Annotated in this window: 55 protein-coding genes, 1 other RNA gene and 4 other annotated features (1 of these 60 only partly in view); of the genes, 9 read left to right on the top strand and 47 right to left on the bottom strand. The window is 40.5% G+C overall.

The genetic code is table 11. The annotated features are described in order from the left end of the window. The 8 genes from alaS to cymR all read right to left on the bottom strand — a co-directional run. Nucleotides 1-1237: the 5' portion of an alanine--tRNA ligase gene (alaS, locus tag SPD53_RS00580; RefSeq protein WP_336251359.1), read on the bottom strand. Its footprint begins 1409 nt before the window's first position; only the first 1237 of its 2646 coding nucleotides appear in the window; its start codon is at nt 1235-1237; its stop codon lies beyond the left edge, outside the window. 69 nt (nt 1238-1306) lie between these two features. After that, nucleotides 1307-1509 (bottom strand) — a binding site (T-box leader). 45 nt (nt 1510-1554) lie between these two features. Beyond that, the gene (locus SPD53_RS00575; protein ID WP_232334378.1) at nt 1555-2634 is read right to left on the bottom strand and encodes an AI-2E family transporter; all 1080 of its coding nucleotides are present in this window, start codon (nt 2632-2634) and stop codon (nt 1555-1557) included. Between the two features lie 21 nt (nt 2635-2655). After that, the gene (locus SPD53_RS00570; protein WP_156856255.1) at nt 2656-2862 is read right to left on the bottom strand and encodes a hypothetical protein; all 207 of its coding nucleotides are present in this window, start codon (nt 2860-2862) and stop codon (nt 2656-2658) included. 67 nt (nt 2863-2929) lie between these two features. Continuing rightward, the gene (gene recD2 / locus SPD53_RS00565) at nt 2930-5242 is read right to left on the bottom strand and encodes an SF1B family DNA helicase RecD2 (protein WP_156856256.1); all 2313 of its coding nucleotides are present in this window, start codon (nt 5240-5242) and stop codon (nt 2930-2932) included. Between the two features lie 629 nt (nt 5243-5871). Then, on the bottom strand, nt 5872-6534 hold the full coding sequence (locus tag SPD53_RS00560; protein WP_156856257.1) for a tetratricopeptide repeat protein: 663 nt from the start codon (nt 6532-6534) through the stop codon (nt 5872-5874). Nucleotides 6535-6549: 15 nt separating this feature from the next. Then, nucleotides 6550-7662 (bottom strand): tRNA 2-thiouridine(34) synthase MnmA, encoded by a 1113-nt coding sequence (gene mnmA, locus SPD53_RS00555; protein WP_156856258.1) that lies wholly within the window; start codon nt 7660-7662, stop codon nt 6550-6552. Nucleotides 7663-7676: 14 nt separating this feature from the next. Continuing rightward, nucleotides 7677-8819: a cysteine desulfurase family protein gene (locus tag SPD53_RS00550; RefSeq protein WP_156856259.1), complete on the bottom strand. Its 1143-nt coding sequence runs from the start codon at nt 8817-8819 to the stop codon at nt 7677-7679. A 23-nt stretch (nt 8820-8842) separates the two neighbouring features. Then, nucleotides 8843-9262 carry a cysteine metabolism transcriptional regulator CymR gene (gene cymR / locus SPD53_RS00545; protein ID WP_156856260.1) on the bottom strand — a complete coding sequence of 140 codons (420 nt, stop codon included), beginning with the start codon at nt 9260-9262 and terminating at the stop codon, nt 8843-8845. Between the two features lie 828 nt (nt 9263-10090). Here cymR and SPD53_RS00540 point away from each other — a divergent pair. Both SPD53_RS00540 and SPD53_RS00535 read left to right on the top strand, forming a co-directional pair. Beyond that, nucleotides 10091-11383, top strand: coding sequence for a replication-associated recombination protein A (locus SPD53_RS00540; protein WP_156856261.1), 1293 nt, complete (start codon nt 10091-10093; stop codon nt 11381-11383). Nucleotides 11384-11458: 75 nt separating this feature from the next. Then, nucleotides 11459-12097: an RsfA family transcriptional regulator gene (locus SPD53_RS00535; RefSeq protein WP_156856262.1), complete on the top strand. Its 639-nt coding sequence runs from the start codon at nt 11459-11461 to the stop codon at nt 12095-12097. 45 nt (nt 12098-12142) lie between these two features. On the opposite strand, the gene ssrS is transcribed toward SPD53_RS00535, so the two are convergent. The 3 genes from ssrS to hisS form a co-directional block, all read right to left on the bottom strand. Next, nucleotides 12143-12322: non-coding RNA, 6S RNA (gene ssrS, locus SPD53_RS00530), on the bottom strand. A gap of 75 nt (nt 12323-12397) precedes the next feature. Beyond that, entirely contained in the window at nt 12398-14164 is a 1767-nt protein-coding gene (gene aspS / locus SPD53_RS00525) for an aspartate--tRNA ligase (RefSeq protein WP_156856263.1), read from the bottom strand. Nucleotide 14165: 1 nt separating this feature from the next. Continuing rightward, nucleotides 14166-15449, bottom strand: a complete 1284-nt coding sequence (gene hisS, locus SPD53_RS00520; protein WP_156856264.1) for a histidine--tRNA ligase — start codon at nt 15447-15449, stop codon at nt 14166-14168. Nucleotides 15450-15522: 73 nt separating this feature from the next. Then, nucleotides 15523-15743, bottom strand: a binding site (T-box leader). 257 nt (nt 15744-16000) lie between these two features. Here hisS and SPD53_RS00515 point away from each other — a divergent pair. From SPD53_RS00515 to SPD53_RS00505, 3 genes are all read left to right on the top strand, one after another. Beyond that, nucleotides 16001-16267: a hypothetical protein gene (locus tag SPD53_RS00515; RefSeq protein WP_156856265.1), complete on the top strand. Its 267-nt coding sequence runs from the start codon at nt 16001-16003 to the stop codon at nt 16265-16267. A 173-nt stretch (nt 16268-16440) separates the two neighbouring features. Further along, nucleotides 16441-16749: a hypothetical protein gene (locus SPD53_RS00510; RefSeq protein ID WP_156856266.1), complete on the top strand. Its 309-nt coding sequence runs from the start codon at nt 16441-16443 to the stop codon at nt 16747-16749. Between the two features lie 272 nt (nt 16750-17021). Next, entirely contained in the window at nt 17022-18083 is a 1062-nt protein-coding gene (locus SPD53_RS00505) for an N-acetylmuramoyl-L-alanine amidase (RefSeq protein ID WP_156856267.1), read from the top strand. A 49-nt stretch (nt 18084-18132) separates the two neighbouring features. On the opposite strand, the gene dtd is transcribed toward SPD53_RS00505, so the two are convergent. From dtd to SPD53_RS00470, 7 genes are all read right to left on the bottom strand, one after another. After that, a complete protein-coding gene (gene dtd / locus SPD53_RS00500) occupies nt 18133-18579 on the bottom strand; it encodes a D-aminoacyl-tRNA deacylase (RefSeq protein ID WP_156856268.1) in 447 nt (148 codons plus the stop codon). Between the two features lie 25 nt (nt 18580-18604). Continuing rightward, on the bottom strand, nt 18605-20809 hold the full coding sequence (locus tag SPD53_RS00495) for a RelA/SpoT family protein (protein ID WP_336251358.1): 2205 nt from the start codon (nt 20807-20809) through the stop codon (nt 18605-18607). Nucleotides 20810-21015: 206 nt separating this feature from the next. Continuing rightward, entirely contained in the window at nt 21016-21528 is a 513-nt protein-coding gene (locus tag SPD53_RS00490; RefSeq protein ID WP_336251357.1) for an adenine phosphoribosyltransferase, read from the bottom strand. Beyond that, nucleotides 21518-23836 carry a single-stranded-DNA-specific exonuclease RecJ gene (gene recJ, locus SPD53_RS00485; protein ID WP_336251356.1) on the bottom strand — a complete coding sequence of 773 codons (2319 nt, stop codon included), beginning with the start codon at nt 23834-23836 and terminating at the stop codon, nt 21518-21520. The genes SPD53_RS00490 and recJ overlap by 11 nt, the downstream gene beginning before the upstream one ends. Before the next feature lie 51 nt (nt 23837-23887). After that, a complete protein-coding gene (locus SPD53_RS00480; RefSeq protein ID WP_156856272.1) occupies nt 23888-24226 on the bottom strand; it encodes a LapA family protein in 339 nt (112 codons plus the stop codon). 20 nt (nt 24227-24246) lie between these two features. After that, the gene (secDF, locus tag SPD53_RS00475) at nt 24247-26499 is read right to left on the bottom strand and encodes a protein translocase subunit SecDF (protein ID WP_336251355.1); all 2253 of its coding nucleotides are present in this window, start codon (nt 26497-26499) and stop codon (nt 24247-24249) included. Nucleotides 26500-26539: 40 nt separating this feature from the next. Next, the gene (locus tag SPD53_RS00470) at nt 26540-26824 is read right to left on the bottom strand and encodes a post-transcriptional regulator (RefSeq protein ID WP_156856274.1); all 285 of its coding nucleotides are present in this window, start codon (nt 26822-26824) and stop codon (nt 26540-26542) included. A gap of 113 nt (nt 26825-26937) precedes the next feature. Here SPD53_RS00470 and spoVB point away from each other — a divergent pair, with 113 nt between their 5' ends. Together spoVB and SPD53_RS00460 are read left to right on the top strand one after the other, a co-directional pair. Continuing rightward, the gene (spoVB, locus tag SPD53_RS00465) at nt 26938-28491 is read left to right on the top strand and encodes a stage V sporulation protein B (protein ID WP_336251354.1); all 1554 of its coding nucleotides are present in this window, start codon (nt 26938-26940) and stop codon (nt 28489-28491) included. A gap of 93 nt (nt 28492-28584) precedes the next feature. Next, on the top strand, nt 28585-28962 hold the full coding sequence (locus tag SPD53_RS00460) for a TIGR04086 family membrane protein (RefSeq protein ID WP_156856276.1): 378 nt from the start codon (nt 28585-28587) through the stop codon (nt 28960-28962). Nucleotides 28963-29255: 293 nt separating this feature from the next. Here SPD53_RS00460 and yajC read toward each other — a convergent pair whose 3' ends face one another. From yajC to SPD53_RS00330, 26 genes are all read right to left on the bottom strand, one after another. Further along, complete coding sequence (gene yajC / locus SPD53_RS00455; RefSeq protein WP_156856339.1) at nt 29256-29504, bottom strand: preprotein translocase subunit YajC; 249 nt, start codon at nt 29502-29504, stop codon at nt 29256-29258. Between the two features lie 54 nt (nt 29505-29558). Continuing rightward, nucleotides 29559-30698, bottom strand: a complete 1140-nt coding sequence (tgt, locus tag SPD53_RS00450) for a tRNA guanosine(34) transglycosylase Tgt (RefSeq protein WP_156856277.1) — start codon at nt 30696-30698, stop codon at nt 29559-29561. Nucleotides 30699-30714: 16 nt separating this feature from the next. After that, a complete protein-coding gene (gene queA / locus SPD53_RS00445) occupies nt 30715-31743 on the bottom strand; it encodes a tRNA preQ1(34) S-adenosylmethionine ribosyltransferase-isomerase QueA (RefSeq protein ID WP_156856340.1) in 1029 nt (342 codons plus the stop codon). 45 nt (nt 31744-31788) lie between these two features. Next, nucleotides 31789-31986 carry a DUF2905 domain-containing protein gene (locus SPD53_RS00440; RefSeq protein WP_188856584.1) on the bottom strand — a complete coding sequence of 66 codons (198 nt, stop codon included), beginning with the start codon at nt 31984-31986 and terminating at the stop codon, nt 31789-31791. After that, nucleotides 31983-32987 (bottom strand): Holliday junction branch migration DNA helicase RuvB, encoded by a 1005-nt coding sequence (gene ruvB / locus SPD53_RS00435; protein ID WP_156856278.1) that lies wholly within the window; start codon nt 32985-32987, stop codon nt 31983-31985. Before ruvB ends, SPD53_RS00440 begins: the two co-directional genes overlap by 4 nt. 18 nt (nt 32988-33005) lie before the next feature. Next, nucleotides 33006-33608 carry a Holliday junction branch migration protein RuvA gene (gene ruvA / locus SPD53_RS00430; protein WP_336251353.1) on the bottom strand — a complete coding sequence of 201 codons (603 nt, stop codon included), beginning with the start codon at nt 33606-33608 and terminating at the stop codon, nt 33006-33008. A 351-nt stretch (nt 33609-33959) separates the two neighbouring features. Then, entirely contained in the window at nt 33960-34694 is a 735-nt protein-coding gene (locus SPD53_RS00425; protein WP_156856280.1) for a YebC/PmpR family DNA-binding transcriptional regulator, read from the bottom strand. Nucleotides 34695-34993: 299 nt separating this feature from the next. Beyond that, nucleotides 34994-35512 (bottom strand): YhcN/YlaJ family sporulation lipoprotein, encoded by a 519-nt coding sequence (locus SPD53_RS00420; RefSeq protein WP_336251352.1) that lies wholly within the window; start codon nt 35510-35512, stop codon nt 34994-34996. A 58-nt stretch (nt 35513-35570) separates the two neighbouring features. After that, nucleotides 35571-36311: an NAD(+) synthase gene (gene nadE / locus SPD53_RS00415; protein WP_336251351.1), complete on the bottom strand. Its 741-nt coding sequence runs from the start codon at nt 36309-36311 to the stop codon at nt 35571-35573. A gap of 296 nt (nt 36312-36607) precedes the next feature. Continuing rightward, the gene (safA, locus tag SPD53_RS00410; protein ID WP_336251349.1) at nt 36608-37525 is read right to left on the bottom strand and encodes a SafA/ExsA family spore coat assembly protein; all 918 of its coding nucleotides are present in this window, start codon (nt 37523-37525) and stop codon (nt 36608-36610) included. 136 nt (nt 37526-37661) lie between these two features. Beyond that, nucleotides 37662-38513: a prephenate dehydratase gene (gene pheA / locus SPD53_RS00405; protein WP_156856284.1), complete on the bottom strand. Its 852-nt coding sequence runs from the start codon at nt 38511-38513 to the stop codon at nt 37662-37664. Nucleotides 38514-38536: 23 nt separating this feature from the next. After that, nucleotides 38537-39817 carry a GTPase ObgE gene (obgE, locus tag SPD53_RS00400; protein ID WP_156856285.1) on the bottom strand — a complete coding sequence of 427 codons (1281 nt, stop codon included), beginning with the start codon at nt 39815-39817 and terminating at the stop codon, nt 38537-38539. An 11-nt stretch (nt 39818-39828) separates the two neighbouring features. After that, a complete protein-coding gene (locus SPD53_RS00395; RefSeq protein WP_336251347.1) occupies nt 39829-40341 on the bottom strand; it encodes a Spo0B domain-containing protein in 513 nt (170 codons plus the stop codon). Nucleotides 40342-40604: 263 nt separating this feature from the next. Then, nucleotides 40605-40895 (bottom strand): 50S ribosomal protein L27, encoded by a 291-nt coding sequence (gene rpmA / locus SPD53_RS00390; protein ID WP_156856287.1) that lies wholly within the window; start codon nt 40893-40895, stop codon nt 40605-40607. 13 nt (nt 40896-40908) lie between these two features. Further along, nucleotides 40909-41238, bottom strand: coding sequence for a ribosomal-processing cysteine protease Prp (locus SPD53_RS00385; RefSeq protein WP_336251346.1), 330 nt, complete (start codon nt 41236-41238; stop codon nt 40909-40911). A 12-nt stretch (nt 41239-41250) separates the two neighbouring features. Then, nucleotides 41251-41559 carry a 50S ribosomal protein L21 gene (rplU, locus tag SPD53_RS00380; protein ID WP_336251345.1) on the bottom strand — a complete coding sequence of 103 codons (309 nt, stop codon included), beginning with the start codon at nt 41557-41559 and terminating at the stop codon, nt 41251-41253. Between the two features lie 14 nt (nt 41560-41573). Then, nucleotides 41574-41650: a sequence feature (ribosomal protein L21 leader region), on the bottom strand. 60 nt (nt 41651-41710) lie between these two features. Beyond that, the gene (locus tag SPD53_RS00375) at nt 41711-42562 is read right to left on the bottom strand and encodes a site-2 protease family protein (protein ID WP_336251344.1); all 852 of its coding nucleotides are present in this window, start codon (nt 42560-42562) and stop codon (nt 41711-41713) included. Further along, the gene (locus SPD53_RS00370) at nt 42549-43310 is read right to left on the bottom strand and encodes a M23 family metallopeptidase (protein WP_336251343.1); all 762 of its coding nucleotides are present in this window, start codon (nt 43308-43310) and stop codon (nt 42549-42551) included. Before SPD53_RS00370 ends, SPD53_RS00375 begins: the two co-directional genes overlap by 14 nt. A gap of 323 nt (nt 43311-43633) precedes the next feature. Continuing rightward, the gene (gene minD / locus SPD53_RS00365; protein WP_336251342.1) at nt 43634-44434 is read right to left on the bottom strand and encodes a septum site-determining protein MinD; all 801 of its coding nucleotides are present in this window, start codon (nt 44432-44434) and stop codon (nt 43634-43636) included. After that, nucleotides 44427-45113, bottom strand: a complete 687-nt coding sequence (gene minC, locus SPD53_RS00360; RefSeq protein ID WP_336251341.1) for a septum site-determining protein MinC — start codon at nt 45111-45113, stop codon at nt 44427-44429. The genes minD and minC overlap by 8 nt, the downstream gene beginning before the upstream one ends. Before the next feature lie 44 nt (nt 45114-45157). Next, complete coding sequence (gene mreD, locus SPD53_RS00355; RefSeq protein ID WP_156856293.1) at nt 45158-45691, bottom strand: rod shape-determining protein MreD; 534 nt, start codon at nt 45689-45691, stop codon at nt 45158-45160. Next, complete coding sequence (mreC, locus tag SPD53_RS00350) at nt 45688-46590, bottom strand: rod shape-determining protein MreC (protein ID WP_156856294.1); 903 nt, start codon at nt 46588-46590, stop codon at nt 45688-45690. The genes mreD and mreC overlap by 4 nt, the downstream gene beginning before the upstream one ends. Before the next feature lie 12 nt (nt 46591-46602). Next, a complete protein-coding gene (locus SPD53_RS00345) occupies nt 46603-47640 on the bottom strand; it encodes a rod shape-determining protein (RefSeq protein WP_156856295.1) in 1038 nt (345 codons plus the stop codon). Between the two features lie 199 nt (nt 47641-47839). Next, nucleotides 47840-48520 (bottom strand): RadC family protein, encoded by a 681-nt coding sequence (gene radC / locus SPD53_RS00340; protein ID WP_156856296.1) that lies wholly within the window; start codon nt 48518-48520, stop codon nt 47840-47842. 166 nt (nt 48521-48686) lie between these two features. Beyond that, nucleotides 48687-49442: an SPOR domain-containing protein gene (locus tag SPD53_RS00335; RefSeq protein ID WP_156856297.1), complete on the bottom strand. Its 756-nt coding sequence runs from the start codon at nt 49440-49442 to the stop codon at nt 48687-48689. A 93-nt stretch (nt 49443-49535) separates the two neighbouring features. Then, nucleotides 49536-50756, bottom strand: a complete 1221-nt coding sequence (locus tag SPD53_RS00330; RefSeq protein WP_156856298.1) for a glutamate ligase domain-containing protein — start codon at nt 50754-50756, stop codon at nt 49536-49538. A gap of 59 nt (nt 50757-50815) precedes the next feature. On the opposite strand from SPD53_RS00330, the gene SPD53_RS00325 reads away from it, so the two are divergent. Then, a complete protein-coding gene (locus tag SPD53_RS00325) occupies nt 50816-51697 on the top strand; it encodes an ATP-grasp domain-containing protein (RefSeq protein WP_156856299.1) in 882 nt (293 codons plus the stop codon). A 59-nt stretch (nt 51698-51756) separates the two neighbouring features. Here the strand turns inward: SPD53_RS00325 and SPD53_RS00320 are convergent, their stop codons facing one another. Then, the gene (locus tag SPD53_RS00320; RefSeq protein WP_156856300.1) at nt 51757-54399 is read right to left on the bottom strand and encodes a valine--tRNA ligase; all 2643 of its coding nucleotides are present in this window, start codon (nt 54397-54399) and stop codon (nt 51757-51759) included. A 53-nt stretch (nt 54400-54452) separates the two neighbouring features. Beyond that, nucleotides 54453-54677, bottom strand: a binding site (T-box leader). Nucleotides 54678-54801: 124 nt separating this feature from the next. Between SPD53_RS00320 and SPD53_RS00315 the strand changes: the two genes are divergently transcribed. After that, nucleotides 54802-54990: a hypothetical protein gene (locus tag SPD53_RS00315; protein ID WP_156856301.1), complete on the top strand. Its 189-nt coding sequence runs from the start codon at nt 54802-54804 to the stop codon at nt 54988-54990. Here SPD53_RS00315 and SPD53_RS00310 read toward each other — a convergent pair. Together SPD53_RS00310 and SPD53_RS00305 are read right to left on the bottom strand one after the other, a co-directional pair. Then, nucleotides 54987-55976 (bottom strand): hypothetical protein, encoded by a 990-nt coding sequence (locus SPD53_RS00310; RefSeq protein ID WP_156856302.1) that lies wholly within the window; start codon nt 55974-55976, stop codon nt 54987-54989. The two genes, SPD53_RS00315 and SPD53_RS00310, sit on opposite strands and share 4 nt — an antisense overlap. A 64-nt stretch (nt 55977-56040) precedes the next feature. After that, the gene (locus SPD53_RS00305; RefSeq protein WP_336251340.1) at nt 56041-56991 is read right to left on the bottom strand and encodes a LysM peptidoglycan-binding domain-containing protein; all 951 of its coding nucleotides are present in this window, start codon (nt 56989-56991) and stop codon (nt 56041-56043) included. Nucleotides 56992-57671 lie beyond the last annotated feature (680 nt).

The raw sequence follows: 57671 nt of genomic DNA, 5'->3' as shown, positions 1-57671 counted from the left end.
GTTCTTCAACATACTCGGCTGTAAGTTCCTTTGGAAAACCATACGTATCATATAATTTAAATACTTCTTCTCCAGGAAATACTTTATTTCCAGCCTTTTCTTCCCTTTTAATGATTGAAGATAATATCTCTAATCCGTCGTTTAAGGTTTCATGGAATCGTTCTTCTTCAGAACGGATAATTTTTGCGATATGATCTTTCTGTTCGATTACTTGCGGATAAAAGTCCTGCATAATTTCACCGACAACATCGACCAATTCATATAAAAATGGTTTGTCCAAGCCAATATCTTTGGAAAAGCGAATCGCTCGACGAATCAGCCTTCTTAAGACGTAACCCCGCCCTTCATTAGATGGAAGCGCACCATCAGCTATCGCAAAGCTAACCGTACGAATATGGTCGGCGATGACTTTAAAAGCAATTGTTTGTTTATCATTTGCTCCATATTTGACTTGGGCGATTTGCTCTGTCTTTTCAATTATTGGCATAAATAGGTCCGTTTCAAAGTTTGTCGGCACGTCCTGAATAATTGATATGAGACGTTCTAGACCCATTCCAGTATCAATATTCTTCTTTGGTAGCGGAGTGTACGTATCGTCCGCATTATGGTTGAATTGGGAGAATACCAGGTTCCATATTTCAAGATAACGGCTGTTCTCTCCTCCTGGAAATAACTCTGGATCATTCGGATCATTGCCGTACTTCTCGCCACGGTCATAAAAGATTTCCGTATTCGGGCCACTTGGACCTTCCCCAATATCCCAGAAGTTCTCTTCCAGTCGAATGATTCGTTCTGGCGGCAATTTAATTTCGTTAAGCCAAATATCATAAGCCTCATCATCTTCCGGATGAACCGTAACCGATAAGACGTCTGGGTCGAATCCGAGCCATTTATCACTCGTTAAAAATTCCCATGCCCAGTGGATTGCTTCTTTTTTGAAATAATCACCGATGGAAAAATTACCGAGCATTTCAAAGAATGTGTGGTGTCTAGCAGTATAGCCGACATTCTCAATATCGTTCGTTCGGATTGATTTCTGTGCGTTTACGATTCGAGGATTATCCGGGATGACTCTTCCATCAAAGTATTTCTTTAATGTGGCAACCCCGCTGTTGATCCATAAAAGACTCGGATCGTCTTTCGGAACAAGCGATGCGCTTGGCTCTACTGTATGACCTTTTTCTTTAAAGAAATCAAGAAACAGTTGTCTAACTTCAGCTGAATTAAATTTTTTCATCTTTTATTATCCTCCTTGTATTTGAAGTTGGGGCCATTTTTCAACATAAAAAAATCTCCTCTCTGCTTATGCAGGGACGAGATTGTTCGCGGTACCACCCTATTTGTGAATTGTTGCCTATTCACCTCTTATGCATGTTAACGGTTTGATACCGACGGGGATTAGCCGCACTCAAGTGTAGCATTCCATGATTCGATGTGAGGATTTTCTCAGCTTAAAAATCCCTTTCTGTCACACGAGCTTCATGTACTCGGCACTTTCATCATTTTTAAATCTTCATTTAGCGTTAGTATAGATAAATATTAACCGCTTGTCAATCAGTTATCACCAGGTAAAAGATACGGTAAGTGTTTAACAACGACTTTTAAAATAGCAACTAATGGCACAGCGATAATCATTCCAATAATTCCAAATAACTGTCCGCCTAACAATAATGCAAATATAATCATCACCGGGTGAATTCGAATATTCTTTCCCATAATAAATGGCGAAAGGAAATTCCCATCTATCATCTGGACAACAAATATTGCAATAATTACATAAAGAGCAAGAAGCGGTGAAGTAGTATAAGCAATCATTACGGCTGGTACCGCACCGATTATCGGACCGAAATAAGGGATAATATTGGTGAGTCCGATTACGATTGCAAGTAAAAGCGCATAAGGTACTTGTAAAAATTTAAAAGCAAGGAATGTAAGCAATGTCACAAACAAGCTGACAAAAAACAAGCCTCGCAAATACCCACCAAGACCTTCATCGATTTTCTCGACCATCAGTTGCATCCTTGAATGGAGCCGAGGCGGGATAAACCTCTTTAGAAATTGTTTCAGCAGATGGTAATCCTTTATATAATAAAAGACGAGGACGGGAATAACGGTGACCATTAGAATCATATCAATTAGATGAGTAAACCCGTCGACTAAGCGGGATACGAGATGATCCGACAGATTTTCCAGCCGAATAATGACTTCATCAATCTTGTCATGGAAGGTCTCCGGCAGGAAGGATGTAGAGGTGTAAAGATGATTAATCGATGATTCATACATATTCACAAACTGCGGAATATTTTCAATTAAATCGTTCATTTGCTGAATAACGATCGGATAAACGCGATAAAATAAAAAAGCAATCCCACCGAAAAACAGTATATAAATTATCATCACGGCTAGCCCCTTATGAATCTGTTGCCGGTCTAGAAATTCTATAATCGGATACAGTAAATAAGCGATAAATCCCGCAATGATAAACGGTAAAAAAAGTTTCCACAAAAAGGAAAAAACCTCCCTGAAATAGGGTAAGGTAATCCATAACAAAAATGAAAATATTAAAATCAGGATTCCTATTAAAAAGAAATATAATAGTTTTTTTCTATTCCACCATTCAAGCAACTGCAACACCTCGTGCTATGTTTGCTCTCGTCACGACAGTAACTTATCTTCCGTAATTGTTCTCTCTTCTTCTGAAAACAAATCATTAAGCGGGCTTACACTACCGTCGACTTCGATTTGGTGAATATGAAATTTATCCTTTTTGACTACTAGTTCCAAATAACAAGACCAGCAATAATATAATTGGATCCCTATTTTTCCAAGATTTTTCCCTTTACAATTTGGACATTGCATCATTTCATCATCTCCTAGCTATAATTTCTATTTATAGCCTAACCGAAAGAGAAAATGAATATACTTCTATTTACATAAAATCATAAGGATTCAGTTCTTTTTCTTCATCTGAGATAGAATTTGGCAGTTCTTGTTCTTCCTCTAGCCTGCTCTCTAGCCGTTCAATTAAGGATGTGTAGCGCTGATTCGTGTCCATCGTCGTAACTCCCCGCAAGAATGCTGACATATCCCCACAAATAATAAGGGATTCTTTACTTCTTGTTATCGCTGTATATAATAAATTTTTCCGAAGCATCCGATGGTACGATGAAATGACTGGTAAAATGATAATCGGAAACTCACTACCTTGAGATTTATGGATGGAGATACAATAAGCATGCATGAAATTCCCGAAATCCTGCCGCTCATAGACAATTTCTTTTTCTTCAAAAGCTATGACAATTTGTTCTTTCTTCTCTTTATTTTCTTTTGCGAAAAAGATCGCGACAATCTCTCCAATATCTCCGTTGAATACACCGTCTTCCGGTTGGTTGACTAATTGGATTACCCTATCCCCTACTCGGTAACTTACATCCATTACTTTCATTTCCCGTGTTTTATCTGTCTTCGGGTTTAGAAGTTGTTGGATTTCCTCATTGATGCGATTAATTCCAGCCTCCGTTTTATAAATAGGGGCAAGTACTTGAATAGCATTTGTATCGATTCCTTTTTCCAGCGCATGCTTGAAGATAATCGTAATTGCTTCTACAATTTGTCGATTACTTGCCGGGATGAAACTGAAATCATTCGCTTTTTGAAGCGATGCATCTGTTATCTCGTTATTTTTTATTTCATGGGCAAGTTCAATAATCTTAGAACCTTCTTTTTGCCGGTATACTTCATGCAGTCTCACAATCGGTATTTTACCACTGGAAAGCAAATCAGAAAGTACTTGGCCAGGACCGACAGATGGTAACTGATCTTCGTCCCCAACTAACAGCACTTGCATATCATCTGGAATTGCTTTAAACAAATGATTGGCAAGCCAAGTATCGACCATCGAAAATTCATCAACAATTAGAAATTTCCCTGATAGGCGTTCTTGTTCATTTTTTTCAAAGCCATCTTTCCCGTCCCAACCAAGCAACCGGTGGATGGTCGAGGATGGTAGGCCAGTAGACTCTTTTAATCGTTTAGCAGCCCGGCCAGTCGGAGCTGTAAGCACAAATGGAAAATCTGATTTTTTCTCATAATCATCAATATTAAGGGAATGATCATGAATCGTTGCATAAGCCTTCACAATTCCTTTAATTACCGTTGTTTTCCCTGTGCCAGGCCCGCCAGTTAGAATCATTACCTTTGATTGTAATGCTTTTTCGATTGCATCAAATTGTTCCTTCCCGTAGCTTAGAATTTCTTCTTCTTCAATTTCCCCAGTTATCTTCATTAATTCAGCTAACGTTGTTTCACTTTCAATTTTTTTATTCATAATTCTACTAATATGGGCGGCAAAACCGTCTTCCGCATAGTATAAAGAAGGCAGATAAATATTTCCTTCACTAATAATAATTTTCTTCTCGGTATTCAATTGCTCCAACCGTTCCTGAATGATCTGTTCAGTCAGTTCGAAGCCTAGTACTTGAATCATTTCTCGCACACATTGGTCATATGGTAAGAAGACATGGCCATCTTGAATACTTTTTTGCAGTACAAAAATACAGCCCGCGCCAATCCGGTTCGGGTGGTCCATAGATAGTCCGTTCATTCGTGCAATCTGGTCAGCTGACTGGAAACCGAAGCCTTCAATGTCAAAAACAAATTGATATGGATCATCATATAACTTATGAATAGCTTCTTCCTTATATCGCTGATAAATTCGCTGGGCCATTTTAAGACTGATCTGGTAGCTCGAAAGCGTGATTGCAACCCGTTCAAAGCCTTGATGTTCTTCTAAACTTTTATGTAATTGTTCTCTTGTTTGTTTTTTAAGACCCGGAATTCCGTCCAAGCATTCCGGGTCTTCTAAAATATGGGAGATGGCATTCATTCCTAATTTATCAACAATCCGAGTAGCTGTTTTTTCACCAATTGCATAAAACAAGTCACTGGACAAATAAGAAATCAAGCCTTCCTTCGTATCAGGGATATAGGTTTGATAGGATTCGACGCGGTACTGGATACCGAACTTTTGATGATGTTCAAAGACACCGTGAAAATAATAAGAATGCTCTTCTGTCAAATGAGAGAAGTAACCTTTAGCAACAATCTCTTTCTCTTCATAATCTTCGTTCGTATCCTCTATTTTAACTTTTATGATTGCAAAATTCTCATCTTCATTGTGAAAAATTGTATAAAGAAGTCTGCCGCGAATATATCCTCTTTCATTTCGTTGCTTATCTTCCATACTTAAACACGCTCGTTTCGTTCTTTATTGACTCAACTTTCGCCGCCTGAAACAGTTAGCTAAACCTTAAAAATTCAAGAAAACCCGCAATCCACTCACCAAGAATCTGCATATTACTTTCATTCAGCGTAAGTACAGCTTTCTCCTGGAGGTCCGCAGTCCAGACACCTCTCGCTTTCCGCGGGCGGCTGGTAAGCCTCCTCGCAGGCAAGCCTGCTGCGGGGTCTCACCAAGCCTATCCTCCCGCAGGAGTCTCGAGGTGTCTGGACTGCTCCGAGGAAAGGCGTGATTTGGATTACCGTTTAATATTCCAGAAGTATAATCCTTATAACGGAATAATTTCTTTTTAAAATAATCCTTTAGACCAGTTCAGTTGCCCGGCGGACGGTGACTCCAACGGGAAAAGCACGAGTCCGAGGAGGCTGAGGCCGTGCCCGTGGAAAGCATCCGTCCGCCGGGCAACTGAACGGCGATTAGAGTTCTAAACTAAAGGAACGAACAAAGACACTTACGCTGAATGAATGCAGAAGTTCATCTATCTGTTAAAAATCATGTCTAGTCATATTCATCGCTGACTATCCGTGCTTGATAAGATTGAACTGCTTTGATTTTTTACGTGCTAATGTTGATTATTGATTTTCCAAAAACTGTTCCACTTGTTTCTTTCCGTTCGCAGCTAAATAATGGTCCGGTTGCTCTTCTAGCGCTTGATTGAAATGCTTGAGGGCTTGTTCGGCATCTTCGTTGAATACGGCGATGACACCTAAATTATAATGGGCATCGCTATGCGCCTCATCCATTTTAATCACTTCTTGGAAGACAGTCTTCGCCTCATCGACAAGTTCCGCTTGGGCGAGCGAAAGACCGTATTGGAAACGGTAATTAATTTCATCCTCAGCCAGCTCCGTCGCTCGTAATAAATAAGGTAATGCTAATTTAAATTGTTCCTGGTACTGTAAAGAAAGACCGATTAAATAATATAAATGAGCATCCTCGAGTCCTTTATCAAGTGCTTGCTGAAAATAGTTGTTCGCTTTCTCAAATTGTTCCTGTTCAAAATATAGATTGCCTAGTCCATAATAAGCAGTGGCAGCTGTGTCGTCCAAACGGATTGCTTTCAAAAAGAACCGCTCCGCCCGTTCCGCTTCCTGAAGTTCTACTAAGAGATTTCCAAAATTAATATAGCCCAATGGTTCATTTGGGTTCTCCTCAATCAATTCATTAAATAACTTTGCAGCTTCTTCATATTTCCCTTCCTGCATCATCTGGATTGCTTCTCTATTCTTATCCATGAATAATCCCCTAACTCAACCTACATAATCAAGATGTTGTTCATTTTTAATTACTTTATCAATCGTTCCTCCACCAAGACATACTTCACCGTCATAAAATACAACTGCCTGGCCTGGTGTAATTGCTCGCTGTGGTTCTGCAAATTCAACATGGACTTTTCCGTCCTCAAGTATGGTGACATTAACCTTGCTATCTTTTTGGCGATATCTAAACTTGGCAGTACAGGAAAACGAACTCTTAATTTCTTCCGGATTGATCCAATTCAGATCAGTTGCGATTAATGAATCCGAATATAAATATTCATTTCCATAGCTTTGTTCTACATATAAAACATTTTCTTCCAAGTTTTTGCCGACAACAAACCACGGCTCCCCTGGCCCACCGATTCCAAGTCCTTGCCGTTGTCCAATCGTATAGTACATCAATCCATCATGTATACCCATCACTTCACCAGTAAGAGTTTGCATTTCACCAGGTTGTGCCGGCAAATATTCACTTAAGAATTCTTTGAAGTTTCGCTCCCCAATAAAGCAAATTCCGGTAGAATCCTTCTTCGTAGCTGTTGCGAGATTATGCTGAAGAGCAATCTCGCGTACTTTTGACTTCTGTAAATGCCCTAATGGGAACATTACTTTCGCTAAAACGTCACTAGATAGCTGGTTCAGGAAATACGTCTGATCTTTATTCTCATCCACTCCACGTAGCAACTCAACTTTCCCATTATCGCGTCTTACTTGTGCGTAATGTCCAGTTGCAAGATAGTCTGCACCTAGGGACACTGCATGGTCGAGGAATGCTTTAAACTTAATTTCTTTGTTACACATGACATCAGGGTTCGGGGTACGTCCTGCTTTGTATTCATCAAGGAAATAGGTGAATACTTTATCCCAGTATTCCTTCTCAAAGTTGACAGAGTAGTAAGGAATATCTAACTGATTACATACGCGAACGACATCATCGAAATCTTCAGTTGCTGTGCAGACACCAAATTCATCGGTATCATCCCAATTTTTCATAAAAATCCCGACAACGTCATAGCCTTGCTCTTTCAGAAGCAGAGCAGCAACCGATGAATCAACACCACCGCTCATACCGATTACGACACGTGTGTTTTTATTTTCATTCATTTTAATCACTTTCCTTATTTTGTTAACCGTTTAATTATTTTCGCAACCCGCTTTGCTGCTTCGATTACATTTTCCTCTGTATTCGCACTTCCGAAACTGAAACGGATCGAGTTTGTTGTGCATGGATTATCGTCTCCAAACATTGCACTCAATACGTGGGATGGTTCCACGCTTCCAGCTGTACAAGCACTTCCGCTTGAGGCAGCAATTCCTTCCAAATCTAAATTTGTCAGTACTTGTTCCACGTTTGTACCAGGGAAACTAATATTGACAATCGTGCTGATTGCATGTTCCTGATCCCCATTCAAGGAGAAATCAATTCCTTCAGATTTAAGCTGTTCAATAAATTGTGCTTTATACTGCTCGTAGGCAAGGTTCCTTGCTTCACGCTCATCAATGTTCAGTTGAACAGCTTCTTTAAAGCCGACGATGGCAGCAACGTTTTCTGTACCTGCCCGCCGTTTTCTCTCCTGTTCCCCGCCGAACATCAAGTTTTGCATCATAACCGAATCACGTGCATAGAGAAAACCAATTCCTTTTGGACCATTAATCTTATGAGCGGAAGTGGTTAGTAAATCGATACCTAACTCATTCACATCAAGTTCTAATAAGCCATACGCCTGAACAGCATCCGTATGGAAATAAGTGTGATGTTCTTTTAACACTGCACCAATTTCCTTAATCGGCTGAATCACTCCAGTTTCATTGTTCACAAACATAATGGAAACAAGTATTGTATCTTCTCGTAATGCTGCCTCCACTGCTTCAGGAGAAATACGGCCAGACTCATCTGTCGGTAGATAGGTTATCTCAAATCCGAGGGTTTCCAAATATTCTGCGGTATGAAGAACGGCATGATGTTCTTGCGCTGTTGTTATAATATGGTTGCCTTTTTCCCGGTTGGCAAGGGCTGTTCCAATCAACGCTAGATTATCCGCTTCCGTGCCACCACTTGTAAAGTAAATTTCCTTTTCGTTGGCACCGATACTAGAAGCTATGAGTCGTCTTGCTTCATCTAATTGTTTCCTTGCTTTTCTTCCTTGTGAGTGAACACTTGAAGGGTTCCCATAAGTTTCTTGATAGATTGCTGTCATTGCTTCTGCAACCTTCTTATCCATCGGTGTAGTTGCGGCATGGTCTAAATATATTGCTTCCATGGTGTGAATACCTTTCCTTCCTGTTAGATGTAAAACATATAGGCTTCTTCTTTATTATTATCACCAGCATCCGCTAAATCTTTTAGAGTTGTATGATCTAGCACTCCGCGGATGGCATCGCGGATTCTCAGCCATAATGCTTGTTGGGCAGGCTTCTCTTCTTCTATTCCTTCAACGAGTGTGATTGGACCTTCAAGCACCCGAATTACGTCTCCCGCAGTAATTTCTGTCGGTTCTTTTGCAAGTTTGTAGCCTCCGTAGGCTCCTCTTACACTTCTAACTAGTCCTGCATTCCGAAGAGGTGCTGCCAACTGCTCCAAATAATGCTCAGATAAATTATTTTCCTGAGCGATCGATTTCAATGATTTGGGACCTTGCCCATATTCCTTTGCAAGTTCTATCATAATTGTAAGTCCATATCTTCCTTTTGTTGTTACTTTCATTTTAACTTTGCACCTCTTTACATTAAATCATTACTATACGTAATAAATTTTCTATTGTCTATCAATTAGCTTTAATTCAGGTCATACATATTATACTATTTGCTATTATAACATGAACCGTCTCTCTCTTGCATTTCTCTAATTTCAAGTCTAAGCTTTATATATAGCGCAACTTCGATACTTAAAAACAGGAAACAAAATCATCCTCATCCGGCGCTCAGTGACTATAAAGTATATACCTAGACATCATCATTTTAATAAATTTTTCAAAATGAATTGGTAATCACCTTCATACAGCGTAAGTGCAACTTTTACCTGGAGGTCCGCAGTCCAGACACCTCTCGCTTTCCGCGGGCGGCTGGTGAGCCTCCTCGCAGGCAAGCCTGCTGCGGGGTCTCACCAAGCCTATCCTCCCGCAGGAGTCTCGAGGTGTCTGGACTGCTCCGAGGGAAAGCCCAATTTAGATCACTCTTTATTATTCCACAGATATTATTTCTATCGTGACATGGGGCTAGAATAAATGCTTTCAATAATAATCATCTTACCAGTTCAGTTGCCCGGTGGACGGTGACTCCTGCGGGAAAAGCACGAGTCTGGAGACCCCGCAGGGCGGTAGCCCGAGGAGGCTCCAGCTGTGCCCGCGGAAAGCATCCGTCCACCGGGCAACTGAACGGCGATTAGAGCGCCTTAATTAGTGAAAGAGCAGACACTTACGCTGTATGAAAGCAATCAGTAGTTTCTTTCGGTTACTTTTAAGGGAGAATTATTAGGATAGCTAACAAATTGATATATCATAAAAAGAATAACGACTAATAAAGGACGGTAGTTATGAAACAACAACCATTAGCACTACGAATGCGACCAACTCATATCAATGAAGTTATTGGCCAGGAACATCTAGTTGGAGAAGGGAAGTTAATCCAACGTATGGTAACAGCGAATATGCTTGCATCCATGATTCTGTTCGGCCCACCAGGTACTGGGAAAACTTCTACTGCGTTTGCCATCGCCAAAACAGCAGGCCTTCAAGTGAGATTATTGAATGCAGTGACACATAAAAAGAAAGATATGGAAATCGTTGTTGAAGAGGCAAAGTTAAGTGGAAATCTTGTACTTATTTTGGATGAAGTCCACCGTTTAGATAAAGCGAAACAGGACTTTCTCCTCCCTCACCTTGAAACAAATCTCATTACGATGATTGGTTGTACAACAAGCAATCCCTATCATTCCATCAACCCGGCTATCCGAAGTAGATGTCATTTATTCGAACTCGAATCCCTGGAACCTGAACATGTAAAAACAGCATTACTTCGGGCAATCGAGGACAAAGAACGTGGATTAGGTGAGATGGACATTGAAATGACTCCGGAAGCGCTCGATCATTTTGCTCAAAGCTCCAACGGGGATATGCGCGCAGCCTTGAATGGTCTAGAACTTGCGGCAATGTCAACTCCACCAAATGCGGATGATGTAATTGTCATTGAACTGGAAGCTGCGGAAGAATGTATGCAGAAGAAAAGTTTTTCCCATGATAAGGGAGGGGATGCGCATTATGATGTGCTCTCAGCATTCCAGAAATCGATCCGCGGGAGCGATGTGAACGCTTCTCTTCATTATTTAGCTAGATTAATTGAAGCAGGCGACTTGGATAGTATCACAAGAAGAATGCTTGTTATCGCGTATGAAGACATTGGGTTAGCTAATCCACAAGCAGGACCACGTGCACTTGCCGCTGTACAGACCGCGGAAAGAATCGGGTTTCCGGAAGCAAGGATTCCATTAGCTGTTGCAATTGTAGAACTTGCCCTCTCTCCTAAATCCAATACAGCCTACAAAGCTCTCGACGGCGCTCTCGCTGACGTGCGTAGTGGGAAAAGCGGTGACATTCCCTCACACCTAAAAGATAGTCATTATAAAGGTGCAAAAGATTTAGGCAGAGGAATCGAATATAAGTATCCGCATAATTATGACGGGGCATGGGTCGCGCAACAATATTTACCGGACCGGATTAAAAACAAGAGATATTATGAGCCTAAAGATACTGGTAAATTTGAGAAAGCAATGAAACATGTCTATGAAAAAATCGAACGTGAAATGAGTTTTCCAAAGAATGACGTATAAATCTTTTTTCTTGAGGCAATAATAACTAGCAACATGATAATCTATTGTTTTGCCTAGAAAAAGGAGTTGGATAAAATGGCCAAAGTGAGACAAGACGCCTGGTCCCATGAGGATGATCTATTGCTGGCAGAAACCGTGTTGCGGCATATTAGGGAAGGAAGTACACAACTGAATGCGTTTGAAGAAGTTGGGGATAAATTAAACCGGACTTCTGCTGCCTGTGGATTCAGATGGAATGCTGAAGTTCGTAATAAATATATCAATGCGATTGATTTAGCAAAACGGCAACGGAAAGAACTAAAACGAAAGCAAGCAAAACAAAATTTCTCACCTGCTCCGAAACAACCAAATCAAAGCAGGGAAATAGTAGCTGACAGAAAAGTTACGGAAGACATTACATTTGATATGGTTCTCACATTCTTGAATGAAGTAAAACAGGACTACTATGTTTCTAACCAGTCAAAAGCGACAACAGAAGCAGCATTAGCAGAAAACGAACAATTAAAAGATGAAATTACGAAGCTTGAGAAGCAATTGAAACAGACGGAAAAACAACTGGAAACAATCCAGGATGATTACCAGACGTTTATTCAGATCATGGACCGGGCGAGAAGAATGACCGTTTTAAAAGATGAACGATCCTTCACCTCCCCGAGTTTCCGAATGGATAAGAATGGAAACCTTGAACAACTAGCTAACCCTTCATCAAACTAAAACCAAAAGCGTAACGGCTATGACCGTTACGCTTTTTATTATGTACGAGATCCCGATCGTGCCGTCCATTTAAAAGTTTTGATCCCGCTTTTAGCAGGTGGGTGCCCTGTTCCAAACTGCTGATATTGTCTGCAGTAGACGGTATGGCAGGATGGAAACTTCCAGGCTCCCTATCAATTGGTGTTCGGTCAAAATACTTCGTATGGACGCACACATCAGGATTTTTTGATATTCTTTTGATTGTAAATTTATATTAACATAGCTTTTTAGAATTATCAAATGATAACCAAATCGTTTTGATTAATCTTTTTGTTTTCTAAGTTGAATCGATAATTCTTTCAGCTGTTCTTCCGCTACTCCGCCTGGTGCTTCCGTTAATAGATCTGAAGCCGAGGCCGTTTTAGGAAACAGGATTGTATCACGTAAGTTTGAACGGCCGGCAAGCAGCATGATAATCCGGTCAAGCCCTAAAGCAATACCCCCATGTGGAGGTGCACCGTATTCAAGAGCTTCCATTAAGAATCCGAATTGTTCTTGTGCTTCTTCTTCTGAAAAACCAAGAACTTGGAACATTTTTTCCTGAGTTTCTTTTTGATAAATACGGATGGAGCCTCCTCCTAATTCATATCCGTTCAAGACAAGGTCGTACGCGTTCGCACGCACATTCTCAGGTTCTGTCAATAATTTATCGAGCTCACCTTCTACCGGAGAAGTGAATGGGTGGTGTGCTGCGAAGAAACGGTCAAGTTCTTCGTCATACTCAAGCAATGGCCAGTCTGTTACCCATAGGAAATTGTAAATCGACTGATCGATTAAATCCAACTCTTTTCCAAGTTTTAGACGCAATGCACCCAAACTGTCAAAAACAACCTGGTTCTTGTCCGCAACGAATAATAATAAGTCTCCATCTGTAACTTCAACCTCTGTTATCAACTGTGCCTTTTCCTCTTCAGTTAGGAATTTGGCAATTGGTCCTTTTAGCTCTGCTCCTTCCGCTTTCAACCATGCAAGTCCTTTAGCACCGTATACATCAACATATTCAGCCAGCTTATCAATATCTTTTCTGGAGAAATTAGCTGCTTCACCTTTCACGTTCAACAGTCTCACACTTCCTCCATTTTCAATCGCCCCTTTAAACACTTTGAATTCGGATGTTTTGAAAATAGGTGAAGCATCGATAATTTCCATACCGAATCTCGTATCAGGTTTATCCGAACCAAAGCGATTCATCGCATCATCGTACGACATGCGCGGAAACGGTAACGTAATATCAATTCCTTTAACTTCTTTCATAACATATTGCATCATTTTTTCGGTCATCGCCATAATATCATCGCTTGTCTGGAAAGAAGTCTCAATATCAATCTGAGTGAATTCAGGCTGACGATCTGCACGTAAGTCCTCGTCACGGAAACAGCGGGCAATTTGGTAATACTTCTCAAAACCACTCATCATAATTAATTGTTTAAACAGCTGCGGAGATTGTGGCAAGGCGTAAAACTCCCCTGGATGGACCCTGCTTGGCACGAGATAGTCTCGAGCACCTTCTGGAGTACTTTTCGTTAAAATCGGTGTCTCCATTTCAAGGAATCCGTCATTGTTTAAAAAGTTCCGGATTGCCTGTGTTGTTTGGTGACGTAATTTAATCGTTTCCTGCAAGCCCGGACGTCTAAGATCAAGATAGCGATATTTCAACCGTAAATCCTCCGCAACGTCCGTATCATCTTTGATCATAAATGGTGGATTCTTGGATTTATTTAAAATTTCTACAGAAGAAGCAACGACTTCTATTTTCCCGGTTTTCATCAATGAATTGACGGTACTTGCTTCACGTGCGACAACTTTCCCTGAAATCTCCACCACATATTCTGAACGAATTGTATCAGCGATCTGGAGTGCTTCTGCTGATTCATCTGGATTGAATACTACTTGCACAACACCTGATCGGTCACGTAAATCAATAAAAATTAATCCACCAAGGTCGCGGCGCTTTTGCACCCAACCTTTGAGCAGAATTGTTTGACCGATATGCTCTTCATTTATTGTTCCGGCATAAATTCTTGTCATCTTACTTACTACCTCCTGTTAATTTCCCTGTCAGCGTATCAACTATATTTTCCATCGGTAGAACTTGTTGTTCACCCGTAGCCATTTCCTTTACTGTTACCGTATTGTTGCTTACCTCTTCTTCACCAAGGATTAGGACATATTTAGCTTCGTAACGGTCCGCTGCTTTCAATTGGCCTTTCATCTTCCGCATTTGATAGTCTTTATCAACTTGCACACCATTTGCACGCAGGTCATGAACTAGGCGAACAGCTGCTTGTTCCGCTTCCTTACCAACAGCAACGACGTAACAATCTAATTTGTCCGTGTCCGGTATTTCAACCCCTTCAGCTTCAAGGGCCATCAGAAGACGCTCCAAGCCCATTCCAAAACCGATAGCAGGTGTAGTTGGCCCACCGAACTCCTCGATCATTCCGTTGTACCTTCCACCACCAGCAAGTGTTGTTATCGCTCCAAATCCTTTTGCATCACTCATGATTTCAAAAGCCGTATGGTTATAATAATCCAGCCCGCGAACTAAGGTAGGATCTATGACATAGTCAATTCTCATCGCATCTAAGTACCCTTTTACTTCCTCAAAATACGTTTTCGATTCTTCGTTCAAAAAGTCAAGAATCGATGGTGCTGTTCCCATTGCCGGGTGGTCCCGGTCCTTTTTACAATCGAGGACACGTAACGGATTTTGCTCGAGGCGGACTTGACAGTCGGCACATAGCTCTTCTTTATGCGGAGTGAAGTGGTCGATCAATGCTTGACGGTGCTTCTCTCTGCTTTCTTTATCACCTAGGGAATTAATGACAAGCTTCAAGGAAGTTAATCCTAATGATTGATAAACCGTCATTGCTAAATCAATCACTTCCGCATCAATAGCGGGATCCGCACTGCCTAGCGCTTCGATACCGAACTGATTCAATTGACGCATTCTACCCTTTTGCGGGCGCTCATAACGGAACATTTCTGCAAAATAATAAAGTTTAACTGGCTGATTCACATCTCCATACAGCTTATTTTGCACATAGGCCCGGGCGACGCCAGCTGTTCCTTCAGGTCTTAGCGTTAAACTTCTCCCGCCGCGGTCCTCAAACGTGTACATTTCTTTCTGGACAATATCCGTCGTATCACCAACTCCGCGCTGGAACACTTCTGTATGCTCAAAGACAGGAGTACGGATTTCTTTATAATGATATCTCTTACAGATTTCCTTAATTTGTTCTTCAACATATTGCCAAGCTTTGACATCTTTCGGTAAAATATCAACCGTTCCTCGTGGTGCATTCATACTCAACACCATCTCCTCCTTTTCTTTCTACAAATTTATTTCCTCGAAAAAATATATAAAAATCCCGTCCCTTATAAAAATAAGGGACGGGATTTTTGCCCGCGTTGCCACCCTAGTTGATGTAAATACATCCGCTCTACACACAGTTAACGCCTGTCTACGTATATCCCTACTCTAATTTTCGGTCTATATCCTCTGGAATGTCTTTCATTGGACTATCGTATAGAAATGCTCTCAGCCAGTGACATCTCTTCTCTGCTTTACCTAGTTTCCAATTACTTTTTCCGTCAACGGTATTGTCTATTTATTCGTAGCTTATTTGAATGATTATAATCATAAGCTGTTCCAAGAAAATTGTCAAGAACGATTGTATAAGAACAACATCTTAATTTTTATTTACTGATGTTTTGATCCAGTCCTTCTTCGCGGCCCTCTATAATCGTGTTCCCAATTACGTAAGTCGTCTATTTATATAAGACACTTTCCTATTGTTCATGAAGGTTATTTATAGTACTCTGTAAGTGATTACACATTAAATAACCGGGGGTGGAGATTTAATGAAAAACAACAATGATACTATTTATGAAATTATCGTGCATGCTGTTAATTTGCTCTTGCTCGGATGTATCGGTATTCTCGCCTTTTTCTCTGTGGTAAACATTAGCCCAAACCAAAACCCCACCTCTGACATGATTGCATTTATCACCATTGCTTTCCTGACTGCAATGTGGGCATTCAATTATTGGCTCCAGTTAAAGAGAAAAAAATGGATTCTACCAATAGCCGGAACTGTCCTTTACGTCGCCATCTCTTCCTGGATGTAGGCATACCATTCATATACGACGTTTTTATTAGATAAGCCCGCAACCATCCAGAAAAGCTTTACCACGGATTCCATTACGGAGTGTATTGACACCAGGCCCTTTCACCCCTTCGAACAGGTCATAAAATGTATATTGAAAAGGATTACACTACAAATTACTAGGGTGGAGATTTAATGAGAACTAATGTTACTATTTATGAAATTGTCGTGCATGCTGTCAATTGGCTCTTACTCGGACTGGTTGGTTTTGTTGCATTTGGTCTCTTAATAAATATTAGCGAACCAGGACCAGTCCCCAACTTTGGAATTATCGATTTCCTATACCTTATTTTTCTCCTAGCAATGTGGGGTCTGAACTATCGGCTCCAACTCAAAATTAGAAAATGGTATCTACCGCTAGTCGGAACCATCCTTTTTATCACCATAGGTTTGGTTGTTCTAGGTGTGGTTGTTCCATTCCTAAATCATATGATTTACCTTTAAATAACACCGCAGCCATTTCTTAACGCCTCAAGACGGATACCAGTACGAATCGTTGTAGCGCCAGGTCCTGTTAAGTTTTTCATGCAACTTAGCATATTTTTGTGCGCAGGGCATCTTGCTGTGCCTGTCTTCCCATTGATTTCTCTGTTATGATGTCTGCAGCAAATTTCAATCGCATTGATTGCTGCACCGTTAGCTTTGCCACTAGCACAAAAATTTATTATACTTTAGAATACTACTATAGACTGTACTTATAGATTGGAGGAACAAATTTGTCTTTCAGAAAGATTATCATCCTCTCTTTCACATTTCTTTTATTACTTACTTCAACGGCTTTTGCAAAAAATGCAATGATCGAAGAAGATAAATTGAATGTCCGAACTGGACCTGGTACAGATTTCGATCGTATCGGACAAGTTAACAGCGGGGATGAATATGAAATCCTTGAAGAAACGGACGAGTGGATAAAAATTCAATATGCCGATTCGGAAGGTTGGATTACAAAAGAGTTTGTGACGATAAATGAAGAGGACGATCCAGTTAAGGAAACAAAAGAAGAGGAGGAAAAATTAGAAGAACCTTCCTTGTCTACTGTGACGATTCAGCAAGATGGAACCCATCTAAGAGAAGAAGCTTCTCCCGGTTCTGATATTGTTGCATTTACCGATAAGGAGGAAGAATTTGAAGTTGTCTCGGAAACGGAAAATTGGCTGGAGATTACAAATGATAAGGTATCAGGTTTTGTTCTACGAGATTATATTGAACAAACCGGTAACCGGAACACTAGTCTGCGGGGTAAAACCATTATAATTGATGCGGGACACGGCGGTAGAGATGTCGGAGCAATTGGTATTAGCGGATCCTACGAGAAGGACATTACCTACTTGACGGCTAGAGAGTTGGAAAGGGAATTGACGGCACTTGGAGCAGAAGTCGTTATGACTCGACAGAATGATGAATTCATCCCTCTAGAAAGCCGTTCCAGCTTAGCTAACGTTATCAATACGGATGCTTTCTTAAGTATCCATTACAATAGCTTCCCTGAAGTTCCAAGTGTTTCAGGTATTGAGTCTTTCTATTATCATGATCAATATGAATCGCTTGCAACTTATGTCCATGGTGAAATTATTAAGGAAACAAATGAAAAAGATAGAGGAATTTCTAACCAAGATTTATATGTCACCCGCCTAACGTTTAATCCTGGTATATTGCTTGAACTCGGGTTTATATCCAATGAAGAGAGCGATGAGCTATTACATAGCACGGGATATCAAAAGAAAATGGTGACCGGTATTATCAACGGTCTGCAGCGTTATTTCGCAGACACCGAATAACCAAAAAAAAGAAGCAGGGATGCAATTATTACATATCCCTGCTTCTTTTTTATTTATCTTTGCTGTCGATTAGGATAGTGACTGGACCGTTGTTGGTTAGGTTAACGTCCATCATAGCACCAAACTCACCGGTTTCTACATGGATACCTTCCTGCCGCAGTGCTTCATTAAAACTTTCGTATAGACGATTAGCCACGTCAGGCTTTGCCGCATGAACGAAACTTGGTCTTCTTCCCTTTCTCGTGTCCGCATATAACGTAAACTGCGAAATTGACAAAATGCTTCCTTCCGCATCTTTTAAAGACAAATTCATTTTTTCATTTTCATCTTCAAATATACGCAAATTGATGATTTTATTCACTAAATAATTAACATCTTGCTCGGTATCCTCATGTGTCACCCCAAGCAATACGACGAGACCGTGATCGATTTCACCTACGACGGAACCATCTATGGTTACGGATGCATTGGTTGTGCGTTGAATTACTGCTTTCATTTCACTATTTCTCCTTACTTTACAACTAGTTGATCGTTCTTGTTACAGAGTATACATCTGGGATTTTCTTTAATCTGCCAACAATTTTTCTTAAATGACCCGTATTTTGAATAAGAATTGTCAAATGAATGACAGCCATTTTATTCTTATCCGTTTGCCCATTCACATGGGTAATATTTGTCTTCATTTCACTTACAGCGTGAAGCACTTCATTAAGCATTCCTTGACGATCATACCCTGAAATTTGCAAATCGACATAGTAATGCTTCGTGTCTGTATAATCGTCTTCCCAAGATACGTCTATAAATCGTTCCTTCGCTTCTTCCGTATCGATATTCGGACAGTCGGCTCGGTGCACGGACACACCCCGTCCTTTCGTAATATAACCTCTGATTTCGTCACCTGGTACAGGGTTACAACATTTCGCTAAACGTACTAATAAGTTTTCTACTCCTTCTACCCGAACACCTGAATCTTTACGATGCGCTCTCTTTTTCGTCTTTTCAGCCGATTCCTCGGAAAGTATCTTTTTAACACTTTCTTCTTTTTCTCTATCTTTCCGTATCGTATCTGTTAACCTTGTAGCTACAAGTGCTGCTGTAATTCCTTGATAGCCGACCGCTGCATAAAGATCTTCTTCATTCGTAAAGCTGAATTTCTCACAAACTCGTTTCAAATTCTCTTCGGTTAATACTTCTTTTGGAAGAATGTCGAGCGCACGGATTTCCCGTTCGACAGCTTCCTTCCCTTTGATAATATTTTCTTCCCGGCGTTGTTTCTTGAAAAACTGTTTGATTCGGCTTTTCGCTTGTGAAGTTTTTGCGATTTTCAACCAATCCTGCGATGGACCATAAGAATGTTTCGAGGTCATCACTTCAACAATATCGCCATTTTTCAATTTATATTCAAGGGGTTCCATTTTTCCGTTAATTTTGGCCCCAATCGTTTTATTACCAATTTCCGTATGGATTTTATAGGCAAAGTCGATTGGCACAGACCCTGAAGGGAGTTCAACCACATCGCCTTTAGGTGTGAAAACATAGACCATATCAGAGAATAAGTCGATTTTTAATGACTCAATAAACTCTTCCGCATCATGGGTTTCGCTTTGCCAATCTAGTATTTCCCGAAACAGAGATAATTTCTCTTCAAATGAACTGCCTGAACCACTCTTCGCCTGTTTACCTTCTTTATATGCCCAATGTGCAGCAATCCCGTACTCTGCAATTTCATGCATTTCCTTTGTCCGGATCTGCACCTCAAGCGGATCACCCTTCGGACCGATAACAGTCGTATGCAAGGATTGATAAAGGTTCTGTTTTGGCATCGCAATATAATCTTTAAATCTTCCAGGCATCGGCTTCCAGTTTGTATGGATAATACCGAGCACAGCATAACAATCTTTAATACTGTCTACAATAATCCGCACAGCGAGCAGATCATAGATTTCATTAAATTGCTTGTTTTGCTTCACCATTTTTTGATAAATACTATATAGATGCTTCGGACGACCGGACATTTCCGCTTCAATATGGACTTCATCCAGTTGAATCGATAATTGCTTGATGACTTCCTCAATATATGTTTCACGCTGTTCTCGCTTCTGTTTCATTAATTGTACGATGCGGTAATATTGCTGCGGGTTTAGATACCGTAGCGCGGTGTCTTCCAATTCCCATTTAATCGTTGAAATTCCGAGACGGTGAGCAAGCGGGGCAAATATTTCGATTGTTTCATTCGCTTTTTGCCGTTGTTTATGTGGTGGTAAATGCTTCAATGTCCGCATATTATGCAGACGGTCCGCAAGCTTAATGAGAATGACCCGAATGTCTTTTGCCATTGCAACAAACATTTTGCGGTGGTTCTCCGCTTGTAATTCTTCTTTGGACTCGTACTTGATTTTCCCAAGTTTCGTTACACCATCGACAAGCAAAGCAACTTCCTCATTAAACTCTCCTTCAATTTCTTCCAGCGTCGTCTCAGTATCCTCAACGACATCATGTAAAAATCCACCTGCAATGGTCTCCGCATCCATTTGCAGATCAACAAGTATCCAAGCAACCTGGACAGGGTGGACGATATACGGTTCTCCTGACTTTCTAAATTGGCCTTCATGGGATTTTTTTGCATATTCATAGGCGCGTTTAATAAAGGTTAGATCGTCCGTTGATAAATATTCACTTGCCCTGTCCATTAATTGTTCAATTGTTATAATTTCATCTTTTGCCATTTAATCACCTTTATCAACTATCTAAAATTGTTTGACTTATCTGTAGATAAGGAAGTTTCCTTAATAATTATCCTTTTAAATAACTTCCATTATATGCGTTTATTCGTCCACTGTCTATAATTACGGTGAAAAAACAAGAACAAGATCGAATTTGGGGATATATTAGAAGAGGTCTGACCAATATATAGCCAGACCTGATGTGTATATTAGTACGTTATCAAAGATAGAACTTCATATCCTTCTAATTTATCAATGCCATTCAAATAGCTCAACTCAATAAGGAATGCGCAGCCTGCTACTACTCCGCCGAGCTCTTCGACAAGTTTAATTGTTGCTTCGATTGTTCCACCTGTCGCAAGTAAGTCATCTGTAATAAGAACCCGCTGGCCTGATTTAATCGCATCTTTATGGATAGCTAGAACATTCTCACCGTATTCCAGACCGTAGTTTACTTGAATCACTTCACGAGGCAACTTGCCTTTTTTTCGAACAGGTACAAATCCGCGGCCTAGCGCGTAAGAAACAGGGCAGCCTATAATAAATCCTCTTGCTTCCGGACCGACGATAACGTCTACTTCTTTTTCTTTGGCAAACTCAACAATATCATCTACTGCTGCGCGGAATGCATCACCATCAGCCATGAGCGGGGTAATATCCTTAAAAGAAATCCCTTCTTTCGGCCAGTCATCTACAATTTCAATATATTTATTATAATCCATTTATCATTTCCTCCTTGGACTTTTCCGTTTCAAGGTAATTTATATATGGTGTAAACCAGTTTTTAAACTCCTCATAATTGGAGTAATACAATTGCTGTTCAATCTCTAACTGTCGTAACCTTTCCTGATACACATCAGCAGCTTCCAAATCCTTTTTCTCCGGGGTTGGATTGACATGAACTACTCCATTATCCATCCTAACAAATTCAAGCTCGGAAAAAACACGCAGCATGAAAACAATATGTTCTTTAGACCAAGACTTTACTTTCATGATGGACTGGATTTCCCGCTTCATGTCGATTGTTTTACGCTTATGAAACAGTGCATATAACCAGACAAAGTCTTCTCTTGTTGGAAATGTCTTTAAATAGGCACTGTCATTTAATTGGAAACAAGCATAAATATTAACTGGTTGTATCTTCTGGATGAGTTGAATTAAGTCATTCAATCGAGCTGGCAGTGTACACAAAATCAGGTGGGGAACTTTCTGTAATTCCTGGTCTTTCGCTTCATAGCTGATTGTGGGAATAAAGCTATATTCCAGCGGATTTTCCGAAACAGCGATAACTTCTTCATTTGCCAAAAAGCTGAAATCAACATTTTTTCTGCCACGATAATCGAATAGCTGCCATTCCTCTATTCGCATGTCTTGAATCATAATCTGGGGTTTACGGTTGCCATTCCATTCATTGATTCCTAACTCCCCGACTACTTGTAGAGGGGTGTTCGGCGAAATTGCATAATAAAGATTTCCAAATCCAAACCCGATTCCATCCAAAAGCTTTCCATCTTCGCGGAATTGCAATTTTAAATGGTTTTTCTTGCTTCCAATCTGCCTTCCTTCAGCAGGAATATGTTCGATCTTGAAAACAGGTTTCGGATTCCCCATACCATATGGTGCCAAACGATTGATTTCATCGATTAACCCTTCGTTTATCTCAGCGATTTCCACTTCTCCACTAATTATAATTTCTTCTTTGCAGTCCTCTTCCGTCAGTTGCTCTTTCATATATCCGTCAAGTGCTTCCTGAATTTTTTCAACATTCTCAAGAGGGATTGTCATCCCCGCTGCCTGAGCATGCCCACCGAACTTTGAAAATAGATGGCGAACTTTCATGCAATTCGTGAATAGATCAAAAGCTGGAATACTTCTTGCGGAACCTTTTAATTCATTCGTTTCTGGATTAAAGTTCAATACAATTGCTGGGCGATCAAATTGCTTCACAAGTCTAGAAGCAACAATTCCCAATACACCTTCATTCCAATTTTCCTTATATACAATCATAACACCGAACTTGCTTGGGTCTACCATTTTCTCTGCTTCTTTTCTTATCACTTCTACAATCCGCTGTCTTTCCTGATTCAACTGATCTATTTCTTCAGCGAGTTCTTGGGCTTCCTCTTGGAACTCCGTCAGTAGAAGTTCAACGGCAAGACCGGCATCCTGCAGCCTTCCAACTGCGTTCAAGCGTGGTCCCATTTTAAAACCAACATCTTCTTCTGTCACATTTCCTTCGATTTTGCAGATCTGTTTTAATGCTGAAATTCCCGGTGTATTGCTTATTGTTAATTCTTTCAGTCCGTAATAGGATAGTACTCGGTTTTCATCCGTTAACGAAACTAGATCGGCAATCGTTCCAATCGCTACAAACCCGAGCAGATGTTTCGGAAAAAACCCAAGTAAGTACTGAGCGAACTTGAATGCAACCCCTACTCCAGCCAATTCTTTAAATGGATAATCCTCAGAGAGAGCGGGATGAATAATTGCATAAGCATCAGGGAGTTCATTCTGTGCCTCGTGGTGATCGGTAATAATAAGGTCAACGCCAAGAGCTTTTGCCACATTCGCTTCGTGAACAGCTGTAATTCCATTATCCACCGTAATGATCACTGTAAACCCGTTAGCATAAGCTTGGCGGAAAGCTTCTTCATTCGGTCCATAGCCTTCTGTAAATCGATTTGGTATGTAATAGGAACAATTTGCTCCAAGCTCTTCCAAAGCCTTAATGAGAACAGCTGTAGAAGTGACACCATCTGCATCATAGTCACCGTAAACTAAAATCTTTTCATTTTGTTCAATTGCTTCTCTTACACGCGTGGCTGCCTTATCCATCCATTGGATCTTTTCAGGTGGATGAACATCGTCCAAAGATGGGAATAAAAACTTTTCCGCTTCCCTAGACGAGCGAATCCCCCGTTGCAGCAATAGTTTTTCAACAACAGGAGAAAGTTTAAAAGATATATCATTTATTAATTTTGCATCAGATTCAATTGTTAATGTTTTCCAGTTTGCCTTGCTATGTAACATAAATTCACCCCTGACCAATCTATTATACAAAAGACCGGCAGGGGTAGCAATTTAATTATTCTTTTTAGGAACGGTTTTAACGTTTTTCTCCTTTGTTTCTTCTTTAATTACAGGTGGTGTGATGCCCGCTTTCTCCAAACGTTCCCGGTAAAGCTTATGTTCCTTCTCAAGCTTCATCATTTGCTTCCGCATTTGAAAGATTTTAAACATGCCTGCACCAGCTGTAATGAGTCCTCCCATTAAAACGGAAAACAAAATAACGAGAATGAGAGGAGATGTCGCACTCCAAAAGAAATAGTTCACTTGGACAGGCTCAATATTGATAACGGCAAATATTGATATTAAAATCGTTAGTACAATTGCCAGAATAACGTAACCCTGACCTTTCATTTCCATCTCCTCCTAAGAGCTTATACTTGGGGTCCTTCCACTCGTTTTTTCTTTCTGAAATCGAGTGGTTTTTCTTTGAGATTTTTCCCTCGCCAGACGAGCCATACTTGAGCTGCAAGGAAGAGGGAAGAATACGTACCTGCAACTAACCCAATTACTAATGCAAGAGTAAACGTAAAGATGGACGACGTTCCGAGTACAAGAAATGCAAGAATCGCAATTAATGTTGATATTGTCGTATTCATTGTACGAGTAAACGACTGAATAATACTCTTATTAATAATCCTAGCAAGTACTTTATTAGACGTTACCCGTTTTTCAAATTGAATATTCTCCCGAACTCGGTCAAAGATTACAATCGTATTATTAATAGAGTAACCGATAATCGTCAGGATTGCCGAAACAATCGTTATATCAAACTCAATTTGCGTAATACTGAAAGCGAACAACATGATCAATACATCATGTAGAAGTGCAAGGACTGCTGTAACCCCGAATATCAATTCGAACCGGAATGCAACATAAATAATGATGAATACCGCTGCAATTGCAACCGCATAGACCGCATTCTTCACGAGTTCTTCTCCAACGATCGGGGAGACAATACTTATCCCTGGATCAAAGCCATATTTTTCATTAAAGGTTTGTTGGATTTCGGTAATTTCTGTATCGGAAAGTACCGTATCAAAGCGAGCAACAGCAAGTTCATTATTTTCTCCAGAAGGTACGAGACTGCTCGCTTCCACTCCAAGGTCTGAAAATGTCTGTTCTACCTCTTCGATATCAATCGGTTCATCTGCGATTACCTCTATTCGTGATCCACTTGTAAAATCAATGCCAGGATTAATCTTGAAGATTGCTAGCGCTGCAAACCCAGCCACTAAAAGAATCCCCGTAAATACAAAAAACTTTTTCCTGTGTTTTACAATATCAACTTCTCGGTTAAATAGTTTTGGTTCCCTCTCTGGTTCCGCAATATCTTTAATTTCTTTATTCTTAACGCCAAACCATGTCTTTCTATTTTTCAAGAATCCACTTTTCACCCAGAAGCTTAGGAATAGTCTCGTTCCAAATACTGCCGTGATGAAACTGACGAGAATACTGATAATTAACATCGTTGCAAATCCCTTGACGGAACTTGTACCAAAAATGAATAGGACAACCGCTGCAATCATAGTCGTAATGTTCGCATCTAATATCGTACGGAAGGAGTTCTTGCTTCCTGCTTGGAAGGCAGCTTTCACCGATTTACCGGACCGGAGTTCTTCCTTATAGCGTTCAAACGTAATGACGTTCGCATCCACTGCCATACCTACACCAAGAATCAGTGCGGCAATACCTGAAAGTGTTAATACACCGTTCATCGCCATAAAGACAACAAGGACAAGATACGTATAAATAATCAAATTGATGGAAGCAATGAATCCAGTAAAGCGATAAACGGCAATTAGAAATAGAACGACAAGGCCTATTCCAATGATACCTGCAAAGACTGTATCATTCAGTGCCTGTTCTCCAAACTGGGCTCCAACAGAAGTAGAGAATATTTCGTTCATATGGACCGGTAAGGAACCAGAGTTGATAATATCAGCCAATGCTTTCGCTGACTCCACCGTGAAATCACCGGTTATCATGACATCTGTCGTATGTAATGTCTGATCAACACTTGGTGCGGACACGAATTTCGGCTCTTCTTTCAGTATTTCCTCTTTAAAGGAATCCCCTTCCTGGAAGTCCATCCAAATAACCAATAAATTATCAGGTGATCCCATTTCTTTAATCTGTGTAGTGACTTCACCGAATTTATTCGCATCATTCAATTTGAGGGAAACAATCGGTTTGTTCGTGGTTTGGTCGAAGTCTTGTTTCGCACTTCCCGGCTTGACGTCGGAACCATCCAACAGCTCGACATCATTTACGTCACGGAAAGAGAGTTGCGCGGATGTTGCAAGCATATCCCTCGCTTCTTGCTGATTCTCTACACCGGCAAGCTGTACACGTATGCGGTTCTCTCCTTCAATGTTAATGACCGACTCACTAATTCCTAGACGGTTCACCCGGTCGTTCAGTGTTTGAACAGTACCCTCCATTAGGCCACGGGTAATCTCCTGTTCTTCGTCAATCGGTTCGACTTCGTACAAGACTTCGAAGCCACCTTGTAAATCCAATCCTAAACTTATGTTTTTTGTAACTCCAGTTGTCGTTGTTCCAATCAGTGTGCCAAAAATAAGCACGATTAGAAAAAAGGCAACGAGTCTGCCTCTCTTTTTCATGTTCCTTGTTCCTCCCTTAATCTCTCGGGTTAAAATTCCTTTATGTATCTAATAAAGCAGCAATGGAACCGGCAAGATCATCATCTTGAAACGAACTAACGGTAAGGTAGCTTAAGTAAATGGATGAGTTTAATTGCATAATATCAGCTACCGTCTCATAAATCCGCTTATCCGGATACCCTTTCCATACTTTATCTACAAGGCATTTCCAGACATCTTCGCTAGTCGCCTGTTCATAACCCATGAGATGCAGTTCTTCAGCTTTACTGTGTAAAAAAGGTGTAACGGTTATTTTCCATTTTTTAACGCTTTGAATTGTTTCCATAATCCACCCCTCCTAAATGGAGTATTTATAGAATCTTGTCATGCTTGGCCAACACATTTGCATATATATTATTGTATATGAATTTGTATTTTTTGAGAAGGCAGGACGATAAAATGACAAGGCAAACATTTTTACAAGGCGCTTTAATCCTTATGCTAGCTGGAATGATTACGCGTTTCCTCGGTTTCATCAACCGAATTGTAGTTGCGCGTTTAATTGGTGAAGAAGGTGTAGGCCTGTATATGCTCGCCCTTCCGACCTTGTTTTTAGTCATTACATTGACCCAAATTGGGCTGCCTGTTGCTATTGCTAAGCGTGTTGCCGAAGCCGATGCAGTAGGTAATCATGAGAAAATCAGAAGCATTCTTGTCGTCTCTCTGCTCATTACTTCAATCACAAGTATTATTTTAACAATCGCTATAATACTCGGTTCGCCCTATATCGCCTCGACGCTGCTAACAGATGAGCGCACGATTTATCCATTGCTCGCAATTAGTCCAATTGTTCCAATTGTCGCCATCTCATCCGTTCTTCGGGGATACTTCCAGGGCAAGCATAATATGAAGCCGCAAAGCTATGCACAAGTGTTCGAACAGATCGTCCGGATAGTGTTTGTTTATATTTTCATTAAGCTACTTCTTCCCTATGGTGTTGAGTTCGCTGCAGCAGGAGCAATGTTCAGTGTAATCCTGGGCGAGTTTGCCTCTCTTATGTACATGCTATATCAGTTTAAATTGCGAAAATCGGGTAAAAATCGAAGACCAATCCGTTCATATTTCAGGAATACACGGGAAACGATGCGTGAATTATTCTCAATAGCCTTGCCGAGCACTGGCAGCAGACTGATTGGATCTATCTCTAATTTCCTTGAGCCGATTCTCGTTTCTCAAGCTCTTGCTATTGCAGGAGTGACTGCAACACTAGTTACGAAGCAGTACGGTGAACTGACAGGCTACGTCATCCCATTACTATTCTTACCAACCTTTATTACACATTCTCTTGCAATCGCGCTGATTCCATCCATTTCCGAAGCAGGAGCAAAAAACAATCAAAAACTTATACATTATCGGATTCATCAAGCAATCCGGATTTCATTTGCCTCAGGAGCGATTGCGACTATTGTATTGTTACTCTTCTCTGAACAAATTTTATTATTCATGTACGGAAGTTCGAGTGCCAATCAGCTGCTCATCCTAATGGCCCCCTTTTATATTCTACTTTACATTCAAGCACCATTACAATCGGCACTTCAAGCACTTGATTATGCAAAGGAATCGATGTGGAATACATTGATTGGCACCTTCATGAAATTATTAATAATTTTTGTATTGGCACAGCAACCAGCATTCGGGATGAATGGTGTAGCCATTGCTCTTTCAACCTCCGTCATACTCGTTACTTTATTACACTTAACGGTGTTGAATAAAAAAATCAAATATCATATTCCCCTCAAAGATATGCTGAAAATGATCGCTCTTTTCCTCTTGCCTTTTTTCGTCGGTTGGATGTTAAGAGAAATTTATATCTTAAGTTCAGGGGGAATAATGATGCTTGGGTTGGTCTTCCTTCTATTGATTGCAATTTATCTCAGTGTATTGTTTCTACTCCAGTTTATTACAAAGGAAGAACTGCGAGCAATCCCTATTTTTGATAAATGGTTACGCTAAACGGGAAAATTGGAGATTCTGTGAAAATTCACTTCTATTAGGGCGCATGGTTGAATAAAGTAATAAAAAGGACGACCATAGGGGGAGATTACGTTGCAACGGCAATTGATCGCTTTATTATATGGCTGGATCTTCATTCTTTTGTTCATTGTAGTTTCTAGTTTTGTGTTGGCATTAGTTTTACAGTTTACGACAATTAGTCAATGGATGCTTTCTTGGGTAGCATTTTCAGTCGGGTTGGTCGGGTTGTTTATTGGTGGGATGATCACTGGAATTAAGGGGAAGTCAAAGGGATGGGTCGTTGGCGGGTTAACTGGACTCGGTTTTACGTTATTTATTTTCCTTGTTCAATATCTCGGCTATCAAAATGGCTTTTCCATACAGCAGATGCTTCACCACACAGGCTTCATACTAGCCGCAATCTTCGGTGGCATGATCGGCGTTAACCTCTTTCAAAAAGATGCAGAATGAGCTAAACAGGTCCTTTCTTCTCTACTTGAAGTCCGTAGTCCTGATACCTCGATACTGCTCCAGAAGATACTCTAACATGTAGGTCCTATTATATTATTTTGTATTATATCTTAACGAAAAAACACACGGAGACTCCTCATGGAAAGCGGAGTGCAGGAAGCTATATTCATGGTTTAAAAAGTTATCGAGATTACGTACATTAATAGACAATCACCTACTTGAAATTACAAAAATGGCCCTTTAATAGGACCATTTTTTGTTTGCAATTCTATGTAGTTGAATCACATTTGAGCTTACTCAGCAACCTTCTCGCGGATTGCGGATCGGTCGTACGTAAGTTTCGTACCGTCTCCTGCTTGAATAACTACTGTACCTTCATCAAGCGCATGGATAATTCCATGGAAACCGCCGATTGTAATAACCTTATCACCTTTTTGCAGATCATTTTGCATTTCTCTTACTTGTTTCTGCCTCTTTTGCTGTGGACGGATTAGCAAGAAGTAAAAAATTACAAACATTAAAATTATCGGTAACAATGCCATTAAATCCAACGTTCATCCTCCTTCCTTCTATCTCAATATGAGAACATTTTCAAGTTAAAAGTTTTTTGCGTCTGGTTTGTTAAACCCGTATTGTTCAAAAAACTCCTCTTTAAAATCACCAAGACGATCTTCGCGTATAGCAGCTCGTACTTGCTCCATTAATTTTAACAGAAAATGAAGATTATGATAAGTGGTAAGTCTAAATCCAAATGTTTCATTACTTTTAACAAGGTGACGAATATATGCACGAGAATAATTTCTACATGCATAGCAATCACAATTTTCATCAATTGGACGGAAATCGCGTGCGAATTTCGCATTTCTCACAACAAGTCTCCCTGTTGACGTCATACATGTCCCATTTCTCGCGATCCGGGTTGGCAAAACACAGTCAAACATATCAATTCCACGTATTGCACCATCGATAAGGGAGTCTGGTGAACCAACCCCCATTAAATATCTCGGTTTGTCTGTCGGTAATAATGGTGTTGTGAAATCAAGTACCCGGTTCATCACATCCTTCGGTTCCCCGACAGAAAGACCACCAATTGCGTATCCTGGGAAATCAAGCGAGATTAAATCATTGGCACTCTGCTTCCGTAGATCTTCATACTCCCCACCTTGGACAATTCCGAATAATCCTTGCTCATCCGGCCTGCCATGTGCCTCGAGGCATCTCTCTGCCCAACGCGCCGTCCGTTCTACGGAAGACTTCATGTACTCACGAGTAGCGGGATATGGCGGGCACTCATCAAAGGCCATCATAATATCGGCCCCTAGATCATTTTGAATCTGCATCGCTTTTTCAGGAGAAAGGAAAAGCTTGTCCCCGTTTAAATGGTTACGAAAATGGACACCCTCCTCCACAATTTCCCGCATATCGCTCAAACTGAACACTTGGAAACCTCCGGAATCGGTGAGGATTGCTCCGTCCCAATTCATGAACTTATGGAGCCCGCCTGCTTCACGGATAATATCTTCTCCTGGTCGTAGCCAAAGATGATACGTATTGGAGAGAATGATATTTGCGTTCATCTCTTGTAACTCTTCCGGACTCATTGTCTTCACAGTTGCAAGTGTTCCGACCGGCATGAATGTCGGTGTATCGAAGGAACCGTGAGGAGTATGAACTCTGCCCAACCTTGCACCTGTTTGCTTATCTGTTTTAATTAATTCATATGTTATAGGTACCATATTATTCTTCCTTTGTCTATATAATTAGCATTGCATCACCAAAACTGAAGAAACGATATTCTTTCTCAACCGCTTCTCTGTAAGCATCCAACACTTTATCTCTTCCGGCAAAAGCACTGATCAGCATGATAAGAGTTGATTTCGGTAAATGAAAGTTTGTAATCAGTCCATCGATCGCTCGGAAAGTGTAAGGCGGATAAATGAAAATATCCGTCCAACCGCTTGTTGCAATAAACTCCCCATTATTATCTCTTGCAATCGTTTCTAATGTACGTGTCGAGGTTGTACCAACGGAAATGATCCGTCCGTTTGATTGTTTAACTTCATTTAATGTAGCTGCCGTCTCCTCGGACATATGATAAAATTCCGCATGCATTTCATGTTCCTTAATATTATCAACACTGACTGGTCGGAAGGTGCCCAGTCCAACATGTAACGTAATGAAGGCAAGCTTTATTCCCAACTGCTTAAGTTCTTCCAACAATTCAGTTGTGAAATGTAACCCCGCCGTAGGGGCAGCAGCAGATCCTTCTTCTTTCGCATAAACAGTCTGGTAACGATCTTTTTCCGGTAACTGTTCCTTAATATATGGAGGTAAAGGCATTTCCCCTAACTTATCAAGCACTTCATAGAATATGCCCTTATAATGAAATTCAAAAGTTCTTCCACCATGATCTTTAATCCCTGTACAAACTGCACGTAACTCATTATTTCCAAATATCAATTCTGTACCGATTTTCACTTTTTTCGCAGGCTTCGTTAATACTTCCCACGTATCCTCACTGTCTTGATGAAGCAGCAATACTTCAATCTTTGCACCTGTATCTTTTTTTATACCGAACAATCTTGCTGGCAGAACTTTTGTATCATTTAATACAAGGCAGTCACCTGGCTTTAAATAATCCTTGATATCTTTAAAATTTCGATGTTCTGGATTATCCTTACCTCGATCTAAGACAAGCAACTTCGATTGGGTTCTATCTTTTAGCGGCGTTTGCGCAATAAGGCGCTCTGGTAAATGAAAATCAAAGTCTTCTATATTCATAGGTATCTCCTTCATTCTGTTTCGGTTTCAAATTATTCGAATTCGTTATCTGAACTTGCCGATAACATAAAAAATCAGCGTCAGAATAATACTGATTAAAATAGAAGTGACGATCGGAAAATAAACTGTCACATTTCCAGTCTTGAACTGAATATCACCAGGGAGTCTACCAATAAAACGCCAGATGAGTCCAAGTATGATTAAAACGATCCCCGCTATAATCAATAATTTACTTATATTCATCTCTTTTCCGGCCCTTCCATTCCAAAATGTACATAAGCTTGAGCAGTAGCCATTCTTCCACGAGGTGTCCGCTGGATAAAACCTTGCTGCATCAAATACGGTTCATATACATCCTCAATCGTTTGCGCCTCTTCTCCGATCGTAGCAGCTAGCGTATCCAGCCCCACTGGACCTCCATTAAACCGCTCGATGATCGTTGTTAGTAATTTATGATCAATATGATCAAGACCCGCGTCATCAACTTGCAGCATGGCAAGCGCCTGCTTCGTGATGTCTAAACTAATTGTTTTTTCCCCTTTTACTTGGGAAATATCGCGAATCCTTCTGAATAAACGATTGGCGATCCTTGGTGTTCCCCTGGCTCGCAAGGCGATTTCTGCTGCTGCTTCTTTCTTAATCGATGTTTCGAATATCTCAGCAGTCCGTTCAATAATCGATGTTAAATCTTTCTGTTCATAATATTCAAGCCGGCTCAAAACACCGAATCTGTCACGGAGCGGAGCAGTCAGCAATCCAGATCGTGTGGTGGCGCCAACTAAAGTAAATGGTGGTAGATCAATCCGAACGGAACGGGCACTTGGACCAGTGCCAATAACGATATCGAGGAAATAATCCTCCATTGCCGGATAGAGGACTTCTTCCACTACCCTTGGTAATCGGTGCACCTCATCTATAAATAAGACGTCACCTGTCTCAAGAGAGGAAAGAATTGCAGCCAAATCACCAGCACGTTCAATCGCTGGTCCTGAAGTAGTCCGGAAATCGACTCCCATTTCATTGGCGATAATAGCAGCAAGCGTTGTTTTCCCAAGACCAGGTGGTCCTGATAGTAAAACATGATCTAGCGGCTCATTCCGCATTTTAGCTGCTTGAATAAAGATTTGTAAGTTCTCCTTCACTTTATCTTGTCCAATATATTGCTTAAGGGTTTCTGGCCGTAAACTTTGTTCGAGTCCAAGATCTTCTTCCTGCACGTCCCCAGCTACCATTCTTTCTTCCATCAAACTCTTCCTCCTCTCTTAGCTTTGTAATAATAATGCTAACCCTTTGCGGACAATTTCATCCGAATTCGTTAAGTTTTCTTTTCTCAATGCAGGCATGATGCTTGTCAGTTCTTTTTCTGTATAGCCTAAAGCTCTCAGTGCTTCTTTCGCCTCTATTAAGGCAGCTTCATCTGTTCTATGTATATTTTCGGCTTCCGTTGGTGTAATACTGAACGAGGCAGTGAGCTTCCCTTTCAAGTCTAAAATAATTTGTCTGGCAGTTTTTTTACCTACCCCGGGGAACTGCGTCAGGAACTTCTCATCCTCATTTTCTACCGCAGCAACAAAGGAAGGGATATCAACCGCACTCATAATTCCAAGTGCACCTTTAGGTCCAATGCCTGAAACAGAAATCAGCTTAGTGAATAAATTTTTCTCATCTTCATTCTTAAACCCATATAAAAGCTGCGCATCTTCCCGGACATGATGATATGTCTGGATCATTACTTCTTCTTCGAGTTGATGCTGGTAATAAAATGGATTCGGACAAAGCAGTTCATAACCAATTCCACCTGTTGTTTCAACAATGATAGCTTCATCTTGTATCGCCATCAACTTGCCTTTTATATAAGCAATCATCTAATGACCTTCTCCTTTTGTTTCCTCATAGATTTATACTAACATAAAACAAGACTTCATTCAGTTAGGGATTCCCGCTGAAGGTTAGTCCGGTTAATCAAAGTGTCCACGTACGTCAGCCCGCTTAAATTAACTCGTCCACCAATTGACAACGGCAGGTTTACGGACAGTTACACCATGATAAAGTGAAACTTCATTCAGTGGGGATTTACGGACTGTATATTCCCCACCTTCACATCTTGGGCTTCACTCCTGTTTAGGTGTGGGGGTATTACAGACCGTTAATGCCTGATAAAAGGATAGAAATGATGAAACTTCTATCCCAGTTTGGAATAGAAGTTTTAGAGATAATCATTCATTTGTTTCATCAATGTTATGGTAAACCTCTTGAACATCTTCATTATCTTCCAATGCATCGATCAGTTGCTGCAATTTCTCTGCATCTTCTCCCGATACTGTGGAATAATTTTGTGGAATTAACGTTAACTCGCTATCTGTTATGTCAAAGTCTTTTTCCATAAAATAAGCAACTACCTCAGAGAAATTTTCCGGGCTCGTAACAATTTCATATACGCCTTCGTGTGTAAGGATATCGTCAGCTCCAGCTTCTAGTGCTTCAAGTGTGATTTCATCTTCATCAATCTCACCTTGTTCATTATTGATGATAATAATACCTTTCCTGTCAAACATGAATGCGACACTTCCGCTTTCTCCAAGGTTTCCGCCGTTTTTACTAAAAGCGTGTCTTATTTCTCCCGCTGTTCTGTTTTTATTGTCGGTAAGCGCATGGACGATTATTGCTGTTCCAGCAGGACCGTAACCTTCATAAGTAATTTCCTCAAAGTTTCTCCCATCTAAAGTTCCTGTTGCTTTTTTAATGTTTCTTTCTATGTTATCATTCGGCATATTATCCGCTTTAGCTTTTTCGATTGCTAAACGGAGTGCCGGGTTCATTGCTTCGTCTCCGCCACCTTGTTTCGCTGCGGTATAAATATCTTTTGCATGGCGCATGAAGATTTTGCCCCGTTTTGCGTCTTGTGCACCTTTTCTTCTTTGTATATTCTTCCACTTGGAATGGCCAGCCATTGGACATTCTCCTCTCTAGCAATATCTTTAATAACTATACCAAAAAATGGCCCTAGTGAAAAGTATAGCCTCCACCGAGCAATTTCACAGGCGCCTTTAGTGTATGGGGACTGTTCCGCGAGAAACTGATTGCTAGGATTACTGAATATTATAATATTATCTAATAAAAATAACATGAATATGCATTAGAGGTACCCAGGGAACAGTCCCGATACCTAGGGATTTCTGAGGAAAGCGGGAGGTAGGGGACTGTGAACCTTCACTGGAAACGTTTTACACCACTTTAAAATTATTTCAACTTATTCTCTTTCAAAAAAATTGTTGAAGTTGTCCATGAAATCGAGCTCTGCTCCTTCGTTTTTGAATTGATTCCATTCGATATGGTCTGTCCATATAATAATCTGCTTTTCATCCGTTCCCATAACATCCCTCACCTGTTTTTCAATTTCAAGAATGACATTTTCTTCATGGGAAGTATCTGCAATATTTTCCCTAAGCCGAACCGCAACATAAATCTGATCATCCCTTTCGTGGACTTCAGCCATGACAATATCGCGGTTTTCCATTAATTTTTGTGAAATCTGTTCACTTCTATCCGTAATCGTTGGATCAGTGTAGGAATTGAAATCATTCGTTGAGAGCTCTTCCTTTTGTAACATTCTACCGTAATCATTGACATTACCCTCATCATGCCCGCTGCTCCTATAACTCGGTGCCCTTGGACTTCCATATCTCTCTTGTTCCGAATTATTTCCAGGTGACATTACACAGCCTGCGATAAACAAAAGCGAGAGAAAAAATATTGATTTTTTCAACATAATAAAACAACCTCCTTATCTATAGTTTGTATAAGAAAGGTTGTTTTACACATCTATTTTATTTTCTGTGAAACATTGGCAGACTTTCCCTTTTATGCTGTGTGCGTTCATGCATACTTTCAATCAACACTTGATCAGCCTCGGAGATTTGTTTCCCCTTCAAGTACGCATCGATTACAGCATATGAGATACCCATTTCCATTTCGTCTGTCTGCTCTTCCCATAAATCAGCGCTCGGAACTTTTTCAATCACAGCTTGCGGTACGTTTAAGGCTTGAGCCATTTCACGCACTTCGCCCTTTGTAAAATCAACGAGTGGGAGAATATCGACTCCTCCATCACCATACTTTGTAAAGTAGCCGGTATACCATTCTGACGCATTATCCGTCCCGACAACCAAATGATTACGATGCGCTGCGATTGTGTATAATATGCTCATTCGTAAACGAGCACGTAAATTAGCATCGGCTAATTGATCCTGCGCTTGGGCAAAACTTTTACTTTCAATCATTTTTTCCGAAATGGCTTGATACATCATTTTATGTGTTTCTGTTAAGTCGATTGTCATTTCCTCTATCCCGCAAGCTGTCGTGACGTCACGTGCATCTTGAATATTCTTTTCACTTGTCTGGATAGGCAGGATAACCCCTAAAGAATTATCAGGATAGGCAAGTTTAATCAAATTAGCTACAACGGCAGAATCCAGTCCGCCACTTACACCAACAAGCAAACCGTCTGCTTTTGCGGCTTCTGTTCGTTCTCTTAACCATTTTACAATCGATTCAATATGTTGTTCCAAATTGGTACACTCCTTTATCACGTATTAACGTTCTGTAATATCCCCTCATCTAAACATAAGGGAAACCCAAAATGTCAATGCTGGAATATAGTCCGTAAATTCCTAATTCTGTTCAACTAACATGCAGTGGGAGCGGAAGGATAACCCCATTGAATGAATTTCACTTTATGAACGCTGTCTTGTACGATTTTAGCATGAAAACCATTATTTTAAAATTAAACAAGTATCCATTTCTTCTATTTCTCTTTTACCCCAAAAAAAAGAGACGTAACGTCTCGTCTCTGAATGATTTATGATTATTCTTCTTTCTCATCATTTGAGGCATCTGCTTCATTCCCATCCGGTGTCGGGTATAACTCTAATTCTTCATTCCTTAACCCTGAAGCTGGTTCTGGAAACATCTGCATGTTATTTGTGTTTACTCCTTGATACATATCTTCTGATGGGAATTGCTGTTGATGCATCATACCAGGAAATACTTGAGGTTGGTGCTGCATCTGCATTTGCATAGGCATAAACATCGGGTCATGCCCGCCATGATGGAACGATTGATGTCCATATCCCCCACCATGATGGAACGACTGATGTCCAAGTCCCCCGCCACAGCCACAACCACAACTACTTGGTACATGCGGCATTGGCATATATCCTGAACAAGGATAAGTAAACATTGGCATCATTTGTGGTTGCACGAAACATGGTTGTTCCATCGGCGGCATTATTGGCTGGTGCATAGGCGGCTGCATTGGTGGGTGCGCGGGCTGTGTTTTTGGCATTACTTTTTTTTCTTGTTTTTCTTGTTTCGGTTTTACATGTTCTTTAGCTTTTGGTTTTTCTTTCTTTTTACTAGTTTTCGGAAGTTCTGGATGAATTTGTGCTGGATGCTCTTTGTGCTTTTTCTCAAGAGTTGGTAACATTTTCTCCGGTTCAAATGGAAATGTCGGCATTTTTGGTAGCTCTGTCATTGGTTTTTCTTTCTTAACTTCTTTTTTCGGAGCAGGAACATGTTTCTTTTCAGCTTTTGGTAACGTTTTTGTTTTATCTCCATGAGTCACCTTTTTGGAATGGGTCGGTATCCTTATTTTCATCCCGGGCATGATCATATCAGGGGTTGCTAAATGTGAATTCAGTTCTTTTAACTCTTCAAAATCCACATGATACTTCTTCGCAATCTCCCATAACGTGTCTCCTTTTTGGACAATGTGTATTTTCAAAAAGATCCTTCCTTTCTAGTTAACAATCTAGGCTAATTACTCTATATCAACATATGCAACGTAATCTCAAAAGTTAACCCGGAAGGAACACAAAAAAGAAGCTAAGAGAAAATTTATCTTCCTAGCCTCTGCGTTATTATAGATTCATGTGATATACCGGATAGGTACCTAATACATTCACCTCACAGCCAAGCGCTTCGAGTTCTCCTTTCACCCCAGGGAACAGTGCATCATCATAAGCTTGGTTGACGTCAATGATAAAGAAGTAATTTCCTAATCCTGTTTTTGTCGGACGGGATTCAATTTTTGACAAATTCATCTTCCTCCAAGCAAAAGCGGAGAGAATCTGATGTAGGGCACCTGGTTGATCACTAGGTAACGTAATCTTCAACGTCGTTTTCTCCAATTGAACCGGATGCTTCACATTTACTATTGCTTTATTTTTTGCCAATACGATAAATCGCGTATGATTATTGGCATAATCGTGAATATTTTCCGCGAAAATCTGTAAACCATATTCTTCAGCTGCCAAACTGTTTCCAATCGCAGCAATTGGTTCTGTACTTTCAGCGACAATTTCTGCCGCTCGACCGGTAGAGGTCGTATACGAAAACTTTGCTGTAGTTAAGTTTTTATGAAGATAACGATGGCACTGAGCGATCGCATGACTATGGGAATGAATTTCCGTAATTTGCGATACGTTTCCACCAAAATCCGGTCTTACGAGTAAATGTTGTTGAATTGGTACAACAACTTCTGCCACAACCGGTAAAGTGACTTCATGAATTAAATAATCTACAGTCAACTGCACAGTTCCCTCAATCGCATTCTCTATCGGTACTACCGCTATGTCAATCTCATCATTTGCTACTGCATCAATACATTCAGGGATCGTTGAATAACTGACTTTGTCCTCATTATTGAATGTTGTATCCACCGCTAATTTCGTAAATGTTCCCTTTGGTCCTAAATATCCAATCGTCGTCAAAATGGTCCCCCCCCAAAACAAATCTATTCTATAAATTCAAATTCCAAATCAAGCAAATGGATCGTGTCTCCGTCCTTTGCTCCCCGTTCTCTAAGCGCATTATCTACACCCATTCCTCTTAACTGACGGGCGAAGCGCTGCTGCGATTCCTCGCGAGTAAAATCAGTCATTTTAAATAATCGTTCCAATTTTTCCCCGTGAAGAACGAAAGAACCATCCGGGTTACGTGTAATATGAAAATCATCCGCTTTTTTATGATGACGATAGACAACCGTTTCATCTCTCTCAGTCTTATCAGGTTCTCTCTTCGGAATTTTATCAAGTCCGTCAGCAATTTCATAAATTAGCTCTTTCAAACCTTGTTTTGTGATTGCTGAAACCTCGAAAATACGTATATCTTCCCCTAGCTTCTCCTTGAAGTCGACAAGATTTTCCTGTGCTTCCGGCATCTCCATTTTATTCGCTACAATTATCTGAGGCAAATTCTTAAGCCGTTCGTTATAAGACGCAAGCTCTTCATTAATCGTAACATAATCCTCATAGGGATCACGCCCGTCTAATGCAGCCATATCAATGACATGAACGATGAGCCTTGTCCGCTCGACATGACGGAGGAATTGAAAACCGAGACCTACTCCTTCACTCGCTCCTTCAATTAAACCTGGCAAATCTGCCATAACAAAACTGCGACCATCTCCTGTATCGACTACTCCTAAATTCGGGGCCAAAGTTGTAAAATGGTAATCGGCAATTTTAGGTTTTGCTGCACTTACGACAGATAGCAATGTTGATTTACCAACACTCGGGAAACCAACTAGTCCAACATCCGCGATTACTTTAAGTTCAATACGGATATTTTTCTCCTCACCAGGTTCCCCGTTTTCCGCAATTTCCGGTGCGGGGTTTTTGGGACTCGCAAAGCGAACATTCCCTCGTCCGCCTCTTCCACCCTTGACAATGACGGCCCGTTGTTTATGTTCAGTTAAATCTGCAATTACTTCTTCTGTTTCTTCATCAATAACAACCGTTCCAGGCGGCACACTTAAGACAAGGGCTTCAGCATTTTTTCCATGCATTGATTTACTCATTCCGTTTTCGCCGCGTTTTGCTTTAAAGTGACGATTATAACGGAAATCCATCAGTGTGTTCAAACCTTCATCAACTTCAAAAATTACATCTGCTCCATTACCGCCATCACCGCCGGCTGGTCCTCCCATTGGAACAAACTTTTCCCTGCGGAAGGCAACGAGACCATTTCCACCGTCTCCTGCTTTCACATATACTTTAGCCTGATCGACGAACATACTATCACCTCTTAACTTGCAAACACGTCAAAACTATAGATCCGTTTTTCCGGTGTTTGTTTTATGTAAATATCTTCTGAAGGGGGAATATTATCTTCCGCACTTCTCTCTTTCAAATCGATGGAAACATTTATAGTACAGCCTTTTTCATTTTCTGTAAAATCCACGTGAATGGTATAAACGTTTTCGTCATCGGCTTTTTGTTCTATATCTTGAATAATTTGATCCAGTTTCTCTTTAATATACAGATCTGTATCTGTTAATTTTATATCATCAACTCGGATCGAATAATCTAGCTTGAATTGATTGTACTTCATCCTGAATTCCAAAAACCAGATAACAACATGCGGGATATTCAGATTCAGTAATTTCCTTTCCTTATGGAAAAATGCGAAGAGTTTATTCAGATTGTCGTCCACTTTTTCCATCTTACCTAATTTAACATATCCCTGAATAATCTGCAGATCGTTCAGCAAATCATGACGATACGATTGAATGATACTAACTACCTCTTTTGCTTCCATAAGTGTACCTCCCATTGATATAGAAAGTATAGCAGAAACGAATGAATACTTCATCAAATATAATAAAGACGGGAAAGGTTAAAAGCACGAGGTCTTTCTTGTCGCTAAATCCTTGATTCTGTTCAACTAACATTCATTGGGGAGGGAAGGAATTCCCCAATGAATGAAGTTTCACTTTATCTACAGCATTTTAAATTTATAGGTTCCTATGTAGGTAGTAAAAAACTCCAGCCGAAATTTGGCTGGAGTTCGCTATTTATCTTTTATGCTTCTTGAGCTTCCGGATAAACACTTACTTTCTTACGGTCGCGACCATAGCGTTCGAACTTAACAACACCATCCACTTTTGCAAATAGTGTATCATCTGAACCAAGGCCAACGTTATCACCCGGGTAAACTTTTGTACCGCGTTGACGGTATAGAATGGAACCACCTGTTACAAACTGGCCATCCGCACGTTTTGCGCCTAGACGTTTTGAATGTGAATCACGTCCGTTACGAGTACTACCTGCACCTTTTTTCTGAGCAAAGAACTGTAAATCTAAACGTAGCATGTCGTGCACCTCCTTATGTTTCCTGAATTCGTATAAATTCACCGTATTCCATTTCAATGGATTTTAAGGAAACAAGCATTCCTTCAAGAAGAAGTTGTGCCTTTTCCAATTCGTCTTCAATATAGAGGGAAGGGAAAGTGATTTTTAAATAACCACCTTCTCCTCCCTGCTTAATGTCAATATCCGTATCAGTTAATTCGAAGACTGCGTTTACTGCCCCAATCGACACTCCGGAAACAGCCGCGCAGACGAGGTCATAGCCATATGGTCCACTTTTAGCATGTCCAGAAAGTTCAATGGAGTGCAATAAATCTTTCTTACGTTCAACAGTTATTTGAATCACTTGAACCGACCTTTAAGCATTGATTTTTTCAATTACTAATTTTGTGTAAGGCTGTCTATGCCCTTGTGTACGATGGTAGTTCTTTCTACGTTTGTATTTGAATACTCTAATTTTCTTTTGACGGCCTTGCTTTTCAACTTTAGCTGTTACGTTCGCACCGTCAACATATGGAGCTCCGACCTTTACGTCATCTCCACCAACGAAGAGTACTTTGTCAAATGTTACCGTTTCGTTTGGTTCTGCAGAAATTTTTTCAACATAAATTTCTTGACCTTCTTGAACTTTAACTTGCTTACCACCTGTTTCGATAATTGCGTACATGAATCCGCACCTCCTTAATCACTAAGACTCGCCATACAGGTACTCTCACTCATAAAAGTTTAAAACCTGTTCTGAGCGGTTGTAGCACTGGTGCTACGTTGAGTAACGTATTGATATTACCATATTTAAAGCAGTTATGTCAAGTTTCCATTTAGAATAAATCTTTTATTCGTTTTGTATATTGTTTTTCATGGAAATAGGCATGTAAACAGTCTGTTTCATCGATTCGCTTAACGGATCTTTCATTTGCTGGAATAATGATCAAATGTCTTCTTTCTCTTTTGAAATGATTAAATACGTCCATCAATGTTAAATTACCCGGCAAATATAACGGTTCAATTTTTTTAACAGTCTCGTTCCCTCTGTATCTTACCATAAGAAAACGCATGAATACATAGAATCGGCGTTTCCATTCTAATCTGTTTTCAAGAAATAGAAAAATCATGATTGCGGTAAAAGTCAACGTAAATGGGTAAAAAATTATATAACCTATCGAAAGAAAAGCACACAAACACAAAGATAATAAAAAAATGGCATCCAATGCTTTCCGAAAAGGAAGGATGACCGATAATAAATAGAAAAGAATTTTTCCGCCGTCAAGTGGCCAGATTGGCAATAAATTAAATAAAAGTATAACCGTATTATACCATATCGCTGTTTGGAATAGCGGTTCAGAAATCAATTCGAAATAAAACAGCGCATGAAGGACAAAGTAGATTGGAATATGCTGAATTGGTCCTGCCAATGTAACGATTAATTCTTCTTTCACCCGCCGATTCCCATGCTCCTCCGTCTCCATTACTCCACCAAACACCCAGAGCATCACTCTTTTTACCCGCCATTTGAAAAATTTCGCCGCTAAATAATGCCCCATTTCATGAATAAACACAATTGCAAAGATAATCATCATTTCCACGAAAGTACCGGTCAGTAAAGAAATGCCGATAAATAATATTAGAACTGGATGAATGTGAAGCGGAGGAAGTAGGTTACGAGCCATCATCAACCACTATCACCTTGACCGGATCTAGAAATGTATTATCTTTTTCCAGAGAAAAATAAACTGCATCAGCACTTTCCGTAGGTGCGAATGCACCGATTCGCTCGTTTGCCGATACGTATTGATAAAGATGCACATCAATATCCGTTAAATTACCATAACTAGAATACGTCCCATCAGCATGTTGGACGACAATTGTTCGGCCTGTGTCCGGATATTTTCCTGCAAATACAACAACTCCTTCGTGATGTGCAACGATATCCGTTTCTTTACCTGGGGATATCTTTACACCTGTTCCATTCGTTTGGAAGGTTTCAATTATATCTCCTGTTACCGGCATAACCGCTTCCTGGTGTTCCTCTGGCAGATCCACAGATTGCGGGGAGAATGCTAATGGACTGCCGAATACATCCCGGTACCAACTGTTTACTTTAGCGAATGGGAAGTCATTACGTAATAATTGATTGGCCATTTCCTGAGGTTTTGTAAGTAAGGTGTGGTTAGTAGTCATTAAAAGAGCGACAGAAAAGAATAGAATTCCCGACAGAATACCTTTCATCATCAGGCCGGTTACAAGGTCTTTACCTGCTTTCTTTTTAAAAACATAGTTGTTAATTTCTGGTGGGTATCCGTGTTTTTCTTCAGGTTGGTGAAAGATTCCACTGTCTTGTTCCATTCCTTTTTTTGGTACGCTCCGTTCTTTTTTACGTTGTTCTATTGCTTTTCGAACTTTTCTTATATCCCTACTCATTCCATTCACCGTCTTTCCTGCTATTTCCTTATCAATATATGAAAGCTCGTCCGGAGTTATGAATGATTTATAGTTGATGCCTATCGACGGACAGGAGGCTCTAATGCCGGCATTGGTCACACAGGACGTGACCGTACTTAGCCGGCCTCCCGCAGGAGTTTCTGTTCATTTTAATTTGTTTTGGATGAATAGCCCGCGGAAAGTATACTGTATTTCTGGTGCGACGGGATTAACCTCCGATATATAGTAGTTGCAGATTCAAATAAGAAACCAAAAAACCGACACTTTTAAAAGTATCGGTTTTGATTAATATTATTATAGTTTTATGAGCGCATGCCGATGAATTTTTTGAAGCGTTGGAAGATGCCTTTATCTTCTTCTAAAGATTGTAGCGGAACATTTTCTCCAAGGATTCTTCTTGCAATATTTCGATAAGCAATGGAAGCTTTAGAGTTGGGGTTTAAAGCAACAGGCTCGCCATTGTTAGAAGCTTTAATGACTTCCTCATCATCGATCACAATACCAATTAAATCAATCGCCAATAACTGGACGATCTCATCCACTTCCATAATGTCTCCACTTTGCATCATATGATTCCGGATCCGGTTGATAATAAGACGAGGAGCTTCCGTCATTTCTTCCTGTTCCAAGAGGCCTATGATGCGATCAGCATCACGTACACTTGATTTCTCGGGGTTCGTTACGACAATAGCCCGATCTGCTCCCGCAATAGCATTTTGAAATCCCTGCTCAATTCCTGCAGGGCAATCAATAATGATATAATCATATTCTTGCTTCAATTCAGCAACGATTTTTTTCATACCTTCAACGGTAACCGCAGATTTATCACTGGTTTGTGCAGCTGGGAGAAGAACCAAAGAGTCGAAGCGTTTATCGCGAATCAATGCTTGATTTAACCGGCAGCGTTCCTCAACGACATCCACAATGTCATAGATAATCCGATTTTCAAGTCCCATAATCACATCAAGATTTCTTAAGCCTATATCTGTATCCACCAGACAGACTTTTTTCTCCATTAAAGCTAATGCTGTACCTATATTAGCGGTCGTTGTTGTTTTTCCTACGCCACCTTTACCAGAAGTAATTACAATAGCTTCACCCATTTTGCATTCTCCTTTCGAATCCGCTTATTTCATTTCGTTTCCGTGAAAGAAGCTTTAACGAATCAATGATGATTTTATCTTCATTTTCATCAATTATGCCACACTCCATATAGACACCATCCGCTTCATAGTCTGGCGCGCGGCTAATATAGTCAGCAATCCGCAACTGAGTTGGCTTCATATAAGATGCTGCAATAAACGTACTGCGATCACCTTTATAACCAGCATGGGCAATCCCGAATAAATTACCTAAAACATAAATATTACCAGTGGCCATAACCTTACCACCCGGATTTACATCACCAATAAGCAGGAGATCGCCAGTTACTTTTAAGACTTGTCCAGAACGAATAATCCGGTGGATCGTCTTAATTTCACTCTCCTCTTTCCAGCGCAGCGCTTCATCACGGTGAACAACATTTGTTTCAATTGCTGTTACTTTAAAATGATTATCCCCTTCAATCATATCCCGTAACTTATACTGCTTTTCTTCGTCTACAAAACGATTGCCAGATTGTACTTTCACAGAAACAACCGGTTCATTTTTATTTTGTTGAGTCGATTGTAATTTATCTTTTAATTCGACAAGGGCTTCATCAAAAGGCACTTCATCATCAATCATTAATGTAAGGCCTTCCCTGTTCCCTTTTATCGTGATTATTGGTTTCTTTTCATGCAAATTTCGTCACCTCTTCCAAAAAAGCCCTAAATATCCTCTACTTTTTAATTTCCGTGATCCAATTGTTCCTCACTCCAGCGAACAATTCGTTTCTTAAGTAAAGGAAATAGAAGTAGTAAAAATAACAGATTAGCAAGTATTGTCGGCAGTAATCTTCTAAGTAAATAATCCGACCAAATCATATCTGTCACACCAATAACGGTATACATCAAGTAAATTAAGCCATCAGCAAGTGCAATTGCCGTAACACATAGTAGAAGCAAGACGTAAAAATTACGATGCAATATTTTCTGGAGACCGTGTACAGCGTAGATTGCGATCCCATAGGAAAACATATAAACACCAAGAACACCTGCATAGACAACATCAATTAATAGCCCAAACATAAAGGCATATACAATGGAATAATATGTATCTTCCACATCGTAGTAAACAGCAATGTAAACAAGAAAAGCTAGAACCCAGTGAGCGATAATTAAATAATCACTTAATGCTATTTCTTTTGGTAGAAGGTTGATTGCCAAACCCTCAATAATTACAAGAACAAGTAGAATGAGTGGTAAGTAGGCCTTTTTCATTCTTCATTGTCCTCCTCTTCTCCATCATCTGCCTCACTAGATTCATCAACTTGGTCAACTGCACGGTCAAGTACGATGACATGATTAATATCATACATATCGGAAGACGGCTCAACAAGAGCAATCTGGGTTAAACCGTATTGATCTGATGTCACTTCCTTTACTGTACCAATCGGAACTCCCGCTGGAAATACGCCCCCCATACCAGAAGATACGACAAGGTCATCTTCCTCTATGTCTTGCTCCGATTCTTCAATGATGCGGAAGAGTAATGAATTCGTCTCCTCATCAAACCCTTCGATCATACCGAATATATTGCGTCCCTTATCACGGGAAACCATTGCAGATATCCGATTAAATTGATCAAATCCGGTTAACAATTTTACTCTAGCAGTATGCTCATTGGCTGACTGAACCTTTCCAATCATCCCATCTGCCGTCATAACTAACATATTTGCTTTGACACCGTGATTTTTACCTTTATTGATTGTTACCTGTTCAAGCCATCTTTCGGGAGAGCGGGCAATAACGATTGCCTGAATTGCCTCATGACTGCGAATTGAATCAGATTCCATCAAATCGAGCACATCACGTAATTCTTCATTTTCTTTATTAACTTCCTGAACTTCGTAAATGAGTGAGCGGTACTGGCTAAGTTGTTCTTTCAGTACCTGATTTTCTTCATATGTGTTGCGGAAATCTTTAATATTTGTAAAGACATCTGTTGTAAAATTGACTGGTGTGTGGATCACATATTGCACCCAGCCAATCGCATCGTTTATAAATTCTTCTGCAAAGGTAACATTTATCCGGTCTTTGAAGGTGTAACCAACAAGCACGACGAGTAAGATAAAACCAATCAGAAAGATAAAAAGTCGTTTATTCCTAAAAAAACGCATGAAAACACCTACTTAATTATTTGAAGATAGAGTTGAAACATTTGTATTTCGGAAATGCTGGATATAGTCAATTGACTTCCCTGTTCCTACTGCCACGCTTTCTAGTGGCTCATCCGCAATGAAAACCGGTATTTTCGTTTCATCACTTATTACTTGGTCTATATTTTTGAGCATCGCGCCACCGCCTGTCAGTACAATACCGCGATCCATAATATCTGCAGCAAGTTCTGGCGGTGTTTTTTCAAGTGTGTTCTTCACTGCTTCAACAATTGCATCCACTGTTTCATTTAAAGCAGAAGATACTTCTTTCGCAGTTACTGAAATTGTTTTCGGCAGGCCAGTCAGCAAATCTCTTCCTCTAATATCCAATTCGCTGTCTTCGGTTACTTCTCCTGCCGTTCCAATATCTAATTTCATTGACTCCGCTGAACGTTCTCCAATTAACAAGCTATATTCTTTGCGGATATAATTAATAATCGCATCATCCATATTATCACCGGCTACACGGATTGAACGGCTTGTAACAACGCCGCCAAGGGAGATTACCGCAACTTCTGTTGTTCCCCCGCCAATATCGACTATCATACTGCCTGTAGGCTCCCAAACAGGAAGACCAGCACCGATAGCAGCAGCAAATGGTTCTGAGATCGCAAACGCCTCGCGGGCGCCAGCTTGTTTAGTCGCATCAATTACCGCACGTTCTTCCACCATCGTAATTCCAGAAGGAACACAAATCATCACATTCGGTTTCTTTGCAAAAATGGAACGACCACGCATTGCCTTCTTAATATAATAATTCATCATCGCTGCCGTCGTGTCATAATCCGCAATAACCCCATCTTTCATCGGCCGAATAACTGTTATGTTTCCTGGCGTACGACCAATCATATTTCTTGCATGACTTCCAACCGCTTCGATATTACCTGTTTCCAAATTTTTGGCAACAACGGACGGCTCCCGCACAACTACTCCTTTACCTTTAACGAACACCAATGTATTTGCAGTACCTAAATCGATACCAAAATCCTGCGAAAAACTAAACTTTGCCAATCCAATCTCCCTCTCCGTTCACGAATTTCTTATATGTAGTTAACTATATCTATTTCTTAAACCTGTTGCAAACATTCATTTTAGCCTTTTTCAAGATTAAGAAGCGCCACTTTCAATTGTTAGCAGAAAAATGGCGCTTGATAAAACAATTCCTATAATATTATACGAAATAAATGATAAAATAGATAGTCTTATATTGTTACAGATACCCTTTTTCCTTCAATGACACAAATTTACGATTTCCAATGATTAAATGATCGAGTACTTCTATTCCCATTATTTTCCCAGCCTCGACTAAGCGTCTCGTCACATGGATATCTTCTTGAGATGGTGAGGGATCCCCTGAAGGATGATTGTGTGTCAGAATTATCGAAGCAGCTGAACGCTTTGCGGCTTCACGGAAGACCTCGCGCGGGTGGACAATCGAAGCATTGAGGCTTCCGACAAAAATGGTTTGCCTGTGAATAACGTGGTTCTTGGTGTCCAGGAACAGAACGACGAAATGTTCCTGCTTCAATAAGCGCATCTCTTCCATGACATAATTTGCTCCGTCGTCGGGTGAACGGATCACGTATTTATCATCCGGATTATACTGACTCATTCTTTTTCCAAGTTCAATTGCAGCAAGGATCTGCACTCCTTTTGCATGACCGATTCCTTTAATCGCTGTCAATTCTTCAAATGTGGCATCGTGTAATAATTTTAACCCTTCAAAATGCATAAGGACCCGATTGGCGAGCATCGTGACAGACTCTAGTTTCGTGCCGCTACCGAGCAGGATTGCTAAGATTTCCTGATTGGTCAGATGACTTGCCCCAAGTCGAATAGCACGCTCCCTCGGTCTATCCTCTTTCGGTACATCTTTAATCATGATTTGCATTCCTACAACCTCCTTTCTTGCTCTCACTTTACGAACTTCGCAAGGAAAACTCAACTTCCCGTATCCCTTTTTTATAGACTGTTTTCCAAGTGAAAATGCAAAAACCACCCGAGGATATTCTCCTTATCAGGTGGTGTTATCTGTTGATAATTCTAAAACAGACAAGTTATAAATTATCATAAGCTTGCATGACTTGGAGAAGATAAACTTCAATATTTTCTGTCTGTTCACCCAAAATTTCAACGAGATTCCCTAATTCATCTTCTTTTGGTGCTTGTTCCAAATGGTTCACGAGGGGAGTGTTTTCTTTGGCAGTTAATGCTTCCTCCCATACTTGCCCTAGCTGATTGACCCATTCAGACGCACCTTCTGTTAGATTCAGCTCTTTTTCATTCGTTTGCCACTCTTTGACGAACACATCGAATCCTTCACCTTGTAACTCCACGGCTCTTTGTTTAGCTTGTTCCTCCGTATGGAAAATCCCAATCAATAAAAAGTATTGACCGTCTCGCTCCCAAATGAATGCTGGTTCCCCTGCTGACATATAGGATTGCTGCCATTCCTCTGCATTTGCTTTTTCCTCAAATAGACCAGCTTGGAGAACGTAAGCAGCAAGTGTCGGCAATTGTTGCTCCGCTTTTACTTGATTGTCCGTTTCTTGGGCGGTGACTGCTGTAGAGGGACTCGGATCCTCACCCGTCTGCTCATTTTCGATACCGGTAAATAAATTGATAATAAATATTCCTAACACTGTACCAATCACACCGGCTGATAGAATGGTCAGGAAAACAGGTGCAAGCCAACTCTTATCCTTTACTTTTTTTGGATGATAATGGACAGGTGTAAACTCATTTTCTACTTTCTTCTTTACTGCGCTGCCATCCTCAATAAACCGATCATCCGTATATTTATTATCTGACATCTCGTCACTCCCTGCTAGAATTCCTTTGCATCACTCTACCATATTCAGAATGAAAAACTAGAAGAAATTTGTCAGGTGAATTGTAAAAGTTTTCTACAACTTTTTACGTTGATTCAATAAATAGTGACGTATCTCTGTTATAAAATGAAGCGAGCCGGTAATAAAATATACGCTATCACTTTGTAAAGTACGTTTGAGAACTGCTTGATAGTCAGATTCTATTTGGTCGACCGAGGTACTTCCTTGTAATTCATCAAGGTTCCATGCCCGCGGATGATCGAAGGAAGTGAGGGTGACATGATCAAATTGTTCTGTTAGTAAGTGCAGCATCTCTTCCGTTGCCTTATCACGAAACATGGCAACAATCACATGCTTGTCCGCATCTGGGAATAATGCATTGGCAGTCTGAACAAAAGCCTTTATCCCGTCCGGGTTATGGGCGGCATCAAGGATAATCACTGGATTACTTTGAATCTGTTCAAACCGGCCGGGAAGCGTCGTCTTTTCCATCTGGTGAATCCCTTTTTCTACATCCATTTCAAAGCCATTTCCCTTTAAAATAAGGACCGCTTGAATCGCAAGACTGACATTATCAAGCTGGTGTTCACCTTTCATTTGCAGGTTAAGCTGGCTGCGATTAAAATCGATCCCAAGCCTATAATAGGGAGCGTGTTTTTGCCGGGCCTCTTCTTTAATTACAGCAAAAGCTTCCTCACTCACATTACCAATGATAACTGGTATCGCTTTTTTAATAATTCCAGCCTTGTGCCAAGCAATTTCCTCCTCACTTCCGCCTAAATAATCCGTGTGGTCAAGAGCAATCGATGTAATAATCGACAGAATCGGCTGCAAGACGTTCGTTGTGTCGAATCGCCCACCCATTCCCGTCTCAATCAGAACAATTTCTCCATTTTCCGCAAAAAAAGAAAACGCCAGAGCAGTAAGTATTTCAAACTCTGTCGGTGCAAGATCCGCCTTATCCATTTCCCTAATATGTGGGAAAAGGCGATTCATCCATTCAAGCAATGCTTGTTCAGATAGTTGTTGATCGTTTAGAAAAATGTGGCCTCCTAAGCCCGTGAAGCTCGGTGATGTAAAAACCCCAACCTCATAACCATTTGCCATCAGGGCGGCTTTAATAAAATGCAATGTTGATCCTTTACCGTTCGTACCAGCAATGTGAATCGCTTTGAAATGTTTTTCTGGATTATCTAAACGCTTGAGCAATCCAGTAATCCGTTCAAGACCTGGTTTCATCCCCAATTTTTTTCGTTCATTGAAAAACACTTCCACCTCTTGTATAGTAGAAAACATGATAACACCGCTTTCCTCGATTAATCGTAAGTTAATTATAGCAGAAAGGAAAATGAAAGTTGAAACGAACCGGATGGATCATCTATAACGGCAACTTGCCAGGAAATAAATTTCTTGATTTCGCGGAAATGATTCAAACAGCTGCAAGGGCATTAAATAGTAAGGCTGAAATCATTAAAAATAATGATTTACTAAGTCTGCTTACAACCTCTAGTCTTGGTTTATTACCAGAAATCCCCCTTCCTGATTATGTAGTGTTTACAGATAAGGATATTTATTTAGCGAAGCAATTGGAATACCTTGGTGTTCCTGTATTTAATCAGGCAAAAGCGATTGCTGTAAGTGATGATAAAATTGCAACGTATCAAAAACTCGCCAAATTACAGCTGCCAATTCCGAAAACAATTATCGCTCCAAAAATCTTCCACACAGGGAGTTTGGACGAAGGGATTATAAACAAGGCGATTAAAGAACTCGGATTTCCTCTCGTAATGAAAGAAGCATTCGGTTCCTTCGGTGAGCAAGTATATCTTGTTAAAAATAAACAGGAACTCGATAAAAAACTCCAGTTAATCGGCAATAAGCCATTTGTCTTCCAGGAATTTGTCCACACCAGTTATGGAGTGGATATTCGTTTGCAAGTTGTGGGTGACAAAGTCGTCGCTGGAATGAAAAGGAAGTCTGCAGGTGATTTCCGGGCTAATGTTACGGCAGGAGGTCGAATGGAAGCTTACACACCATCACAAGAAGAAGAGGAACTGGCAGTGAAGGCGGCGAAAGCAATCGACGCTGATTTTGCCGGAGTCGATTTACTGTATGGTGATGGGAATCAGCCAATCGTATGTGAAATAAACTCCAATGCACATATCCGGAATTTATATGAATGTACTGGCATCAATGCTGCAGATTATATGGTGGAATATATTTTAAATAAATTATAATGGGGAGCAAAAAACAGCTGGGGTTCAATGAGTTGAACTTCCAGCTGCTTCTTTTTTTCCTAGCCTTTTAATTCTTCCAGTCTTGCTTTTACTTTTGCTTGTTTTTCCAAGTAATCTCTTTCCTTCTGTCTTTCCGATTCAACTAGAGCTTCTGGAGCTTTGTTCACAAAGCCTTCATTAGATAATTTCTTCTTAACTCTATCTACTTCTTGAGTCCATTTATCCAATTCCTTTTCCAGACGTTCCAATTCTTTATCAATATCGATTAGACCTTCCAGCGGCAGGAAAATCTCTGCTCCTGTCACAACGGCTGTCATTGCTTTATCTGGAACTTGTAGCTTAGCGGCAATTTCTAATTTTTCCGTATTACAGAAACGCTCTACATATGGACGATTTCGCTCAAGTTCAGAGACAATTTGTTCGTTCTCCGCCTCAATTAGCATATTGATCTTCTTCGACATTGGTGTATCAACTTCAGCTCGGATATTACGAACTGACTTGATGATAGCCATGAGACGGGACATTTCTTTAACAGCCAGTTCATCATGGAATTCCTGTTTCACTTGTGGCCAGCTGGCAATTGTAATGGATTCTCCGGCATGTGGCAATTGCTGCCAAATTTCTTCTGTTATGAATGGCATAAACGGGTGCAACAAACGCATCGTCTGGTCAAGCACATAAGCTAATACAGATTGCGTCGTTTTCTTTTTGGCGGCATCATCACTATAAAGCGGCAGTTTCGCCATTTCAATATACCAGTCACAGAACTCATCCCAAATAAAGTTATATAACTGTCGACCCGCTTCCCCAAATTCATATTTATCCGTATTCTTCGTTACTTGATCAATCGTCTCGTTCAATCTTGTCAGGATCCATTTATCAGCAACTGAAAGATCTCCAGACAAATCAATATCTTCATAGTTGAAATCCTCTAAATTCATTAAGACAAATCGGGAAGCGTTCCAGATTTTATTCGCGAAATTCCAAGTCGATTCAACCTTTTCCCAGTGGAATCGTAAATCCTGTCCAGGCGTTGAGCCAGTTAACAAGAAGTAACGAAGGGAGTCTGCCCCGTATTTATCGATAACATCCATCGGGTCAACACCATTACCAAGAGATTTACTCATTTTCCTTCCTTCTGCATCACGGATTAATCCATGGATGAGCACATCTTCAAATGGCTTTTCCCCTGTAAATTCCTTCGACTGGAAAATCATCCGTGCTACCCAGAAAAAGATGATGTCGTAGCCAGTTACGAGTGCTTGAGTCGGGAAGTAACGTTTGTAATCAGCCGCTTCTGTATCCGGCCAGCCCATCGTAGAGAACGGCCAAAGGGCGGAGGAGAACCATGTATCAAGTACATCTTCATCCTGTTCCCAATTCTCATGATCACGAGGGGCTTCTCTTCCTACATAGATTTCTCCTGTTTCTTTATGGTACCAGGCCGGAATCCGGTGGCCCCACCACAACTGTCGCGAAATTACCCAATCACGAATGTTTTCCATCCAGTGGAGGTACGTCCGTTCGAATCTTTCTGGGAAGAAATTGACTTTATCGTCACTGTCTTGTAGCGCAACTGCAGCATCAGCAAGTGGCTTCATTTTTACGAACCATTGGGTCGATAGATACGGTTCAACAACTGCGCCGCTTCGTTCCGAGTGGCCAACCTGGTGGACCCTTTCCTCAATCTTCAGAAGGGCACCGATTTCTTCTAGATCTTTTACAATCTGTTCACGGCATTCAAACCGGTCCATACCTTCATATTTACCAGCGTTTTCATTCATCGTGCCGTCTTCATTCATAACAAGAACTCTTTCCAAGTTATGACGATTACCAATCTCAAAGTCATTCGGATCATGGGCCGGTGTTATTTTTACCGCACCAGAACCTAGTTCCATATCAACATAATCATCTGCAACGATTTCGATTTCTCTACCGACAAGTGGCAAAATTACCGTTTTCCCAATAAGATGTTGGTACCTTTCATCATCCGGATGAACAGCTACCGCCGTATCTCCAAGCATCGTTTCCGGACGTGTTGTAGCAATCTCGATAAACTCATCACTATCTTTGATTGGATATTTAAAGTGGTAAAATTTCCCTTCGACCTCTTCATGAATTACTTCAATATCGGAGAGAGCTGTTTTTGTTTGCGGATCCCAGTTGATAATGTATTCGCCACGGTAGATGAGTCCTTTCTCATAAAGCTTGACGAAAACCTCTTTAACCGCATCGGACAATCCTTCATCAAGCGTAAATCGTTCTCGCGAGTAATCAACACTTAAGCCAAGCTTTTCCCATTGTGAACGGATGAAAGAAGCATACTCTTCCTTCCATTCCCAAGATTTCTCAAGGAACTTTTCCCGTCCAAGCTCATAACGGTTCGTTCCCATCTTTTTCAATTCACCTTCAACTTTTGCCTGGGTTGCAATTCCTGCATGGTCCATCCCTGGAAGCCAGAGAACATCATATCCTTGCATTCGCTTCATACGGATAATCGTGTCTTGCATTGTCGTATCCCAAGCGTGCCCTAGGTGCAGCCTGCCCGTTACGTTTGGCGGCGGAATAACGATAGAATAAGGCTCCTTCTTCGGATCATTCGGGGCTTCAAAGAATTTCCCCTCCAGCCAAAATTGATAACGACCCGCTTCTACTTCATTTGGATTATATTTTGATGGCAATGTTACTTTTTTATCCGACATTACCGATCACCCTCCTTTAGTTTTAACAATTAAAAAACCCTTTCCATCCTTCAAAAAAGGACGAAAAGAGTTAACTTCCGTGGTACCACCTTTGTTTACAAATAAATATTTGTACACTCATCGACAGATATCGGCGCATAGCCGGCGTGCCTCTACTGTAATTCGAAGCAGCTGCATCAAGGGCGACCTTCCAGCACAACCTTCCTAGGAAATTCTCAGCAAATCATTTCCCTTCCTGTAGGCGTTCATCCTGTACTCTTCCCAATCATTTGCATCATTATATTTTAATTACCTTATATTGTATACACTTCACTTAAAAACGTCAACTCTAACCGGAACAAAAACGTGGCCACAACATACGATAAAGCATGGTACTTCATCATTTATAATGAGGTGAATGGTATGGGTCGGTATTATCGTTATCGCCTGCCTCCATGGGCGAGGCAATGCTTGTTCGTTTTAGAAAAAGCGATGGCGCCGTTATTAGTATATCAGCTTCTCCGTACGATTATACTTCCGACAACTTTAGATGTATTTTTACTAGGTGTTTTCGTATTTCTCTATATTGCTTTTTACTTGGAATGGTTTTAATCGTCTTTCCTTGCCCTTTGTTCAAGCATTTCTTGGAAACTCAACCCGAAGATTATTCGGCGATAAATCTGTTCAAGTTCAATAGACAACTGTATATGGGAAATGTTAGTTTCATTGGCTGTATGGTATTGCTCGACTAAGCGTAAATATGCTTCACTGTTCAGCAAATATAGGCAGAGTAAAGCTTGTTCCAGGGAAGTTAACGGATTCTCTTCCATATAGATGGAGAAGTTTTTCAGAAAGTGGCTCTTCAATTGTGACTCATGGATTGCTCCGTAACGGAACAAGTCCACTAAATCAAAGACCGCATGTTTATAACAGGCGCTTTCCCAATTAATAAAATAATGATCAAATATATGTCCGGCTTGTAAATTACCATGATTCAGACTGATTCCCCAACTCGACTCCTCCTCCGCGAGGGAAAGGATTTCATCTACTAGTTGACGGGAGCGGAAAAGGGAGAATCGTATATCACGATAATGGGTTAATACTTGCAGTTCAAAGGGAGATGGATAATGTTTTTGTTCTATGATTTCTATCCACGCAAGTAGCCGAGTTTCATCTTTCGTACAGTTTCCTTGATATGTCTGAAAACGATTCGCCAATTCATCCTTGTTTAATCGGTACAGATTTTTCGTTTGAACATGAATTCTACCGATTTGCCTATAGATGGACTGGATGCGATTTTCACCAATAAATCTAGTATTTGTCTCTATCCAAGGTGTCAGGTAATAAAACTCACCTGCAAACTCAACATACATTTTCCGATTCCGAGTTAAATAAACAGGGATGATTTCATGGAGGTTTTCCTGATTTGCGCGGGTGTAGACGGACACCCAATTTTCTATGGATTGTTTATCTAACCTGCTCCGTTTTAATGCATATTCTTTTCCGCCTGCCTTTACTTTATGCAGCCGGTCCGTAACAGCGACAATTGCCTGAGGATATATATTATAGGCTTTAAGAATTTCAGTTTGTTTCTCCATCTTGATAACCTCCGGAATGCTTAACATAGGAAAACCCCTTGCTTCCATTCACAAGGGGATTATTTCATTTCTTCGGGATATACAGTAACTGTCCCTCGCTAATATCAAAGTCTTCATCAAGTTTATTTTGTTTGATTAACTGCAGCGCACTAACTTGAAATCTTTCCGCGATTGATTCGATCGTATCGTCTTCTTGTGCAATGCAAATTCGCATTTTTACATAGCTTTCTTCCTCTTCATCGCGGAATATGTCTTTTAAATAACTAACATCATTTACAACTTCAGCCGTCTTTCCATCTTCTTCTACTTCCTCTTCTTCCTTCGCACGGATTATCAGTTCATTTTCTTGCACTTCTTCCCTTTCCAGTTCCCGTACTTCATTTACATCTATTACCTCTTCCACTTCCGCTTCTTCCTCTTGCTCCAACTCCTCTACTACTTCCTTGATCCTTTCCTCTTCTGCAACAACCTCTTCTCTTTCCACTTCAAATGTGAATGAGTCTGGTTCTTCGTCCTCTTCCGACTCTACTTTCCTTTCCTCTGTTTCTCGTTCTTGCCATAAATCGACTTCCGCTTTAATTCCTTGAATTTCCGCTACTGCAGTAAGCTGTAATTTTGAATTTGCCGGTAATTCATAATCAAAGTTAATAATTTCTATTCTAATATCATCCATGTTCTCAATCCGGTATTCCGGAACGGAAATATCTACAGGAAAACGATGATAAAATTCAGCCATATTATCTTCTTTACACTCTACTTTTTCCACAAACCTTCTCGCATCCAAATCATCAAGCTCATTTAGTGCAGGGTGATCTGTTTCGTCTATCCGTTGTTCATCGCGCATATATTCTCCCCGCAGTTCAATCTCGCCCCGGATGGACACGTACGTATCATATGGTTGAATCGTTATTTCCGGATTAAGTGAAACACCTATTAATTCGAGTACTTCATCGCCTCGGTCAAAATATAATGTTTCTTGTAATTCAAATTGAAAATTTTGATTAGCAGAAGACAAAATAACTCCTCCCTTCTCCATTGCCTATACAGTTAAACCCTGTGTATACACTATCTATATGAATGGGGAAAAGGAGATATGCATGAAAAAAACCTGATACAGCTGGAGGAGTAATCCTCGTGTATCAGGTCTTCAAAGGTTATGACTTAATTTTCGAACCAAAATCCAAAGTGAGTTATTAAATAAAGTGCCAATTGCTTTCATTCAACGTAAGTGCAACTTCTTCTGGAGGTCCGCAGTCCAGACACCTCTCGCTTTCCGCAGGCGGCTGGTGAGCCTCCTCGGGCTGGCGCCCTGCGGGGTCTCACCTATGCCTTTCCTCCTGCAGGAGTCTCGAGGTGTCTGGACTGCTCCGAGGAAAGGCGTGATTTGGATTACTGTTTAATATTCCAGAAGTACAATCCTTATCATAACGGAATAATTTCTTTTTAAAATAATCCTTTAGACCAGTTCAGTTGCCCGGCGGACGGTGACTCCTATGGGAATAGCACAAGTCCAGACCTGAGCAGGAAGCGTTTTTCTTCCGAGGCAGACTAAGATCGCCACGTCCTGTGGAAACGTCTGACATTAACGTCCTGTGCGTCGAGGCTTCGGGTGTGCCTCAGGATGCGCATCCGTCCTTCGGGCAACTGAACGGTAATTAGAACGCCAATAAAATGAATGCACAAAATACTTACGCT

It is taken from the genome of Oceanobacillus sp. MO10714A, assembly GCF_037072045.1.
Taxonomy (GTDB): Bacteria; Bacillota; Bacilli; order Bacillales; family Amphibacillaceae; genus Oceanobacillus; species Oceanobacillus indicireducens.
Note: the sequence above shows the minus strand (reverse complement) of the source record. Positions and strands in the feature narration are given on the sequence as shown.

Excerpts from the sequence above, each read along its gene's own strand:
- SPD53_RS00370 (WP_336251343.1), bottom strand. The coding sequence starts at position 43,310 with ATGAGTAGGGATATAAGAAAAGTTCGAAAAGCAATAGAACAACGTAAA.
- mreC (WP_156856294.1), bottom strand. The coding sequence starts at position 46,590 with ATGCGTTTTTTTAGGAATAAACGACTTTTTATCTTTCTGATTGGTTTT.
- yajC (WP_156856339.1), bottom strand. The coding sequence starts at position 29,504 with ATGGCATTGTTACCGATAATTTTAATGTTTGTAATTTTTTACTTCTTG.
- rplU (WP_336251345.1), bottom strand. The coding sequence starts at position 41,559 with ATGTACGCAATTATCGAAACAGGTGGTAAGCAAGTTAAAGTTCAAGAA.
- SPD53_RS00375 (WP_336251344.1), bottom strand. The coding sequence starts at position 42,562 with ATGATGGCTCGTAACCTACTTCCTCCGCTTCACATTCATCCAGTTCTA.
- SPD53_RS00395 (WP_336251347.1), bottom strand. The coding sequence starts at position 40,341 with ATGGAAGCAAAAGAGGTAGTTAGTATCATTCAATCGTATCGTCATGAT.
- SPD53_RS00425 (WP_156856280.1), bottom strand. The coding sequence starts at position 34,694 with ATGGCTGGCCATTCCAAGTGGAAGAATATACAAAGAAGAAAAGGTGCA.
- ruvB (WP_156856278.1), bottom strand. The coding sequence starts at position 32,987 with ATGGAAGAAAGAATGGTAGCTGGGGACGTGCAGGAAGAAGATCTTGGA.
- SPD53_RS00495 (WP_336251358.1), bottom strand. The coding sequence starts at position 20,809 with ATGGCAAAAGATGAAATTATAACAATTGAACAATTAATGGACAGGGCA.
- recD2 (WP_156856256.1), bottom strand. The coding sequence starts at position 5,242 with ATGGAAGATAAGCAACGAAATGAAAGAGGATATATTCGCGGCAGACTT.
- SPD53_RS00510 (WP_156856266.1), top strand. The coding sequence starts at position 16,441 with ATGAGAACTAATGTTACTATTTATGAAATTGTCGTGCATGCTGTCAAT.
- rpmA (WP_156856287.1), bottom strand. The coding sequence starts at position 40,895 with ATGCTACGTTTAGATTTACAGTTCTTTGCTCAGAAAAAAGGTGCAGGT.
- ruvA (WP_336251353.1), bottom strand. The coding sequence starts at position 33,608 with ATGATTGCTTATATAAAAGGCAAGTTGATGGCGATACAAGATGAAGCT.
- SPD53_RS00310 (WP_156856302.1), bottom strand. The coding sequence starts at position 55,976 with ATGGAGAAACAAACTGAAATTCTTAAAGCCTATAATATATATCCTCAG.
- aspS (WP_156856263.1), bottom strand. The coding sequence starts at position 14,164 with ATGACAAGAATTTATGCCGGAACAATAAATGAAGAGCATATCGGTCAA.
- SPD53_RS00535 (WP_156856262.1), top strand. The coding sequence starts at position 11,459 with ATGGCCAAAGTGAGACAAGACGCCTGGTCCCATGAGGATGATCTATTG.
- SPD53_RS00440 (WP_188856584.1), bottom strand. The coding sequence starts at position 31,986 with ATGAATATAAGTAAATTATTGATTATAGCGGGGATCGTTTTAATCATA.
- SPD53_RS00570 (WP_156856255.1), bottom strand. The coding sequence starts at position 2,862 with ATGATGCAATGTCCAAATTGTAAAGGGAAAAATCTTGGAAAAATAGGG.
- spoVB (WP_336251354.1), top strand. The coding sequence starts at position 26,938 with ATGACAAGGCAAACATTTTTACAAGGCGCTTTAATCCTTATGCTAGCT.
- mreD (WP_156856293.1), bottom strand. The coding sequence starts at position 45,691 with ATGAAAAAGGCCTACTTACCACTCATTCTACTTGTTCTTGTAATTATT.
- SPD53_RS00490 (WP_336251357.1), bottom strand. The coding sequence starts at position 21,528 with ATGGATTATAATAAATATATTGAAATTGTAGATGACTGGCCGAAAGAA.
- mnmA (WP_156856258.1), bottom strand. The coding sequence starts at position 7,662 with ATGAATGAAAATAAAAACACACGTGTCGTAATCGGTATGAGCGGTGGT.
- obgE (WP_156856285.1), bottom strand. The coding sequence starts at position 39,817 with ATGTTCGTCGATCAGGCTAAAGTATATGTGAAAGCAGGAGACGGTGGA.
- SPD53_RS00480 (WP_156856272.1), bottom strand. The coding sequence starts at position 24,226 with ATGAAAGGTCAGGGTTACGTTATTCTGGCAATTGTACTAACGATTTTA.
- cymR (WP_156856260.1), bottom strand. The coding sequence starts at position 9,262 with ATGAAAGTAACAACAAAAGGAAGATATGGACTTACAATTATGATAGAA.
- SPD53_RS00335 (WP_156856297.1), bottom strand. The coding sequence starts at position 49,442 with ATGTCAGATAATAAATATACGGATGATCGGTTTATTGAGGATGGCAGC.
- SPD53_RS00320 (WP_156856300.1), bottom strand. The coding sequence starts at position 54,399 with ATGTCGGATAAAAAAGTAACATTGCCATCAAAATATAATCCAAATGAA.
- secDF (WP_336251355.1), bottom strand. The coding sequence starts at position 26,499 with ATGAAAAAGAGAGGCAGACTCGTTGCCTTTTTTCTAATCGTGCTTATT.
- tgt (WP_156856277.1), bottom strand. The coding sequence starts at position 30,698 with ATGGTACCTATAACATATGAATTAATTAAAACAGATAAGCAAACAGGT.
- queA (WP_156856340.1), bottom strand. The coding sequence starts at position 31,743 with ATGAATATAGAAGACTTTGATTTTCATTTACCAGAGCGCCTTATTGCG.
- SPD53_RS00560 (WP_156856257.1), bottom strand. The coding sequence starts at position 6,534 with ATGGATAAGAATAGAGAAGCAATCCAGATGATGCAGGAAGGGAAATAT.
- SPD53_RS00550 (WP_156856259.1), bottom strand. The coding sequence starts at position 8,819 with ATGGAAGCAATATATTTAGACCATGCCGCAACTACACCGATGGATAAG.
- SPD53_RS00470 (WP_156856274.1), bottom strand. The coding sequence starts at position 26,824 with ATGGAAACAATTCAAAGCGTTAAAAAATGGAAAATAACCGTTACACCT.
- SPD53_RS00420 (WP_336251352.1), bottom strand. The coding sequence starts at position 35,512 with ATGTTGAAAAAATCAATATTTTTTCTCTCGCTTTTGTTTATCGCAGGC.
- SPD53_RS00515 (WP_156856265.1), top strand. The coding sequence starts at position 16,001 with ATGAAAAACAACAATGATACTATTTATGAAATTATCGTGCATGCTGTT.
- recJ (WP_336251356.1), bottom strand. The coding sequence starts at position 23,836 with ATGTTACATAGCAAGGCAAACTGGAAAACATTAACAATTGAATCTGAT.
- SPD53_RS00330 (WP_156856298.1), bottom strand. The coding sequence starts at position 50,756 with ATGTTTTCTACTATACAAGAGGTGGAAGTGTTTTTCAATGAACGAAAA.
- SPD53_RS00315 (WP_156856301.1), top strand. The coding sequence starts at position 54,802 with ATGGGTCGGTATTATCGTTATCGCCTGCCTCCATGGGCGAGGCAATGC.
- radC (WP_156856296.1), bottom strand. The coding sequence starts at position 48,520 with ATGCAAATCATGATTAAAGATGTACCGAAAGAGGATAGACCGAGGGAG.
- SPD53_RS00540 (WP_156856261.1), top strand. The coding sequence starts at position 10,091 with ATGAAACAACAACCATTAGCACTACGAATGCGACCAACTCATATCAAT.
- minD (WP_336251342.1), bottom strand. The coding sequence starts at position 44,434 with ATGGGTGAAGCTATTGTAATTACTTCTGGTAAAGGTGGCGTAGGAAAA.
- dtd (WP_156856268.1), bottom strand. The coding sequence starts at position 18,579 with ATGAAAGCAGTAATTCAACGCACAACCAATGCATCCGTAACCATAGAT.